51 protein-coding genes, 1 tRNA gene and 1 riboswitch (2 of these 53 only partly in view) are annotated in these 57671 nt (G+C 72.6%); of the genes, 21 read left to right on the forward strand and 31 right to left on the reverse strand.

What is annotated here, in order from left to right:
- Positions 1 to 364 carry the beginning of an MDR family MFS transporter gene (locus tag IEY98_RS23885; protein WP_189212843.1) on the reverse strand. It extends 1184 nt beyond the left edge of the window, so 364 of the gene's 1548 nt are visible here — the first part of the coding sequence; the start codon lies at positions 362 to 364; its stop codon lies beyond the left edge, outside the window.
- Positions 365 to 395: 31 nt separating this feature from the next.
- Positions 396 to 983 carry a TetR/AcrR family transcriptional regulator gene (locus IEY98_RS23890; RefSeq protein WP_229787307.1) on the reverse strand — a complete coding sequence of 196 codons (588 nt, stop codon included), beginning with the start codon at positions 981 to 983 and terminating at the stop codon, positions 396 to 398.
- A gap of 137 nt (positions 984 to 1120) precedes the next feature.
- On the opposite strand from IEY98_RS23890, the gene IEY98_RS23895 reads away from it, so the two are divergent.
- From IEY98_RS23895 to IEY98_RS23910, 4 genes are all read left to right on the forward strand, one after another.
- Positions 1121 to 2383, forward strand: a complete 1263-nt coding sequence (locus tag IEY98_RS23895) for a glycoside hydrolase family 18 protein (RefSeq protein ID WP_189212845.1) — start codon at positions 1121 to 1123, stop codon at positions 2381 to 2383.
- A gap of 85 nt (positions 2384 to 2468) precedes the next feature.
- Positions 2469 to 2984: an RNA polymerase sigma factor gene (locus tag IEY98_RS23900; protein ID WP_229787309.1), complete on the forward strand. Its 516-nt coding sequence runs from the start codon at positions 2469 to 2471 to the stop codon at positions 2982 to 2984.
- A gap of 392 nt (positions 2985 to 3376) precedes the next feature.
- The gene (locus IEY98_RS23905) at positions 3377 to 4078 is read left to right on the forward strand and encodes a hypothetical protein (protein WP_189212846.1); all 702 of its coding nucleotides are present in this window, start codon (positions 3377 to 3379) and stop codon (positions 4076 to 4078) included.
- Between the two features lie 56 nt (positions 4079 to 4134).
- Positions 4135 to 4707, forward strand: coding sequence for a hypothetical protein (locus IEY98_RS23910; protein ID WP_189212847.1), 573 nt, complete (start codon positions 4135 to 4137; stop codon positions 4705 to 4707).
- Here IEY98_RS23910 and IEY98_RS23915 read toward each other — a convergent pair.
- Together IEY98_RS23915 and IEY98_RS23920 are read right to left on the reverse strand one after the other, a co-directional pair.
- Positions 4691 to 6472, reverse strand: coding sequence for a chitinase (locus tag IEY98_RS23915; RefSeq protein WP_189212848.1), 1782 nt, complete (start codon positions 6470 to 6472; stop codon positions 4691 to 4693). The two genes, IEY98_RS23910 and IEY98_RS23915, sit on opposite strands and share 17 nt — an antisense overlap.
- A gap of 59 nt (positions 6473 to 6531) precedes the next feature.
- A complete protein-coding gene (locus tag IEY98_RS23920) occupies positions 6532 to 7137 on the reverse strand; it encodes an HD domain-containing protein (protein WP_189212849.1) in 606 nt (201 codons plus the stop codon).
- Between the two features lie 70 nt (positions 7138 to 7207).
- On the opposite strand from IEY98_RS23920, the gene IEY98_RS33175 reads away from it, so the two are divergent.
- The gene (locus IEY98_RS33175) at positions 7208 to 8701 is read left to right on the forward strand and encodes a GlxA family transcriptional regulator (RefSeq protein ID WP_268244604.1); all 1494 of its coding nucleotides are present in this window, start codon (positions 7208 to 7210) and stop codon (positions 8699 to 8701) included.
- A 132-nt stretch (positions 8702 to 8833) separates the two neighbouring features.
- Here the strand turns inward: IEY98_RS33175 and IEY98_RS23930 are convergent, their stop codons facing one another.
- Positions 8834 to 9781: a DNA polymerase domain-containing protein gene (locus IEY98_RS23930; RefSeq protein ID WP_189212850.1), complete on the reverse strand. Its 948-nt coding sequence runs from the start codon at positions 9779 to 9781 to the stop codon at positions 8834 to 8836.
- Positions 9782 to 9812: 31 nt separating this feature from the next.
- Positions 9813 to 10067: a hypothetical protein gene (locus IEY98_RS23935; RefSeq protein WP_229787311.1), complete on the reverse strand. Its 255-nt coding sequence runs from the start codon at positions 10065 to 10067 to the stop codon at positions 9813 to 9815.
- A 90-nt stretch (positions 10068 to 10157) separates the two neighbouring features.
- Between IEY98_RS23935 and IEY98_RS23940 the strand changes: the two genes are divergently transcribed.
- Together IEY98_RS23940 and IEY98_RS23945 are read left to right on the forward strand one after the other, a co-directional pair.
- Positions 10158 to 11783 carry an ABC-F family ATP-binding cassette domain-containing protein gene (locus tag IEY98_RS23940; protein WP_189212851.1) on the forward strand — a complete coding sequence of 542 codons (1626 nt, stop codon included), beginning with the start codon at positions 10158 to 10160 and terminating at the stop codon, positions 11781 to 11783.
- A 418-nt stretch (positions 11784 to 12201) separates the two neighbouring features.
- Positions 12202 to 13098: a class I SAM-dependent methyltransferase gene (locus tag IEY98_RS23945; RefSeq protein WP_229787313.1), complete on the forward strand. Its 897-nt coding sequence runs from the start codon at positions 12202 to 12204 to the stop codon at positions 13096 to 13098.
- Positions 13099 to 13138: 40 nt separating this feature from the next.
- Here the strand turns inward: IEY98_RS23945 and IEY98_RS23950 are convergent.
- The 8 genes from IEY98_RS23950 to paaI form a co-directional block, all read right to left on the reverse strand.
- Positions 13139 to 13222, reverse strand: a tRNA-OTHER gene (locus tag IEY98_RS23950).
- Positions 13223 to 13263: 41 nt separating this feature from the next.
- Positions 13264 to 13821 (reverse strand): TetR/AcrR family transcriptional regulator, encoded by a 558-nt coding sequence (locus tag IEY98_RS23955; RefSeq protein ID WP_229787315.1) that lies wholly within the window; start codon positions 13819 to 13821, stop codon positions 13264 to 13266.
- A 1102-nt stretch (positions 13822 to 14923) separates the two neighbouring features.
- Entirely contained in the window at positions 14924 to 15997 is a 1074-nt protein-coding gene (locus IEY98_RS33180) for a serine hydrolase (RefSeq protein WP_189212853.1), read from the reverse strand.
- Positions 15998 to 16263: 266 nt separating this feature from the next.
- Positions 16264 to 17007 carry an amino acid ABC transporter ATP-binding protein gene (locus IEY98_RS23965; RefSeq protein WP_308425921.1) on the reverse strand — a complete coding sequence of 248 codons (744 nt, stop codon included), beginning with the start codon at positions 17005 to 17007 and terminating at the stop codon, positions 16264 to 16266.
- Complete coding sequence (locus IEY98_RS23970; protein WP_189212854.1) at positions 17004 to 17870, reverse strand: amino acid ABC transporter permease; 867 nt, start codon at positions 17868 to 17870, stop codon at positions 17004 to 17006. Before IEY98_RS23970 ends, IEY98_RS23965 begins: the two co-directional genes overlap by 4 nt.
- A complete protein-coding gene (locus IEY98_RS23975) occupies positions 17831 to 18661 on the reverse strand; it encodes an ABC transporter substrate-binding protein (protein WP_189212855.1) in 831 nt (276 codons plus the stop codon). Before IEY98_RS23975 ends, IEY98_RS23970 begins: the two co-directional genes overlap by 40 nt.
- Positions 18662 to 18669: 8 nt before the next feature.
- Entirely contained in the window at positions 18670 to 19407 is a 738-nt protein-coding gene (gene cobF / locus IEY98_RS23980) for a precorrin-6A synthase (deacetylating) (RefSeq protein WP_189212856.1), read from the reverse strand.
- 11 nt (positions 19408 to 19418) lie between these two features.
- On the reverse strand, positions 19419 to 19787 hold the full coding sequence (gene paaI / locus IEY98_RS23985) for a hydroxyphenylacetyl-CoA thioesterase PaaI (RefSeq protein ID WP_189212979.1): 369 nt from the start codon (positions 19785 to 19787) through the stop codon (positions 19419 to 19421).
- A gap of 123 nt (positions 19788 to 19910) precedes the next feature.
- Here paaI and icmF point away from each other — a divergent pair, with 123 nt between their 5' ends.
- Both icmF and IEY98_RS23995 read left to right on the forward strand, forming a co-directional pair.
- Complete coding sequence (gene icmF, locus IEY98_RS23990; protein ID WP_189212857.1) at positions 19911 to 23138, forward strand: fused isobutyryl-CoA mutase/GTPase IcmF; 3228 nt, start codon at positions 19911 to 19913, stop codon at positions 23136 to 23138.
- A 52-nt stretch (positions 23139 to 23190) separates the two neighbouring features.
- Positions 23191 to 24042: a 3-hydroxybutyryl-CoA dehydrogenase gene (locus IEY98_RS23995; RefSeq protein ID WP_258907362.1), complete on the forward strand. Its 852-nt coding sequence runs from the start codon at positions 23191 to 23193 to the stop codon at positions 24040 to 24042.
- Between the two features lie 47 nt (positions 24043 to 24089).
- Here IEY98_RS23995 and IEY98_RS24000 read toward each other — a convergent pair whose 3' ends face one another.
- The 4 genes from IEY98_RS24000 to IEY98_RS24015 form a co-directional block, all read right to left on the reverse strand.
- A complete protein-coding gene (locus IEY98_RS24000; protein ID WP_189212859.1) occupies positions 24090 to 25325 on the reverse strand; it encodes a S8 family peptidase in 1236 nt (411 codons plus the stop codon).
- Between the two features lie 145 nt (positions 25326 to 25470).
- A complete protein-coding gene (locus IEY98_RS24005; protein WP_189212860.1) occupies positions 25471 to 26346 on the reverse strand; it encodes a carbohydrate ABC transporter permease in 876 nt (291 codons plus the stop codon).
- Positions 26343 to 27212 carry a carbohydrate ABC transporter permease gene (locus IEY98_RS24010; protein ID WP_189212861.1) on the reverse strand — a complete coding sequence of 290 codons (870 nt, stop codon included), beginning with the start codon at positions 27210 to 27212 and terminating at the stop codon, positions 26343 to 26345. Before IEY98_RS24010 ends, IEY98_RS24005 begins: the two co-directional genes overlap by 4 nt.
- Before the next feature lie 34 nt (positions 27213 to 27246).
- Entirely contained in the window at positions 27247 to 28500 is a 1254-nt protein-coding gene (locus IEY98_RS24015; protein WP_229787317.1) for an extracellular solute-binding protein, read from the reverse strand.
- A 308-nt stretch (positions 28501 to 28808) separates the two neighbouring features.
- Here IEY98_RS24015 and IEY98_RS24020 point away from each other — a divergent pair, with 308 nt between their 5' ends.
- The 3 genes from IEY98_RS24020 (at position 28809) to IEY98_RS24030 (ending at position 35337) form a co-directional block, all read left to right on the forward strand.
- Positions 28809 to 29840 (forward strand): LacI family DNA-binding transcriptional regulator, encoded by a 1032-nt coding sequence (locus IEY98_RS24020; protein ID WP_189212863.1) that lies wholly within the window; start codon positions 28809 to 28811, stop codon positions 29838 to 29840.
- Between the two features lie 64 nt (positions 29841 to 29904).
- Positions 29905 to 32223: a beta-xylosidase/alpha-l-arabinosidase gene (locus tag IEY98_RS24025; RefSeq protein ID WP_189212864.1), complete on the forward strand. Its 2319-nt coding sequence runs from the start codon at positions 29905 to 29907 to the stop codon at positions 32221 to 32223.
- 9 nt (positions 32224 to 32232) lie between these two features.
- Complete coding sequence (locus tag IEY98_RS24030; protein ID WP_189212865.1) at positions 32233 to 35337, forward strand: glycosyl hydrolase 115 family protein; 3105 nt, start codon at positions 32233 to 32235, stop codon at positions 35335 to 35337.
- 49 nt (positions 35338 to 35386) lie between these two features.
- On the opposite strand, the gene IEY98_RS24035 is transcribed toward IEY98_RS24030, so the two are convergent.
- Positions 35387 to 36034, reverse strand: coding sequence for a class I SAM-dependent methyltransferase (locus IEY98_RS24035; protein WP_189212866.1), 648 nt, complete (start codon positions 36032 to 36034; stop codon positions 35387 to 35389).
- A 117-nt stretch (positions 36035 to 36151) separates the two neighbouring features.
- On the opposite strand from IEY98_RS24035, the gene IEY98_RS24040 reads away from it, so the two are divergent.
- The gene (locus IEY98_RS24040) at positions 36152 to 37141 is read left to right on the forward strand and encodes a beta-ketoacyl-ACP synthase 3 (protein ID WP_229787319.1); all 990 of its coding nucleotides are present in this window, start codon (positions 36152 to 36154) and stop codon (positions 37139 to 37141) included.
- 300 nt (positions 37142 to 37441) lie between these two features.
- Here the strand turns inward: IEY98_RS24040 and IEY98_RS24045 are convergent, their stop codons facing one another.
- The 6 genes from IEY98_RS24045 to IEY98_RS24070 form a co-directional block, all read right to left on the reverse strand.
- A complete protein-coding gene (locus IEY98_RS24045) occupies positions 37442 to 38785 on the reverse strand; it encodes a GH1 family beta-glucosidase (protein ID WP_229787321.1) in 1344 nt (447 codons plus the stop codon).
- Positions 38786 to 38796: 11 nt separating this feature from the next.
- Positions 38797 to 40002 carry an MFS transporter gene (locus IEY98_RS24050; protein ID WP_189212868.1) on the reverse strand — a complete coding sequence of 402 codons (1206 nt, stop codon included), beginning with the start codon at positions 40000 to 40002 and terminating at the stop codon, positions 38797 to 38799.
- Positions 40003 to 40078: 76 nt separating this feature from the next.
- The gene (locus tag IEY98_RS24055; RefSeq protein WP_189212869.1) at positions 40079 to 41173 is read right to left on the reverse strand and encodes a UDP-N-acetylglucosamine 2-epimerase; all 1095 of its coding nucleotides are present in this window, start codon (positions 41171 to 41173) and stop codon (positions 40079 to 40081) included.
- Positions 41174 to 41300: 127 nt separating this feature from the next.
- Positions 41301 to 41951, reverse strand: a complete 651-nt coding sequence (locus IEY98_RS24060; RefSeq protein WP_189212870.1) for a response regulator — start codon at positions 41949 to 41951, stop codon at positions 41301 to 41303.
- On the reverse strand, positions 41951 to 43492 hold the full coding sequence (locus tag IEY98_RS24065; RefSeq protein ID WP_189212871.1) for a GAF domain-containing sensor histidine kinase: 1542 nt from the start codon (positions 43490 to 43492) through the stop codon (positions 41951 to 41953). Before IEY98_RS24065 ends, IEY98_RS24060 begins: the two co-directional genes overlap by 1 nt.
- 331 nt (positions 43493 to 43823) lie before the next feature.
- Positions 43824 to 44366: a histidine phosphatase family protein gene (locus IEY98_RS24070; RefSeq protein ID WP_189212872.1), complete on the reverse strand. Its 543-nt coding sequence runs from the start codon at positions 44364 to 44366 to the stop codon at positions 43824 to 43826.
- Positions 44367 to 44532: 166 nt separating this feature from the next.
- Between IEY98_RS24070 and IEY98_RS24075 the strand changes: the two genes are divergently transcribed.
- Together IEY98_RS24075 and IEY98_RS24080 are read left to right on the forward strand one after the other, a co-directional pair.
- Positions 44533 to 44736, forward strand: a complete 204-nt coding sequence (locus IEY98_RS24075) for a CbtB domain-containing protein (RefSeq protein WP_189212873.1) — start codon at positions 44533 to 44535, stop codon at positions 44734 to 44736.
- Positions 44727 to 45500 carry a CbtA family protein gene (locus IEY98_RS24080; RefSeq protein ID WP_229787323.1) on the forward strand — a complete coding sequence of 258 codons (774 nt, stop codon included), beginning with the start codon at positions 44727 to 44729 and terminating at the stop codon, positions 45498 to 45500. Before IEY98_RS24075 ends, IEY98_RS24080 begins: the two co-directional genes overlap by 10 nt.
- A 43-nt stretch (positions 45501 to 45543) precedes the next feature.
- On the opposite strand, the gene lepB is transcribed toward IEY98_RS24080, so the two are convergent.
- Genes lepB through IEY98_RS24100 form a run of 4 tightly spaced genes read right to left on the reverse strand, consistent with a single transcriptional unit; the run spans position 45544 to position 50036 of the window.
- Positions 45544 to 46089, reverse strand: coding sequence for a signal peptidase I (gene lepB, locus IEY98_RS24085; protein WP_189212874.1), 546 nt, complete (start codon positions 46087 to 46089; stop codon positions 45544 to 45546).
- Positions 46090 to 46124: 35 nt separating this feature from the next.
- Positions 46125 to 47468: a cobyrinic acid a,c-diamide synthase CobB gene (locus tag IEY98_RS24090; RefSeq protein ID WP_189212875.1), complete on the reverse strand. Its 1344-nt coding sequence runs from the start codon at positions 47466 to 47468 to the stop codon at positions 46125 to 46127.
- On the reverse strand, positions 47462 to 48076 hold the full coding sequence (cobO, locus tag IEY98_RS24095) for a cob(I)yrinic acid a,c-diamide adenosyltransferase (RefSeq protein WP_189212876.1): 615 nt from the start codon (positions 48074 to 48076) through the stop codon (positions 47462 to 47464). The genes IEY98_RS24090 and cobO overlap by 7 nt, the downstream gene beginning before the upstream one ends.
- A 10-nt stretch (positions 48077 to 48086) precedes the next feature.
- A complete protein-coding gene (locus tag IEY98_RS24100) occupies positions 48087 to 50036 on the reverse strand; it encodes a putative cobaltochelatase (RefSeq protein WP_189212877.1) in 1950 nt (649 codons plus the stop codon).
- 32 nt (positions 50037 to 50068) lie between these two features.
- Positions 50069 to 50257, reverse strand: a riboswitch (cobalamin riboswitch).
- A gap of 53 nt (positions 50258 to 50310) precedes the next feature.
- On the opposite strand from IEY98_RS24100, the gene cbiE reads away from it, so the two are divergent.
- The 4 genes from cbiE (at position 50311) to IEY98_RS24120 (ending at position 54636) form a co-directional block, all read left to right on the forward strand.
- Positions 50311 to 51507, forward strand: a complete 1197-nt coding sequence (gene cbiE / locus IEY98_RS24105; RefSeq protein WP_189212878.1) for a precorrin-6y C5,15-methyltransferase (decarboxylating) subunit CbiE — start codon at positions 50311 to 50313, stop codon at positions 51505 to 51507.
- Positions 51504 to 52247, forward strand: coding sequence for a precorrin-4 C(11)-methyltransferase (cobM, locus tag IEY98_RS24110; RefSeq protein WP_189212879.1), 744 nt, complete (start codon positions 51504 to 51506; stop codon positions 52245 to 52247). Before cbiE ends, cobM begins: the two co-directional genes overlap by 4 nt.
- A complete protein-coding gene (locus IEY98_RS24115; RefSeq protein ID WP_189212880.1) occupies positions 52244 to 52981 on the forward strand; it encodes a cobalt-precorrin-6A reductase in 738 nt (245 codons plus the stop codon). The genes cobM and IEY98_RS24115 overlap by 4 nt, the downstream gene beginning before the upstream one ends.
- A gap of 209 nt (positions 52982 to 53190) precedes the next feature.
- Positions 53191 to 54636, forward strand: a complete 1446-nt coding sequence (locus IEY98_RS24120) for a SulP family inorganic anion transporter (protein ID WP_229787325.1) — start codon at positions 53191 to 53193, stop codon at positions 54634 to 54636.
- 63 nt (positions 54637 to 54699) lie between these two features.
- On the opposite strand, the gene IEY98_RS24125 is transcribed toward IEY98_RS24120, so the two are convergent.
- Together IEY98_RS24125 and IEY98_RS24130 are read right to left on the reverse strand one after the other, a co-directional pair.
- Entirely contained in the window at positions 54700 to 56052 is a 1353-nt protein-coding gene (locus IEY98_RS24125; protein ID WP_229787327.1) for a glycoside hydrolase family 6 protein, read from the reverse strand.
- Between the two features lie 91 nt (positions 56053 to 56143).
- Positions 56144 to 56875: a TetR/AcrR family transcriptional regulator gene (locus IEY98_RS24130; protein WP_189212882.1), complete on the reverse strand. Its 732-nt coding sequence runs from the start codon at positions 56873 to 56875 to the stop codon at positions 56144 to 56146.
- A 74-nt stretch (positions 56876 to 56949) separates the two neighbouring features.
- Between IEY98_RS24130 and IEY98_RS24135 the strand changes: the two genes are divergently transcribed.
- Positions 56950 to 57306 carry a VOC family protein gene (locus IEY98_RS24135; protein ID WP_189212883.1) on the forward strand — a complete coding sequence of 119 codons (357 nt, stop codon included), beginning with the start codon at positions 56950 to 56952 and terminating at the stop codon, positions 57304 to 57306.
- Positions 57307 to 57332: 26 nt separating this feature from the next.
- A protein-coding gene (locus tag IEY98_RS24140) for an SCO1167/SCO6262 family helicase (protein WP_189212884.1) crosses the window boundary here: on the forward strand, positions 57333 to 57671 show its 5' portion. 2493 nt of this gene lie beyond the right edge of the window; 339 of the gene's 2832 nt are visible here — the first part of the coding sequence; its start codon is at positions 57333 to 57335; its stop codon lies off the right edge, out of view.

The following is a 57671-nucleotide window of genomic DNA, read 5'->3' on the forward strand; positions in this document are numbered from 1 at the left end:
CGCCCAGGCCCTGCGCGATGCGGCTGGCGATGAGCACCTCGACGTTGGGCGCGAGCCCGGCGATGAGCGAGCCGACCACGAACAGGCCCAGCGACAGCTGGATGAGCAGCTTGCGGCTGTAGAGGTCGGCGAGCTTGCCCCACAGCGGGACGGTCGCCGTCATGGCCAGCAGCTCGGTGGTGACGATCCAGGTGTAGACCGACTGCGAGCCGTTGAGGTCGGCGACGATGCGCGGCAGCGCGTTGGCCACGATCGTCGAGGCGAGGATCGCCATGAACATGCCGAGCATCAGCCCGGACATGGCCTGGAGGATGTCCCGCCGCGAGGTGGGCGCGCTCGATGGCGGGTCTTGCGTGATGGACATGGGCGTCCTCGGGTGTGGTGTCGACTGGGGATCAGCGCGGATCGGGCAGGCCCGTCGCGAGCAGGTGGAAGGACTCGTCGAGCAGCTCGCCCAGCGCGGGCGGCTCCGGCAGCGTCGACCAGCGGGTCAGTGCCACCCGGAAGGCAGCGCCCGCGGCGGCGGCGAGCAGCAGGGGATAGGTGTCGGTCACGGCCCGGCCGGTGCGCTCGGCGATGCCTGCCACGATCTGCCGCTCCGCCTCCGCCCCGCCCGCGAACGCCTTGGCCATCAGCTCCGGGTGCCGTTCGAGCACCGCGATGTGCAGCGTCCACAGCTTGTGGTCGCTGGCCAGCTCGGTGATCTCGGCCTGCAGCGCCAGCCGCAGGGCCTCGACCGCGCCGAGGTGCGCGGGCGCGTCGGCGATGCCCGCCCTGATCCGCGCCCCCGACTCCGGGTCGGGGCCGACCAGGGCGTCCTCCTTGGTGGCGAAGTAGTTGAAGAACGTGCGCGGGGCGACGTCGGCCCGCCGCGCGATGTCCTCCACCGTCACGTGGTCGACGCCCCGCTCGTGGACCAGCTCCAACGCCGCGCGGACCAGCGCGGAACGCGTCTGGCGCTTCTTGCGGTCGCGGAGGCTCACGGCGTCCAGGGTAGCCGGAAAAAGTGCGCGTTGTGCAAGTTTGCAGTGACTGCGCATGCTGTGAGATAGGCCATTCGGTTGCTATCGGTGGTTTAGACCAACTCCTACTGTGGTCCAGACCATAGGAGAGGAGAGGCATGTCCCGAGGCAGATGGGCAGCGGGCGCGGTGGCCGTCGCGCTGCTCGCGACCGCGTTCGCCGCCGCGCCCGCGCAGGCGCACCGCAAGGACGGCGACCGCGTGGTCGGGTACTACACCCAGTGGAGCGGCTACGGCCGCAACTTCCTGATCAGCGACCTGGTGAAGAACGGCACCGCCCAGCGGCTGACGCACCTCAACTACGCGTTCGGCTTCCTCGACGAGCAGGGCCGCTGCGTCAGCGCCGACCCGTGGGCGGACTACCAGCGGCCGTTCACCGCCGAGCAGAGCGTCAACGGGAAGGAGGACGTCGCCGGGCAGCCGCTGGCGGGCAACCTCAACCAGCTGCGCCAGCTCAAGCAGCGCTACCCGAGGCTGCGGGTGCTCATCTCGCTGGGCGGCTGGACCGGCTCGAAGTACTTCTCCAACGCCGCCCTCACGCCCGAGTCCCGCGCCGAGCACGTGCGCTCCTGCATCGACATGTGGATCAAGGGCAACCTGCCGGGCGCGGCCCCGGGCGCGGCGGCGGGCATCTTCGACGGCATCGACCTGGACTGGGAATGGCCCGGCAGCGAGGCCGCGCCCGGCAACGTCGTGCGGCCCGAGGACAAGGCGAACTTCACCCTGCTGGTCCGGGAGTACCGCGCCCAGCTCGGCAAGCGCGCCGACCTGACCGCCTTCCTGCCTGCCAACCCGGGCATGGTCGAGCGCGGGTTCGAGGTGCGGAAGGTCTTCAAGGAGCTGACCTTCGCCACCATCCAGGGCTACGACTACCACGGCTCGTGGGATTCGGTGACCAACCAGCAGTCGGCGCTGCGCACCCCGCGCGGCGGCCCGACGGACCCGGACTTCAGCGGCCAGGTCGCCATCGGCGCCTACCTCGACCGCGGCGCGCCCCGGCACAAGCTGGTGCTCGGCGTGCCGTTCTTCAGCCGAGGCTGGACGGGCGTCTCCGGCGGCGGCGACGGGCTGTTCCAGCCCGCCACCGGCCCGGCCCCGGCGACCTGGGAGGCGGGCTACGAGGACTACAAGGTGCTGAAGACCAAGCTGGACGAATTCACCGTCCACCGCGACAACCGGGCGGGGCACGCCTGGCTGTTCGACGGCACCACCTTCTGGACCTGGGACGACCCGGTCGAGATGCGGCGCAAGGCCCGCTTCATCTCCGACAACCGCCTCGGCGGGGCGATGATCTGGTCCCTCGACGGCGACACCGCCGACGGCGAGCTGATCCGCGCCCTCCACAGCGGCCTGCGCTGCTGAGTGGAACCAACCCCCGGCCCGCGGTGTAGATAGGGGCGAGACACACACCGGACAGGGAGCGGATCGGATCGACGACTCGGAAGCCGTGGCCAGGGTGCGCGCCGGGGACGTGGGCGCGTACGCCGCACTCGTGCGCGCCCACACCGCCCCCGCCCTCCGCGCCGCCCTCCTCTTCGGCGCGGGAGCGGACGCGGAGGACGTCGTGCAGGAATCCCTGGTCAAGGCCTACCGGGCCCTGCCGACCTTCCGCGCAGACGCCCCCTTCCGCCCCTGGCTGCTGCGCATCGTCGCCAACGAGACCCGCAACGCCGTGCGCTCGCGCCGCAGACGGGGGATGACCGAGGCCGCGGCGGCCGAGCCGGACCTCCCGGCCGACCCCGCGGCCTCGGCCGCCGCCCGCGCCCGCCGCCGAGAACTCCTGACCGCCGTCGCCGCCCTACCCGAGCGGTACCGCCAGGTGGTCACCTGCCGCTACCTCCTCGACCTCGACGAACGCGAGACGGCGACCGTCCTCGGCCTACCCCGGGGCACAGTCAAGTCCCGCCTCTCCCGCGCCCTGCGCACCCTGCGGTCGACCCTGTCGGAGACCGCCCATGTCTAACCCGCTCACGGCGACCCAGCCTCGGAAGCCCACTGGACCAACCCGCGCGGGGAGCGTAGGGGCCGCACGGACTGGTCGGCCCCTGCGTCCGCCCGCGCAGTCTGGCCGCCGGGGACGCGCCTTGCGTGCGCCGGACCGGACGCCGCACCGCCATCCGGCCCCTTCCAGCCTCCGTGTGTCGGAGGCGACTGATCCGCTGGAAGTCGGGCTGTGTGAGCTAGTCCCTGGCTCCGATCCTCTCCCGCCCGCGCCGCTGTCCGCGCAGGTCGGCCTCCGTGCCGGGGAGGTGGTCGTGGCTGATCGGTTGGAAGTCGGGCTGTGTGAGCCGGGTTGGTCCCCGGCCCCGATCCCTCCCGCCCGCGCAGGCCAGCCTCCGCGCCCAGGAGGTGGCCGTGACTGATCCGCTGGAAGTCGAGCTCCGCGAGCTGGGCCGGTCCCTGGACGCCCCGGTGCCCCCCGGCCTCCCCGCCGCCGTGATGGCGCGCGTCTCCGCCGAGCCCACCCGCCCCCGCCTCCACACCTGGTTGAGCAAGCGCTGGCGGGCACTCGTCGGCGGCCTGACCGCCGTCGTCCTCGTCGGTGCCCTCACCCCGCCCGTGCGCGCGGCCGTCGCCGAGTGGCTCGGGTTGGGGGCCGTCCAGGTCCGCACCGGCACCGGCGCCCCACCCTCGTCCGCCCCGCCGCCCCCGACCGCCACCGGGACGTCCCTCGCCGACGCCCGCGAGAAGGCCGCCTTCCCCGTCGCCGTCCCCGCCCGCCTGGGCGAACCGGACTCCGCCGAGGTCTCGCCGGACGGTCAGGTCGTCTCCCTCTCCTGGCACGACGGCGCCATCCGCCTCGACCAGGTCGCAGGCGCCCTCGCCCCGTACTACATCAAGACAGTCCACGCTCAAGTCCACATCACCACGGTGCGCGGCGGTGAGGCGCTGTGGTTGGCGACGCCGCACGAACTCGTCGTCGCGGGCCCCGGCGGTGAGCGCACCGAGCCGCCGCGGCTGGCCGGGGCCACGCTGATCTGGCAGTCCGACGGCGTCACCCTCCGCCTGGAGGCTGACCTCACCCTCGACGAGGCCCGCGCGATCGCCGAGTCCTGACCGGGAACCTCCCCCGCCCGCGCGGTGTATCCCCGGCAGACAACCAGGAGGTCCCCATGCGTTCGCTCGTCCTGATGTTCCTCGTCGCCGTCGGCTTGGCGGTCGGCGCCGGTCCGGCCGCCGCGGGCGGACCGACCAGCGTCCTGCTCGCCTCGCCGTGGGAGAGCCGCGCCACCGCCCTCTACCACGACGACACCGAGTACACCCTGCTCCAGTCCATCCTCGACGACGGAGAGACCACCGAAGCGTCCACCGACGACGGCCCCTACGTCACCGTCACCTGGCTCGTGCACGACGTCCACATCTGGCGGACCGACCGCATCGTGCTCGGCGCCGGGGTCGTCGAGACCACGCTGCTCATGGGCGGGACCGACGAGCCCAAGCCGGTGTGGCGCAAGCTCAACCAGCCCGACCGGCTCACCACGCTGCTGCGCGACCTCGGCTTCACCGGCGCCGAGTCGCCCGCGACGACCACCGAGGTCGCCGTGGCCCCCGCGGCCCAGCGGGCGCCGGTTCCCGTCGTGACGGAACCCGACGCCCGCTGGGAGTGGGGGATCGGCGGCGTCCTGCTGGGCGCGCTGGCCACCGGCCTCGTCGTCCGCGCGCGGACGGTCAGGGCAGGGCGTTGAGGAACGGCTCGTGGCTGTTCTGGAACTCCCAGCCGTAGTAGCGGTCCCAGTTGATCGACCACGTCATCAGCCCGCGGATCGCCGGTGACGCCCCGCCCCGCAGCGTGTAGCCGCCGCAGTTCTGGTTGCGCGCCAGGCAGTTCAGCGCCTGGTGCACGGCGGCGGGCGCGGTGTGCCCGTTGCCCGCGCTGACCGCGGCGGGCACGCCGAAGGCGATCTGGTCCTCGCGCAGGCCGGGGAAGCGGTGGCCGGTGCTGGCCACCGTGAACCCGGCCTTGACCATGTCGGTCATGGCGATGTGGAAGTCCGCGCCGCCCATGGTGTGGTACTGGTTGTCCAGCCCCATGACCGGCCCGGAGTTGTAGTCCTGCACGTGCAGGACGGTCAGCGCGTCGCGCATCGCGTGGATGACCGGCAGGTACGACCCGGTGCGGTTGTCGCCGCCGCCCGCGCCGCCGTAGAACTGGTAGCCGACCTGGACGAAGAACGTCTCCGGCGCCATCGTCAGGATGAACCGGCTGCCGTAGCGGGCCTTCAGGCTCTTCAGCGCGGAGATCAGGTTGACGATGACCGGCGTGGTCGGGTTGCGGAAGTCGGTGTCGCCGCGGTTGAGGTACAACGAGTGGCCCTCGAAGTCGATGTCCAGCCCGTCGAGGCCGTAGCGGTCGATGATGGCCGACACCGAGCTGACGAACCGGTCCCGCGCGGCGGTCGTGGTCAGCTGGACCTGGCCGTTCTGGCCGCCGATCGAGATGAGGACCTTCTTGCCCTTGGCCTGCTTCGCCCGGACCGCGGCGATGAACTCGGCCTCGCTCTCCACGTTCGGGCACTCGGCGACCGGGCACAGGCTAAACCGGATGTCGCCGGAGGTCACGCTGGTCGGCTCGCCGAAGGCGAGGTTGATGATGTCCCACGCGTCCGGCACGTCGGCCATGCGCACGTACCCGGAGCCGTTGGCGAAACTGGTGTGCAGGTAGCCGATGAGCGCGTGCTTGGGCAGTCCGCTGTCGACGCATCCCGTCGTGGTCGCGCTCGCCTCGGGGCTGCGCGCGGACTCGCCGTTGGCGTTGTAGGCGGTGACGGTGAACGTGTGCGTCTCGCAGGACCCGAGGCCGGTGACGGTGGCCGAGGTCCCGCTCGTGGTCGCGCGCAGCGTCGTGCCCTCGTACACCCGGTATCCCGTCGCGTCGGTCACGGCGGGCCAGGACAGCGCGATCGAGTTGTTGGTGACGGCGCCGGTGGTGGGCCTGCCGGGCGCGGCGGGCACGCCGGGCTCGGGGCCGCCGCCGGGGCCGTCGAAGCTGACGTCGTCGGCGTAGTAGGTGCCCGAGCCGTACCAACCGTGCAGGTACAGCTGGGCGGTGGTCTGGTTCGCGCCGGTCGTGAAGCTGACCGACAGCCGGGTGTACGCGGTCGCGCCCGTCCAGGTCGACGGGCCGCCGGTCACGCCGAGGTAGACCGGGTTCCCGCGCACCCAGGCCGACACCTCGTACGTCGTGTTCGGCACGACCGAGACGGTCTGGGTGCAGCGGGCGTTGTCCGACGCGGTGGCGTTGCCCGCCAGCGCGTGGCTCCCGGTCCGCGCCGCGCTGGCCACCGACGCGGACGTGCAACTCCACCCGGTCAGGTTCCCGGCCTCGAACCCAGGATTGACCAGCAGATTGGCGGCGTTCGCCGAACCGGTGGCGGCGGCGAGCCCGCCCGCGGTGAGCGCCAACACCGCGGCGACCGCGATGCCCCGGCGGCGAACGAGGACGTGGTTCATCGACGACCTCCTCCAGCGGCGCGCAGGGAAGCGCCGCCTTCGGATATTGTCTAGACCAATTATCGCGTCTTGTCCATACCGAGCAGGTCCCGCCATCCGGGGATGTCGGCGTCGGTCCACTCGGAGACGACCTGCGCGGGGAAGCTCAGCGGCGGGGCCGTCCTCGGGTCGTCCCTGGCCCGGTCGACGATGGCCTGGCTGATCGCCGTGCCCAGGTCCAGCCACGGCAACAGCTCCTCGACCTCCGCCCGCATGTCGTGCGAGATCTCGTTGAGCCGCAACACATCCGCCCCCGTTCCGGCCTGCACCAACGCGACCTCCGGCCGCATCCGACCGGGGATCCCCGGGCTCGTGTGCAGCGCGATCGCCTGCCACACCACCTCAGCGGTGGTCTCGTCGACCCCCCGCCCCCGCAGGAACTCCCGCGCCGCGTCCGCCCCGTCAACCTCGAACCGCTGCCCTGTGGACACCGTCAACCCGACGTCGTGCAACACGCATCCGATGAACAGCACCTCCAGATCGACGTCCACGTCCCGCCCGATCTCCCGCGCGTACACGAAGGTCCTGACGACGTGGTTGAACAGGTAATCCGGATGGGTGCTCTTCGCCAAATCCCAAGCGGCCCGCGCCAGTTCGGTGTCCGGCAACCGCAACTCCTCGTACATACCCCCATCGTCGCCCCCACCCGCCCGCCGAACGAGAATCCCAAACGCCCCTCACCGCTAAGATTCGGTCATGCACCGAGTAGCCGTCCTCGCCACGGACGGGGTGGTCGGCTTCGAGCTGGGCATCCCCACCCTGGTCTTCGCCACCGCCATCCACCTCATCGGCGCCCCCCGCTATTCGGTCCGCATCTGCACCCCAAACCCCACCACCCCGGCTGTCGCCACACCCGCTCCCGCCGTTCCTCCTGGCACACTTCCTCCCGCCACACTTCCTCCCGCCACACATGCCCTCACGGCGCATGCCCCCACCGCCCCCACCCCGCCTGCTCCCGTGACGCCCGCTGCCGCCGCCCACGCCCCCACTGCGCCTACCGCCGCTCGCCCGCGCGCGACCACGGCCCCCACCCTCACGACCCCCACCCTCACCGCCGCCGCTGCCCCCCACGCACCCCCGCCCGACCCGAACGCGCCCCACGCAGCCTTCGCCCGCGCGATCTCACCCGGCCCGGCGGCACCCCCCGAGGCTCCACCCCACGCGATCTCGCCCGACCTGAAGCCATCCCACGGCGTCCCACCGCACGCGATCTCGCCCGACTCGAACGCACCCCACGGCGCCCCACCCCACGCGAACCCGTCCCACCCGAACGCACTTCAGGGCACCCCCGCGACCTCGCCCCACCCCGGCTACCCCCACCCGGCCCCAGCGCACGCGACCCCACCCCACACGGCCGGGCCCCACCCGAACCCACCCCGCACCGCCACGGCCGAGGCGGGCCGCTACGCCATCCACGCCACCTGCGACCTCGACGACCTCGCCGCCGCCGACACCCTGATCCTCCCCGCCCGCGCGGGTTTCGCCGACGAGCCGCCCCCGGGCGTCCTCGACGCCATCCGCGCCGCCGCCGCCCGCGGCGCGCGCATCGCCTCCATCTGCACCGGCGCGTTCGACCTGGCCCGCACCGGCCTCCTCGACGGCAAGCGCGCCACCACCCACTGGCGCTTCGCCGACGAGCTCGCCCGCCGCCACCCTGCGATCACCGTCGACCCCGCCGTCCTCTACGTCGATGAGGGCGACATCCTCAGCTCCGCGGGCGCCGCGGCGGGCATCGACCTGTGCCTGCACCTGGTCCGCCGCGATCACGGCGCGGCGTTCGCCGCCGAGGTGGCGCGGGCGATCGTCGCCCCGCCCCAGCGCGACGGCGGGCAGGCGCAGTACCTGCGCCACCCCGACCCGGCCGACCCCGACCGGTCGCTGCGCCCGACGCTGGACTGGTTGCGCGCCAACCTCTCCGCGCCCGTCACCGTCCCCGCGATCGCGCGGCACGCGGGGCTGAGCCCGCGCGCGCTGACGCGGCGGTTCCAAGCCGAGGTCGGCGCGCCGCCGTTGCGGTGGCTGCTGCGCGAGCGGGTGCGGCGGGCGCAGCACCTGCTGGAGACCACCGACCTCGCCGTCGACCGGGTCGCCGCGGAGTCCGGGTTCGCCACGGCGGTCACCCTTCGGCACCACTTCACCCGCGTCGTCGGGACGTCTCCCCAGTCGTACCGGCGCACGTTCCGGGCGTAGGCGGCGCGTCGGCCCGCGGCAGGCTGTTTTTCCGGCCTAACGTAAAGGATCTTGAAATCGTTCCGCCGAACAGACCAAATCGGACAGCGGGTTTGTTCACCCGAAGAGAACAACGAAACTGGTCTGTTCGGCCTACTCTAGCGCTTCGCGGCGGGCCTTCGCGCGCCGCTTTCCCTCATGCATCGCCTGCACTCGCGCGACGGGGATCGTGTGGCCTTCCTCGATGAGGTCGGCGGGCAGCGTTTGGCGTGCGGGCATGGCTTCCGCCCACGGGTCGCCGCTGATCAGCTTCGGGACGGTGTGGATGGTGAAGTCCGCGGGCGACACGGAGTCCAGATCGGACCACGCCACCGGGAACGACACCGGCGTCCCCGGCCGCAGCCGCGGGCTGTACGCCGACACGACCGTCACCCCACCCGACCGGGTCGCGTCGAGGAACACTTTGCCTTCGCGGTCCTCGCGGATGAACGCGGTCGTCGCCAACGCCGGGTCCACGCGCTCGGCCCGCGCGGCGATCGCGCGCGTGGCGGCGGCGACGTCATCGATCTCGTGCTTCTCGATGGGCACGAACACGTGCACGCCCTTGGCGCCACTGGTCTTGACCGTGCCCTCCAGACCTGAGTCCGCCAACGCCTGGCGGACCAGCCGGGCGGCAGCGACGACGGTCGAGAACCCCGCGCCCTCCGGCGGGTCGAGGTCGATGCAGATGTGCGTCTGGTCCCAGGTTCCCGCGTAGGTCAACGTCGTGTGGTACTCGATCGCGCGCTGGTTGGCGAACCACAGCAACGTCTTGCGGTCGTCGCAGACGGCGTAGGAGATCTCCCGTTTGGACGCCTCCGCCCACACCTTGACTGTCTTGACGTAGTCCGGCGTGTACTTCGGGACGTTCTTCTGCATGAACGGCCCCTGTCCACGCAGCACGCGCACGACCGACAGCGGTCGGTCGCTCAGCACGGGGATGATCCGCTCGCGCATGGCGTCCACGTAGTCGACGAGGTCCCGCTTCGTCGCGCCCGCGCCGTCGAACAGGGCCTGGTCGAGATTGGTCAGCGGGACACCGTCCCGCTCCTCGCCGCTCATGCGCCCACCCTGCCCACGATGCCCGACGCGGTCAACTCCGTCGCAGCCGTACCGCGAGCACCGCGGCCGCGAGGATCCCGAACGCGATTCGGGTGACGTCGACGGCGGGCACCCACCGCGCGTCACCGTCGCGCACGACGAACGCGCCCACCGGTCTGCTGGTCAGGCCCAGTCCGTGCCCGGTCAGCGGCCCCTCCTGACCGCCGCCGCCACCGCCGGTCACCGCGGCGGCGCGCAGCACGGTCACCCCGTCGCGCTCGTACGGCTCCGCCCAGACCAGCTCCACGCCTCCATGCTGGCCGATCGCCCGGGTCGGTGGACACCGCCGCCGTGCCCTGCCGGAAAACCGGTAGCCACCGTAAGTAATCATGGAGGCATGAGTGCGACAGTGGTGGCCAAGGGACTGGCCGCCGGACACGGCGACCGCCTCCTGTTCACCGACCTCGACCTCGTGGTCGCGCCCGGCGACGTCGTCGGTCTGGTCGGCGTCAACGGGGCGGGCAAGTCGACCCTGTTGCGCACGCTCGCCGGGCTGCAGCCCGCCGAGGAGGGCGTCGTCACCCTCAGCCCGACGAGCGCGACCGTCGGCTACCTGCCGCAGGAGCCGGACCGCCGCCCGGGTGAGACGGTCCGCGCCTTCCTGGCGCGCCGCACCGGCGTCGCCGACGCGCAGGCCGCCATGGACGCCGCCGCCGAACGCCTCGCCACCAGCGCCCCCGGCTCCGATGACGAGTACGCGCTCGCCCTGGACCGCTGGCTGGCCCTCGGCGGCGCGGACTTCGACGAACGTGCCGAGGAGATCGCCGCCGATCTGCGGCTCGACCAGGAGATGGTGTCGCTGTCCGGCGGTCAGGCCGCGCGCGCCGGTCTGGCGTCCCTGCTGCTCAGCCGCTACGACGTCATGCTGCTCGACGAGCCCACCAACGACCTCGACCTCGCGGGCCTGGAGCGGCTGGAGCGGTTCATCGAGGGGCTGCGGTCGGCGACCGTGCTGGTCAGCCACGACCGCGAGTTCCTCGCCCGCACCGTGACCCGCGTGGTGGAGCTGGACCTGCACCAGAACCAGGTCGCCGAGTACGGCGGCGGCTACTCCGCCTACCTGGAGGAACGCGAGCGGGCCCGGCGCCACGCGCGCGAGGAGTACGAGGAGTACGCCGAGACGCGGGCCGGTCTGGAGGCCCGCGCGCGGCTGCAGCGCAACTGGATGGAGAAGGGCGTCCGCAACGCCCGGCGCAAGGCGACCGACAACGACAAGTTCGTCCGCAAGTTCCGCGCTGAGACCTCGGAGAAGCAGGCCGCCAAGGCCCGCCAGACCGAGCGCGCCATCGAGCGGCTGGAGGTCGTCGAGGAGCCGCGCAAGGAGTGGGAGCTGCGGATGACCATCGCGTCCGCGCCGCGGCCGGGCGCGGTGGTCGCGGCGGTGCGCGAGGCCGTGGTGCGCCGGGGCGGGTTCACCCTCGGGCCGGTCTCGCTGGAGATCGGCTGGGCCGACCGGGTGGCGATCACCGGGGCCAACGGGTCGGGCAAGTCGACGCTGCTGGGAGCCCTGCTCGGACGCGTCGAACTGGACGCGGGGGAGTCCTACGTGGGTCCCGGGGTGCGCGTCGGCGAGGTCGACCAGGCGCGCGCCCGGTTCTTCGGCGAGGAACTGCTGGTCGACGCGTTCGGCCGCGAGGTGCCGGACTGGCCGACGGCCGAGGTGCGGACCCTGCTCGCCAAGTTCGGGCTGACGGCGGACCACGTGCTGCGGCCAGCGACCACGCTGTCGCCGGGGGAGCGGACCCGCGCGGGCCTGGCCCTGCTGCAGGCGCGCGGCATCAACCTGCTCGTGCTCGACGAGCCGACCAACCACCTCGACCTGCCCGCGATCGAGCAGTTGGAGTCGGCGCTGGCGGAGTTCCCGGGCACCCTGCTGCTGGTCACCCACGACCGGCGCATGCTCGACGCGGTCCACGTGACCCGCAGGGTCGAGGTCAGCGACGGCCGCGTCACCGAACTGTGAATACCAGTCGGACGGCGGTTGTGATCACTCTTTCGGCCTAGCGTCGAAACTTTCCCTGTCGCTTTCCGTCAATGACGTTTAGTGGCTTGACGGCATTCTCTGAAACCGGCGTGCCCGTGTCTTGACAGTCCCGCTCGGCTGCCGCTAGCGTCCGCTTCCGGATCATGACGGACAGTCCGATTCGTCCGGACGCCGGACCCTTTTCGCCGTTGCTGGAGGCCTGTGGTTTCGCAGGTAGGAGCGCATCCGACGGCCTTGTCCCGCAGTCCGTTGAAACAGTGACGAATAACACTGGGCGGAAAGGTAGACAATGGAAACGATCGACATGGACTCGCGCCGTGCTGTGGCCGGGGTATTCAACTCCGCGGTGGCCGCCTCGGCGATCGGAGCCGCCTGGGAAATCGGTGCTTTAGACCATTTGAACGAACACGGAAAACTGGATGTCGCCCAGTTCGCCGAGGACAACGACCTCGACGTCGACGCCACCCACGCCCTCTTCCAGGCCCTGGCCTCGGTCGGTGTCGTCGAGCGCACCGGAGCGCACGTGCTGACCGGCAGACACTTCGCCGAGACGCTGCGCGCGCGATCGCTGTTCCACTGGCTGATGCAGGGCAGTGGAGCCCTGTTCGCGGCGATGCCGTCGGTGCTGCGCAAGGCCAACCGCACGGGCCGCTTCTACAGCCGCGACGCCGCGGCCATCGGCTACGCCTGCCGGGAGATCAACGCGAGGTTCTTCGACCCGGTGTTCTGGTCGGCGATGGCCGGTCTGGACTTCCCCGTCCGGCGGGTGGCGGACCTCGGCAGCGGCAGCGGGCAGCGGCTGCTGGAGATCGTGCGGGCGAATCCGGGCGCGACCGGGATCGGCGTCGACATCGCCGCGCCGGTGTTGGAGTTCTCGGCGGGCGAACTGGCCGCCGCGGGCCTGGCCGACCGCGTGACGTTCATCGAGGCCGACGTGCGGTCGCTGGACCCGCGCCCGGAGTTCGCCGACGTGGAGCTGCTGACCTGCTTCATGATGGGCCACGACTTCTGGCCGCGCGCGAACTGCGTCGCCACGCTGCGCAGGCTGCGCACCGTCTTCCCCAACGCCCGCCGCTTCCTGCTCGGCGACACCGCCCGCAGCACGGCGCACGCCGACACCGACGTCCCGGTGTTCACGCTGGGCTTCGAGGTCGGCCACGCGCTGATGGGCGTGCGTCTGCCCACCCTCAACGACTGGCTCGGCGTCTTCGAGGAGGGCGGCTGGCGGTGCGCGAAGACGCACCTCATCGAGACGCCCGCCGCGTCGGCGATCTTCGAGCTCGAACCCGCCTGACCGGCGCGCCTCGGGGCCGGGCGGCGACAGGGCCGCCCGGCGGAGAGGGCAGGATTCGAACCTGCGCGGGCCAGAGGCCCTTCCTGCGAGCAGGAACCCGTTAAGCCGCTCCGGGCACCTCTCCTTGTCCTTGCTGGAACCAGTCTGCCTCCCCGGGCTGACGGCCTAGTGATCCCGTGCTGACGTCGCCGCGAGCCCCGACCGCACCACGTCGAGCACGCGCTCGGTCGTCTCCGGGTCCTTGCTGTAGCGCTGCATCGCCTGACAGCCCACGAGCAACGTCTTCACGTCGCGCACGGTGACGTCCGCCCGGATCTGCCCGGCCTGCTTGGCCCGCTCGACCAGTTCGCCCAGCATCGCGATGAACCGCTCCTCGACGCCCGTTGGCCCGGTGTCGGCCATGGCCTCCACGAGCCCCTGGTCGCTCGACCCCTCCTCGACCACGCGCCCGATGAACCGGAACAACGCCTCACCGGGCGCGGCCGTCTGGCTCAACTCCCGCCCCTGCTCCGCCATCTGATCGAGCCGGTGCGCGACGATCGCCTGGAACAGCGCCTCCTTGGTCGGGAAGTGCCGGTACAACGTCCCCGGCCCCACCCCCGCCCGCCGCGCGATCTCGTCCACCGGCACCGAGATCCCCTCGGCGGCGAACGTCTCGTAGGCGACCTCCAACAACCGCGCCCGATTGCGCGCGGCGTCGGCCCGCATCGGCTTCTCGGCCACGAACACCTCTCTTCCTGAGAACTTCCTGAAACTCCTCGACAAGCGGAGCAATCACTCCGTAAGGTTGAAACCGGAACGCACGACCCGATTCTAACCCCAAGGAGCCCCAGATGTCTCAGAACACCCCGCTGGCTTTCACCACCACGCCAGCTTCCTCGCTGTCAGCCCGCCCCACACCGCCTTTCAACACCGCGATGTCTATCGGCACCCCCTTGTGTCGCCACGCCGCATCGGCGCAGGAGACGCCCTCACCCCGGGGAACCCTGCCGCCTCGGGACATGCCGCCGTTCGGCGAAAATCTGCCGCGTCGGGGCATGTCGTCGTCCCGCGAAAGCCTGCTGTCTCGGGACATGTCGCCGCCCCGGCAAACCCAGCTGACTCGCGGCTCGCTATCGGCCCGCCTCCCGTTCGCACCTGGGCACACCTGTGTCCAGCGCAGCCATGAGAGAGCCCCGCTCGCCTTGGCCTCGCCCACCCTTCCTCTCCGCCACCTGGCCACTTCGGCAGATCGCGCACCCGACCGGCCACCGGAGAACGTGCGGGCCAGTCGCCCCACCGCGCCCCTCAACACCTTCGTCAGCCGCCCCGACGCCCCCACCTCTCGACACGGCGCGGCCACCCCTCGACGCGGCACCCCTACTACGCGATTCGGCACCTCGGCCCCGTCGGCCCTACCTTCGGCGCGCCCACTCACCGCGAACGGATGCACGCACTGCGGCACTCACAACGCCGACCTCAACCCAGAGCGCCAGCGCGGCTACCTGCGCACTGTCGTGAAGTCCACATTCGACAGATCCCGGCCACTCTGGGCCCACAGGGGAACGGGCACCACACCCACCCTGCTGCTGGATAGCCCAGCCAACTGTCGGTCCGCCGATACCGCTGTAGCCCGCCGCCAGGTCCATCCCGCCACCTCGCCGACGGCGCGATTACCCAGCTAGCGGGTGGACTGCGGTATGCCTGTCAGCCGTGGTCGCAGCACTGTGACCCGAACGCCGTCATGCCGCGTTCGGGTCGGCGCCCGGTGGTCGCCTCAGTAGCGGCGGGATGCACGTGGGCAGTTGGCGTGGCGAGCGAGGTGCTGCGGGCTGTGCAGTGCGGGCTAGTTGCCGTTGCGGGGGGAGTACTTGGCGCGGTGCGGGTGGGCGGTGGTGGTGCCGTTGTGGATGGTGGCGTCCATGAGGGTGCGGCCCAGGCCTGCTCGGGCGCGGAGGGCGGGGTGGGTCGCGCCGAAGTCGGCGTTGTTGGTGGCGGCATCGCCGGTGAAGGGGCCGGAGGCGAACAGGGCGTAGCTGACGACGGGTGCGCCCTCGGGCGTGAAGATGAGGCCTGCCTCGTTGCGCCCGTCGTTGAACCAGCCTGCCTTGGTGGCCACGCGCAGCCGCTCGGGGGAGGTGAGGCGCAGGCGGATGCCGTCGGTGAAGGAGGTGAGGGAGCGCAGCGCGTTCAGCAGGTACCGGGTCGAGGACTCGGTGAGGAGTTCGCCCGCCGCCAGGCGGTGCAGGAGAGTAGTCGTCTCACGAGGGGTGGTGGTGCCCAGGAAGAAGCGGTTCGGGTTGGTGACCGGCACGACCTGCGTGTGGGTGAAGCCCTTGGCGCGCAGGATGTCGTTCAGCTCTCGGGCCGGGCAGACCAGGCCGCACAGGCGGACGGCGGTGTTGTCGGACACCGTCAGCAGGGCGGCCATGGCGTGGCCGAGGGTGACCGAGCTGGGATAGGCGCCGTCCAGCCCGAAGATCCCGTCCGTGTCCTGGATGACGATGTCCGCGGTGACGTCGACCCGCTGGTCGAGTCGCAGCAGACCGCGGTCCACCTTGTCCAGGACGGCCACCGCCACGGCGATCTTGTTGACGCTGTACGCCTCGACCACGCGGTCGGCGTCGTCGGCGACGACATCGGCGAACCGACCGTCGGCGTCGGCCATCGACACCACCGACGACCACACACCGCCCGCACGGTGCGTCTCCCAGGCGTACCGGTAGGCGATGGCGTGGTGCGCCTCCGCCCGAGTGGTCGGAGGGGCGTCGCTGGGCCCGTCGTCGGTCGAGGCAGCGGGGGAGGGGGTGGGGGCGGGGGCGGAGGGGGCGGCTTGTGCTCGTGCGGTGACGGTGCCGAGGAGGGCGGTCGTCGCGGTCGTCGTCCCGAGTCCAAGCGCCGTGCGGCGGGTGAGTCGCATGTGGGCATCCAACCGTATCGGTGGACGGTCTGGTGGTGGATTGCCGAATCTGCTTCCGGGCTGCGGGACCGGCGCGGGGCGCAGTGGGAAGGCGGTGACAGTGGGCGGGGATGGTGGGTGCGTGAGGCGGGAAGGAGATGGGCGTGCGGGGCAGGGCAGGGTTCGGGGGTGGGCATAGCTCCGTGGGTGCCGACGGCCACAAGTGCAAAGGCCACCAGCACGCCAGGACGGGCATGGGTTCGTTGTGCGGTGGGGCGGCGTCGGGGTTAGAGGCGGCCCGCTTCTATGACTCGGTGGAGGAACTGCCGGGTTCGGGGATGGGTGGGGGAGGTGAGGATCTGGGACGGTGGGCCCTGTTCCACCAGCCTGCCCTCGTCTAGGAAACACACTCGGTCGGCTACCTGTTTGGCGAAGCCCATCTCGTGGGTGGCCATCAGGATTGTTCGACCGGTGGTGGCCAGGTCGCGGACCAGGGAGAGGACTTCGCCTACCAGTTCTGGGTCTAGGGCGCTGGTGATCTCGTCCAGGAGGAGCAGGCGGGGGTGGTAGGCGAGGGCGCGGGCGATCGCCACTCGTTGTTGTTGGCCGCCGGAGAGGTGGTCGGGGTAGGCGTTCGCCTTCTCTGGGAGGCCTACGCGGGCTAGGAGGGCCTGGGCGTCGGCTTCGGCTTGGGGGCGGGGGACGCCGTGGACTACCCGGGGGGCGAGGGTGATGTTGTCCAGCACCGTCATGTGGGGGAACAGGTTGAACGACTGGAACACCACGCCCATGGAGCGGCGGGCTATGTCGGGGTTCAGACGGGGGTCGGAGATGTCGACGCCGTCGAGGACGATCTGGCCGTCGTCTAGGTCCTCCAGAAGGTTCACGCAGCGCAGGAGGGTGGACTTGCCGGAGCCGGAGGCGCCGATGAGGACGACCACCTCGTGTTCGGCGACGTCGAGGTCGATCCCGTCCAGGACGCGGCGGCCGCCGTAGGACTTCGCCAGGCCGCGTACCGACAGCAGGGTCACAGCGCCCCCTGCCTGCGGGCCGCGCGGCGGGCCGCCAGGTCGGCCAGGCGGGCGGAGGGGATGGCCAGCAGGACGAACAGCAGGCCCGCGACCACGTACGGGGTGAAGTCGTACGCCGTGGCCGCCGAGATCTGCGCCGCCCGCACGGCGTCCACCGCGCCCAGGACCGAGATGAGGCCGCAGTCCTTCTGCAGGGCAACGAAGTCGTTCAGCAGGGCCGGGGTCACCCGCCGGACCGCTTGGGGGAGGATGACCAGGCGCATGGTGCGGCGGTGGTCGAGGCCGAGGGAGCGCGCCGCCGCCAGCTGGGACGGGTGGACGGACTCGATCCCGGCGCGGAACACCTCCGCGACGTACGCCGAGTACACCAGCACCAGCGCGATGCCGCCGAGCAGCACCGGATCGTTCGGGACGCCGGTGAGCCGCAGGCCGGGGAGGCCGAACCCGATCAGGTACAGGCAGATCAGCAGCGGCAGCCCGCGGAACAGGTCCACGTACGCCGTGGCGAGCGCCCGCAGCGGGAACCACACCGGCCCGCGCAGCGAGCGCAGGAACGCGATCAGCAGGCCCAGCGCCACGATCACCACCGCGCACACCACGAGCACCCGCAGGTTGAGCCACAGCCCCGCCGCCACCGACGGCAGCGACGCGACCGCGACGTCCCAGTCCAGGAACGACTCGCGCACCCGGGGCCAGCCCGGCGCGCCCGTCACCGCGAAGTACGCCGCCGCCGCGAACACCAGGGTCGAGACCAGCGCCACCAGGGTGGAGCGGCGGGCGCGGGAGCGCCGGTAGGCCAGGCGCTCCCGCTGCAGCTCGCTGATCACCGCAGCTCGGGCGCGGTGGTCGAGCTCGCCAGCCACTCCTGTTCCAGTCGGGCGAGGATGCCGTTGGCGCGCAGGGCCTCTACCGCGCTGGACACGCACTGGGTCAGCGGGCTGCCCTTGTCCAGCACGATGCCGAACTGCTCGGGCTTGCCGTTGCCGCGCGGGAGCTGGCCGACGATCTTGCCGTCGGTCAGCTCGGCCGAGGTCATGTAGAACGCTGTGGGCAGGTCCAGGACCAGCGCGTCGATCTGGCCGCTGGTGAGGGCGGCCTTGGCGTCGTCGTTGGTGTTGTAGACCGCGACGTCCTGTTCGGCGCCCAGGGCGGCCGCGGCGGCGTAGCTGGTGGTGCCGACCTGGGCGCCCAGCTTCACCGCGCGCAGGCCCTCCAGGGTGGTCACCTCGGCGGCGGGGGAGGAGCTCAGGGTGATCACCGCCTGCGCAACGTCGTAGTACGGGGCCGAGAAGTCCACGGCCTGGCGGCGTTCCTCGGTGATCGAGAATTCGGTCAGGTTGGCGTCGAAGGTCTTCCTGCCCGGCTGGATGGCTGCGTTGAACGGCACCCGGGTCCAGACGACGTCGCCGCGGTCGTAGCCCAGGTACTCGGCCACCGCGTAGGCGACGGCGGACTCGAAGCCGCGGCCGTTGGACGGGTCGTTGTCCTGGTACCACGGCTGGTAGACCGGCTCGTCCGTGGCGAAGGTGAACGTGCCCGGGGTGAGCGTGGGCAGCGTCGCCTTCACGCAGGACGGGCCGGTCGGGGTCGGCTGCTCGGCCACCGGCGCGCACGCGGTGAGCACGAGTGCGCCGAGAAGGGCGGTCATGCGCATGCCCGACATCATCGCGGGCGGCGCAGGAGATAGGTATCCATGATCCAGCCCTTGGACGCCCGCGCCGCCTCCCGCTCGCGCCGGATCCGCTCGCCGACCTCGGACACCCGCCCGCTGATGAGGATCTCGTCCGGGGTGCTGACGTAGGCGCCCCAGCGGATCTCGGCGTCCGGATAGGCCAGGAACGCGCACTGCGCGTCCAGCATCACCACCAGGTCGTCGACCCCGTCCGGCCAGCCCGAGGCCAGCCGCCGCCCGGTCGTGATCTGGACCGCGCCGCCGACCTGGTTGAGCGTGGTGGCGTGCTTGGCGGCGAGCGCGGACACGCTGCTGATGCCCGGGACGACGCCCAGCTCGAAGTCCGTCCCGCGCGACCGCACGTCCTCCAGCACCGCGATGACGCTGTCGTAGAGCGACGGGTCGCCCCACACCAGGAACGCGCCGACCTCGTCCGGCCCCAGCTCGCCGACCATCTCCGCGCACACGTCCGCGCGCCGGGTCCGCCAGTCGTCCACCGCCGCCGTGTACCCCGGCGACACCCGGTCGCGGTCGGGGTCGGCGCCGCGCACGATCCGCGCCTGGGGGGCGTAACGGCTGATCAGCGCCTCGCGCAGGGCCATCAGCTCGCCCGCGGCGTCCGCCTTGTCCAGCAGGAACACCACGTCGACCCGGCCCAGCACGGCGACGGCCTGGACGGTGATCTGGTCGGGGTCGCCCGCGCCGATCCCGACTACCTCGATGCGCATAGCGCCAGAACTTAGCCGTTGAGCGTGCGGCTCCGACCGCGGAACTCGGCGACCACCTCGTCACCGCGGGTGACCGTCACGTCGTAGATGCCGCTGCGCCCGTAGCGGGTGCGCTCGGTGGCGCGGGCTGTCAAGCGGTCGCCCTGGTACACCGGAGCGACAAATGTCACGTCCGCGCCCGCGGCGACGGTGACCGGCCCGTGGCTGTTGCACGCGCAGGCGAAGGCGGTGTCGGCGAAGAGGAAAACGTAGCCGCCGTGGCCAATGCCGTGGCCGTTGACCATCGCGCCGGTGACAGTCATCGTCAGTTCGGCCCAGCCGGGGCCCGCGCCCGCCACCTCGATGCCCAGTGCGGTGGACGCGGTGTCGTCGGCCATCATGCGGACCACGGGTTCGGGGATCACCGGGGTGATGCTACGGCGATGAGGTCGCCCACACCTTGGTTGCCCTTCCGACAGTAGGACGTCAAACTAAATGGGTCACCCGACCGCAGGAGGCTGACGATGACCGCACCGCTGCACCGCCCCGCGAACCCCGTCCGGTTCGTCACCGCGGCGAGCCTGTTCGACGGCCACGACGCCGCCATCAACATCATGCGGCGCATCCTGCAGAGCCAGGGCGCCGAGGTGGTGCACCTCGGCCACAACCGCTCGGTCCGCGAGGTGGTGACCGCCGCCCTGCAGGAGGACGTCCAGGGCGTGGCCATCAGCGCCTACCAGGGCGGACACGTCGAGTACTTCACCTACCTCGTCGACCTGCTCAACGAGGAGGGCGCGGGCCACATCAAGGTCTACGGCGGCGGTGGCGGCGTCATCGTGCCCGCCGAGATCGCCCTGCTGCACGAGCGCGGCGTCGCCCGGATCTTCTCCCCGGAGGACGGCCAGCGCCTCGGCCTGGCCCGCATGATCAACACCATGGTCGAGGCCTGCGACCACGCCCTGCCCGCCGACGTCGACGCCGAGGCCCTGCTCGCGGGCGACCAGCGCGCTCTCGCCCGCGCCATCACCCTCATCGAGGACGGCCGCATCCCCGACGACCTGCGCGAAGTCGTCACCGAGGCGGCCGGGTCCCGGGAGGTGCCCGTGCTGGGCATCACCGGCACCGGCGGTTCGGGCAAGTCGTCGCTGACCGACGAGCTGGTCCGCAGGCTGCGCGTGGACCAGCAGGACAAGCTGCGGGTGGCGGTCATCGCCGTCGACCCGACCCGCCGCAAGGGCGGCGGCGCGCTGCTGGGCGACCGCATCCGCATGAACAGCATCGAGGGCGGCCCGGTCTTCTTCCGCTCGCTGGCCACCCGGGGCGCCGAGACCGAGGTGCCCGGCGGCCTGGCCGACGCCATCGCCGCCTGCAAGGCCGCCGGGCACGACCTGGTCATCGTCGAGACCCCCGGCATCGGCCAGGGCGACGCGGCCATCGTGCCGTTCGTCGACGTCTCCCTCTACGTGATGACGCCCGAGTTCGGCGCTGCCTCGCAGCTGGAGAAGATCGACATGCTCGACTTCGCCGACGTCGTGGCCATCAACAAGTTCGAGCGCCGCGGCGCCGAGGACGCCCGCCGCGACGTGGCTCGCCAGCTCGTGCGCAACCGCGAGGCGTTCGGCGCGCAGTGGTCGGACATGCCGGTCTACGGCACCAGCGCCGCCACCTTCAACGACGACGGCGTCACCGCCCTCTACCAGGAGCTGCGCGGCCTCCTCGCGGCCAAGGGCGTCGCCTTCGGCGACGGCGTGCTCCCGCGCGTGGAGACCAAGACCTCCCGGCACGCGGCCAGCGTGGTGCCGCTGTCCCGCCAGCGCTACCTCTCCGACATCGCCGACGCCGTGCGCGCCTACCACCGCCGCACCGACGAGCAGGTGGCCGCCGTCCGCGAGTACCGGGCGCTGGAGACGGCCCGCCGGGCCATCAAGGACAACCCGTCCGCCGACCTCGACCGCGTCGCCGAGGCCGCCGCCGAGAAGGTCGACCGCGATGTCCGGGTCGCGCTGGAGGAGTGGCCGAAGACCGTCGAGCAGTACCGGGCCGAGGAACTCGTGGTCAAGGTCCGCGACAAGGAGCTGCACACGCCGCTCTGGCGGGAGACGCTCTCGGGCAACAAGGTCCCGCGCGTGGCGCTGCCGCGCTTCGACGACGACGCCAGCCTGGTGCGCTTCCTGCGCAAGGAGAACCTGCCGGGCCGCTTCCCGTTCACCGCGGGCGTGTTCCCGTTCAAGCGCGAGGGCGAGGACCCCGCGCGCATGTTCGCAGGCGAGGGCGACGCCTTCCGCACCAACCGCCGCTTCAAGCTGCTCTCGGAGGGCAACCCGGCGACCCGGCTGTCCACCGCGTTCGACTCGGTGACCCTCTACGGCCGCGACCCCGACACCCCGCCGGACATCTACGGCAAGATCGGCACCTCGGGCGTCTCAATCGCCAGCCTCGACGACATGAAGGCCCTCTACGCGGGCTTCGACCTCACCGCGCCGACGACCTCGGTGTCGATGACGATCAACGGGCCCGCCCCGACGATCCTGGCCTACTTCCTTAATACGGCGATCGACCAGCGCGTGGACGCCTTCGTCGAGGAGCACGGCAGGCAGCCGGACGAGCAGGAGCGCAAGGAGCTGGCCGCCTGGGCGCTGGCCAACGTGCGCGGCACGGTGCAGGCCGACATCCTCAAGGAGGACCAGGGCCAGAACACCTGCATCTTCTCCACCGAGTTCAGCCTGCGGATGATGGCCGACATCCAGGAGTGGTTCATCCGCAACAGGGTCCGCAACTTCTACTCGGTGTCGATCTCGGGCTACCACATCGCCGAGGCGGGCGCGAACCCCATCAGCCAGCTGGCGTTCACCCTGGCCAACGGCTTCACCTACGTGGAGTCCTACCTGGCCAGGGGCATGGACATCGACGACTTCGCGCCCAACCTGTCGTTCTTCTTCTCCAACGGCATGGACGCGGAGTACTCCGTCATCGGACGGGTCGCCCGCCGCATCTGGGCGGTGGCGATGAAGGAGCGCTACGGGGCCAACGAGCGCTCGCAGAAGCTGAAGTACCACGTGCAGACCTCCGGGCGCTCGCTGCACGCCCAGGAGATGAACTTCAACGACATCCGCACGACGCTGCAGGCGCTGTGCGCGCTGTACGACAACGCGAACTCGCTGCACACCAACGCCTACGACGAGGCGATCACCACCCCGACCGAGTCCAGCGTCCGCCGCGCGATGGCCATCCAGCTGATCATCAACCGCGAGTGGGGCCTGTCGATGAACGAGAACCCGCTGCAGGGCTCGTTCGTCATCGACGAGCTGACCGACCTGGTGGAGGAGGCCGTGCTCGCCGAGTTCGACCGGCTCTCCGACCGCGGCGGCGTCCTCGGCGCGATGGAGACCGGCTACCAGCGCGGCCGCATCCAGGACGAGTCGATGCTCTACGAGCACCGCAAGCACGACGGCTCGCTGCCGCTGATCGGCGTCAACACGTTCCTGCCGCCGGAGGGCGACGAGGACCAGGTCGTCGAGATCGAGCTGGCCCGCGCGACCGAGGCGGAGAAGGAGTCGCAGGTCGCCAGGACCCGCGCCTACCAGCAGGCGCACCGCGCCGAGGCCGCCGACGCGCTGGCCCGGCTGCGCGCGGCCGCCCGCACCGACGAGAACGTCTTCGAGGTCCTGATGGACGCCGCCCGCGTCTGCACGCTCGGTCAGATCACCGAGGCGTTCTTCGAGGTGGGCGGGCAGTACCGGCGCAATATCTGAGCGATACTGTGCCGTGGCCCGCCAGAAGCGGGCCCGAACGAAAGGGGAGCCGGTGATCAGCCGCGTCGGAGTGGTCGGATCGGGCCTGATGGGCTCGGGCATCGCGGAGGTCTGCGCCCGGGCCGGGGTCGACGTCGTCGTCGCCGAGGTCAACAGCGCCGCCGCGGACGCCGGGCGCGCCCGGGTCGAGAAGTCGCTGGAGCGCGGGGTCCGCAGCGAGAAGCTGACCGCGGACGAGCGCGACGCCGCGTTGGCCAGGCTGCGCTTCACCACCTCGCTGGACGAGTTCGCCGACCGCCAGCTGGTGGTCGAGGCGGTCGCGGAGATCGAGTCGGTCAAGACCGAGGTGTTCACCACCCTGGACAAGGTCGTCGAGGACCCCGAGGCGATCTTCGCCTCCAACACCTCGTCGATCCCGATCATGAAGCTGGGCATGGCCACGGCCCGCCCGCAGCAGGTCATCGGCGTGCACTTCTTCAACCCGGTGCCGGTGCTGAAGCTGGTCGAGCTGGTCCCGTCGCTGCTGACCGCCGAGGAGACCAAGGACCGGGCGAAGGCGTTCGTCGAGGGGGTGCTGGGCAAGGAGGTCATCGCCTCCCAGGACCGCGCGGGCTTCGTCGTCAACGCGCTGCTCGTGCCCTACCTGCTCTCCGCGATCCGCATGCTGGAGTCCGGCTTCGCCTCCGCCGAGGACATCGACAAGGGCATGATCCTGGGCTGCGCGCACCCGATGGGCCCGCTGCGCCTGACCGACCTCATCGGCCTGGACACCACCAAGGCGATCGCGGACTCGCTGTACGAGGAGTTCAAGGAGCCCCTGTACTCCGCGCCGCCGCTGCTGCTGCGCATGGTCGACGCCGGGCTCATGGGCAAGAAGTCCGGCCGGGGCTTCTACCAGTACTGAGCACAACGGGGGCCGGGCCGACCCGGCCCGGCCCCCGTCCCCCTGCCCTACGCCGGGACCATGCCCATGAAGAGGAGCCGGTTCGGCGACCCGGCGCCCGGGTTGACCACGACGCCGGGCGTCGCGTTGTCGGCCAGGGCCGCCGCGGTCTGCCACGCCGTGTCGCCGGGGAACCGGTGCCGCCAGAGCGCGGCGGTGCCGGTCACGTGCGGCGCGGCCATCGAGGTGCCGCTGAGCGTGGCGTAGGCGGTGTCGGAGCTGCCCCACGCCGAGTAGATCGACCCGCCCGGCGCGAACAGGTCCAGGCACGGGCCGTAGCTGGAGAACGCGGAGCGGTAGTCGTTGCTGTTGGTCGAGCCGACCGTCGTCGCGGCAGGCGTGCTCGCGGGCGACTGCAGGCAGGCGTTGTTGTTGGAGTTGCCCGCCGAGACCGAGTAGTGCACGTTCGCGGCGATGGAGTTGGCGACGGCGGTGTTCAGCGGCGCGTAGGTCCCGCCGCCGAGGCTCATGTTGGCCACCGCCCGGGTGCCCGGGTTCATGATCGCGTTGTTGGTCACCCAGTCGACGCCCGCGATGACCCCGGCGTAGGAGCCCGAGCCCGCGCAGTTGAGCACGCGGACCGACACCAGCTGCACGTCCTTGGCGACGCCGACGGTCTGGCCGCCCACGGTGCCCGCCACGTGCGTGCCGTGGCCGTGGCAGTCGTTGCCGGGCGGGAACACGCCGCCGACGGTGTCGATGCCGTAGATGGCCTGGCCGTTGAACTCCTGGTGGGTGTAGCGGATGCCGGTGTCGATGATGTACGCCTTCACCGAGGGCGCGGTGTTGGGGTGGTGGTACTTGGTGTCGAAGGGCAGCGACCGCTGGTCGATGCGGTTGAGGCCCCAGGACGGCGGGCTGGTCTGCACCTGCAGCGCCGTGGTGCGCACCTCGGCGTCCTGCCAGATGCCGCGGAAGCGCCTGTCCTCGGTCAGCTTGCGGGCCTGCTCGGCGTCGGCCTTGACGGCGAAGCCCTTCAGCGCGCTGGTGTAGAGGTGGACGATGCCGATGCCGTACTGGCGGGCCACCTCGTCGGCGGTCCGCTTGACCACGTCGGCGGACGCCTGCTCGTCGGCGAGCAGGGCGAGGTAGCTGTCGGGGATCGGCTCGGCTGCGGTGGTGACGCGCCCGGGCGCGGTGTCGGCGAGCGCGAGCCCGGTGGGGCTGGCGGCCACCGGGCTGACGACGCCGCCGAGCGCGGTGGCCACGGCCGCGGCGAGGACGAGCCTGCGGGTGAGCTTCATCGGTCTCCTCCATGCGGGAATCGGGACATCCGCAAGGAGAACCGCGCGCGGTTGCGACCGGGTTGTGGACCGGTTGCAAGGGCCGGTGGAGCGGGGGGCGACCCGGTCCACCGGCCCGCTCCCGGGCGGGACCGGTCCGGGAGCGCTACTTGCCGAAGCCCGCGGTGAGGCCGGTCAGCAGGAACCGCCGCCCGATCAGGTACACCACGAAGATCGGCAGCACGGACAGCGTCACCGCGGCCAGCAGGCCGGGCACGTTGGCGCCGAACTGGCCCTGGAACTCCCACAATCCCAGGGTCAGCACCCGCGTGTCGGTCGACTGGGTCAGCACCAGCGGGAACAGGAAGCCGTTCCACGCCGTCAGCGCCGTGTAGATCAGCACGGTCATCACCGCGGGCTTGGCCAGCGGGAGGACCAGGTGGCGCAGCGTCTGCAGCGGGGACGCGCCGTCGAGTTCCTGGGCCTCGTACAGCTCGCGCGGCACGTCCCGCAGGCTGTTCACCAGCACCAGCGTCGCCACGGGCAGGGCGAAGGCGGCGGTGGGCAGGATGATCGCGGTCAGGCTGTCGTAGAGGTGCAGCCGGGTGATGAGCAGGTACACCGGGATGATCGTCGCCTGCGCCGGGATCGCCAGGCCCATCAGCAGCAGCGTGAAGCCGTAGCGCACGACGGCGCTCGTGCTGCGGGCCACCGCGTAGGCGCAGGGGACGGCCAGCGCGATCACCAGGGCGACCGTCCCGACCGTCACGATGACGTTGTTGAGCAGGTAGGTGCCGAACCCGCCCTCCAGCACCGTCGCGTAGTTGTCCAGCGTCGGGTTCTCCGGCAGGGAGAGCGAGTCGCCGGTCAGGTACTCGCCCCGGTTGCGCAGGCTCCCGCTGAGCAGGTAGTACAGCGGGACGATCACCACGACGAGCCACAGCGCGGCGCCGACACCCGCCACCAGGTTCGGCCGCGCGCGTCGACGCGGGTGGACCGGGGGCGCCTGCCTCACCGTGGGTCGGATCTGCACGGCGGTCACTGGCCCTCCTGCTGGCTTTGCATTGAGCGGAAGCGGGTCACCTTCATCGTGATGAGCGACAGGGCGGTGCCCAGCACGAGCAGCAGCACCGCGATGGTGCTCGCATAGCCCATCTGGAACCCGGCGAACCCGGTGTCGTACATGTAAAGCGGGGCGATCCGGGTGGCGGTGCCCGGGCCGCCGTTGGTCAGGATCAGCACGGTGTCGAACGTGGTCAGCGAGCCGACCATCATCAGGATCGACGAGGTCACCACGGTGTAGCGCAGCTGCGGCAGCGTCACGAACCAGAACCGGCCCCAGCGGGACGCGCCGTCGATCAGCGCCGCGTCGTAGAGCACGACCGGGATGTTGCGGGCCGCGCCCTGGTACAGCAGCGCGTGGAACGGGATGTACTGCCAGCTCACCACGAACACGACCGTGTAGAGCGCGATCTCCGGGTCGCCGAGGAAGCCGATCGACTGCAGCGCGGTCACCGACTGCGGCAGGCCGAAGTTCGGGTCGAGCAGGACCTGCCAGAGCAGGGCGATCGCGGCCGTCGACAGCAGCAGCGGGATGAAGAACAGCGCGCTCAGGATCGCCCGGTTGCGCTGCCTGCCCGCCGACCAGGCCCCCATCAGCAGTGCGACGGGGGTCTGGACGGCCCAGGTGAGCACGATGAACACCGCCGTCCGCCCCAGCGACTCGCGCGCGGCGGCGTCGGTGAGCAGCCGCGACCAGTTCTCCAGGCCCAGGAACGCGGGCGTGCCCAGGCCGTCCCACGCCGTCAGGCTCAGGTACACGACCAGGACCATCGGGAGGGCGGCGAAGATCCCGAAGAACGCGAACGCGGGGAGCGCGTACGCCGGGGACGGGCGGACGGTGGTCATCAGTTGGTCTCCGCTGAGTGGGTCAGGCAGTCGGTCAGGCGCGGTTGGCGAGCGAGTCGGCGAACGCCTGCGGGGTCAGGTTGCCCAGGAAGAACTCCTGCAACTGGGTGAGCATGAACTCGGCCTGGTCGGCGGGCAAGTCCTGGTCCCAGGAGAGCTGGAACACCGGCGCGTTCTTGGCCAGCTCGTAGACCCAGGTGGTGTACTCCGCGTTCGGGGCGGACTTGAGCTGCTCCTCGATGCCCGCGACCGCGGGGACGTCACCGGCGTCGATGAGCGCCTTGACGTACTCGGGCGTGGTCAGCTGGGTGGAGACGAACTCCTTGGCGGCCTCCAGCTGCGGGGAGCCCTCGGTCAGCGAGTAGTAGTTCGTCGCGTTGCCGACCACGGTGCCCGCCTGGCCCTTGCCGCCCGCGATGGACGGGAACGCGACCCAGCCGAGGTCGCCTGCCTTGACGAAGTCCGGGCTCTGGCTCAGCTGGTTGGTGTACTCCCACGAGCCCATCAGGTGCATGGCCGCGCGGCCCTGGGCGAGCAGGGTGGACGCGCCGCCGATGTCGTAGCCGACGGAGGCGAAGTTGTCGCCGAAGGCGCCCTTGTCGATCAGGCCCTTGAGCACGGTCATCGCCTCGACGACCTTGGGGTCCTTCCAGCCCTGCGGCCCGTTGTCGCGGATGTTCTGGAACACCTCGGACCCGGCGATGCGGTCGAGCACGTACTCCGCCCACATCAGCTCGGTCCACGCCTGCGACCCGGCCAGCGCGATCGGCGTGACGCCCTTGGCCTTGAACGTGTCGACCAGGCCGAGCAGGTCGTCCCAGGTCTTCGGCGGCTGCGCGCCCGCCTCGGCGAACACCTTCTTGTTGTAGAACAGGACCACCGGCTGCATGCCGCGCATCGGGATGCCGTAGTGCTTGCCGCCGATCTTGGCCCCGTCGAGCACGCTCGGCAGGAACGCCGACTTCAGCTGCGGGTTGGCCTCCAGCAGGCCGGTCAGGTCGGCGACCTTGCCCGCGTCGACGTACTCCTTGAGGTTGCCGCCGCCCCAGTTGAAGAACACGTCCGGGGCCTGCGGCGAGCCCAGGGCCACCCGCAGCTTCTGCTTGTACGGGTCGTTGCCGAAGGTCTCCAGCTTGGCGCGGTCGGCGCCGAAGCGGTTGATCGAGTCCTGCTCGATCTTGTTGAGCGCATCGTCCTGCAGGGCCCAGATGACGACCGGTTCCTGCGCGCCACCGCCCGCGCCCGGACCGGCCGTGCCGCAGGCCGCCAGCGCGGCTGCGGCGAGCACCGCGCCAACGGCCCGAAGCCGTGTTCCGAATCGGCGCCTCATCGCACCGCCCACCTTCCGAAAGTTTTTCGATATATCCCCGACTCGGCGAGGAAATTAGGCCCGTCCGAATCCCGTGTCAAGACTCACACGCTATCGCAATAGTTTCGAGTATCCGCTGCTCAGGCGCATATTCGCTGGTATCGGGGCGTGTCGATCTGCCGAAACTCTTGGCTCTTGTGTTTCGGAGAGGTTTCGAGAAAACTGCTGGCAGATCGGCGAGGAGGAGCGATGACACGCAGGGATGAATCCGGGGAGGCGGACAAGCTATGACCGGACCTCGCACTCGGCGGCCGACCCTGGCCACCATCGCGCAGGCCGCCGGGGTGTCGCTGCCCACGGTGTCGAAGGTGCTCAACGGCAAGGACGACGTGGCCGCCGAGACCCGCGCCCGGGTCCGCAGGCTGCTGGAGGAGCACGCCTACGTGCCGGTCGGCGCGCGCCGCGCCGCCACCGACACGGTCGTGGTCGACCTGGTGTTCACCGCGCTCGACAGCCCGTGGGCCGTGGAGATAATCCGCGGCGTGGTCGAGTCCGGCGTCGAGCCGGTGGTCTCGGCGATGGCGGGCAACCGCGACTGGGCTGCCAAGCTGGTGCGCACCCGGCGCGCGGGCGCGCTGCTGGTGACCTCCGAGCTGACCAAGACCGACCTGCGGCTGCTGGAGCGTGCCCGGGTCCCGCTGGTGGTCATCGACCCCGCGGACCTGCCCAGCCCGGACGTGCCCAGCGTCGGCGCGACGAACTGGGCTGGCGGGCTGGCCGCGACCGAGCACCTGCTGGAGCTGGGCCACCGGCGCGTCGCCGTCATCGGCGGCCCCTACGGCTTCCTGTGCAGCAAGGCGCGCATAGACGGCTACCGCACGGCGCTGGAGCGCGCGGGCATCGCCGTCGACCCGGACCTGGTGCGCCACGGCGACTTCCACCACGAGAGCGGCTACCGGCACGCGCTGGAGCTGCTGGCCCTGCCGGAGCCGCCCACGGCGATCTTCGCCGGGAACGACGAGCAGGCGATGGGCGTCATCGAGGCCGCGCGCGGGCTCGGCCTCGACGTGCCCGGCGCGCTGAGCGTCGTCGGGTTCGACGACCTGCCGGTGGCCCGCTGGTCCGCCCCGCCGCTGACCACCGTGCGCCAACCGCTGGCCGAGATGGGCAGGCTGGCCGGGCGCATGCTCGCCGACCTCATCGCGGGCACGCCGCCGCGCAGCCACCGCCTGGAGCTGGCCACGCCGCTCATCGTGCGCGCCACCACCGCACCACCGGCGGACCGCCCGCCCCTCAACAGCCCCACCACGAACGACTGATCAACGCGGATCCCGAAGGCGCGGTCCACGAGACCGCGCCGATCCGCCCTGCCCGAGGAGTGTTGTGACCATCCCCGCCCGCACCAGCGGAGCCGCATGGGCCGATCCGGCGCGCCCGGTGGACGAGCGCGTCGCGCTGCTCGTCGCCGAGCTGACCCTGGAGGAGAAGCTCGCCCAACTCGTCGGTGTCTGGGTCGGCGTGTCCGACACCGACGAGGAGGTCGCCCCGGCCCAGCACGAGTTCGCCGAGCCGCTGCCGCCGTGGGACGAGCTGACCCGGCCCGGCCTCGGCCAGCTCACCCGGGTGTTCGGCACCCGGCCGGTGGAGCCGTCGGTCGGCGCGAAGGTGCTCGCGGAGACCCAGCGGCGGCTGGTCGCCAACTCCCGGCACGGCATCCCGGCGATGGCGCACGAGGAGTGCCTCGCGGGCTTCACCGCGTGGCAGGCCACGGTCTGCCCGATCCCGCTGGCCTGGGGCGCGACCTTCGACCCCGACGCCGTGGAGCGGATGGCCGCGCTGATCGGCGGCACCATGCGCGAGGTCGGCGTGCACCAGGGCCTGGCCCCGGTGCTGGACGTGGCCCGCGACCCCCGCTGGGGGCGCACGGAGGAGACGATCGGCGAGGACCCGTACCTGGTCGGGCTGGTCGGCGCGGCCTACACCCGCGGCCTGGAGTCCTCCGGGATCGTCGCCACGCTCAAGCACTTCGCCGGGTACTCGGCCTCCCGGGGCGGGCGCAACCACGCCCCGGTGTCGGTGGGCGCCCGGGAGTTCCGCGACGTGCTGCTGCCGCCGTTCGAGATGGCGCTGCGGCTGGGCGGGGCCCGGTCGGTAATGAACTCCTACGCCGCTGTCGACGGTGTTCCCCCGGCGGCGGACCCGACCCTGCTGACCGGGCTGCTGCGCGAGGAGTGGGGCTTCGCGGGCGTCGTCGTGGCGGACTACTTCGCGGTGTCGTTCCTGGAGACGATGCACGGCGTCGCCGACTCGCCCGGCGCCGCCGCCGGTCTGGCGCTGGCGGCGGGCATCGACGTCGAGCTGCCCAGCGTGCGCTGCTACGGCGAGCCGCTGGCCGAGCTGGTGCGCTCGGGCGCGGTCGCCGAGGAGCTGGTCGACCGGGCGCTGACCAGGGTGCTGCGGCAGAAGTGCGAGCTGGGCCTGCTCGACGCCGACTGGGAGCCGACCTCGGCCGACGCGGTCGACCTCGCCCCGCCCGCGCTGCGCGCGGTGGCGCGGGAGCTGGCGGAGAAGTCCGTGGTGCTGCTGGACGACAACGGCACGCTGCCGCTGGCCGCGCCCGAGCGGATCGCGGTCGTCGGGCCGTGCGCGGACGAGGTGCTGTCGCTGTTCGGCTGCTACAGCTTCCCCAACCACGTCGGCACCCTGCACCCGGACGTCCCGCTGGGCGTCGAGGCGCCCACCCTGCTGGCCGCGCTGCGGGACGAGTTCCCCGCGTCGTCGGTGCTCTACGAGCCCGGCTGCCCGGTGGACGTCGATGACCGCACCGGCATCGACGCGGCCGTCTCGCTGGCGACCGCGGCGGACGTGTGCGTCATCGCGCTCGGGGACCGGTCCGGGCTGTTCGGCCGGGGCACCTCCGGCGAGGGCTGCGACGCCGCCGACCTGGCGCTGCCCGGCGCGCAGAACGCGCTGCTGGACGCCATCCTGGCGACGGGGACCCCGGTCGTGCTGGTGGTGCTGTCGGGTCGGCCGTACGCGCTGGACGTGTCCGGACGGGCCGCCGTGGTCCAGGCGTTCTTCCCCGGCGAGGCGGGCGGCGCGGCGGTCGCGGGCGTGCTGTCCGGGCGGGTCAACCCGTCCGGGAGGCTGCCCATCCAGGTGCCCCGCCACCCCGGCGGCCAGCCGCACGGCTACCTGCACGCCCGGCTCGACGCCCCCAGCGGCATCACCGCCGCGGACACCACGCCCGCCTACGCCTTCGGCCACGGCCTGTCCTACACCACGTTCTCCTACGACGACCTCGCCTTCGACACCACCGAGGTGCCGACCGACGGCGCGTTCACCGTCTCGTGCACGGTGACGAACACCGGGGAGCGCGCGGGCGCCGAGGTCGTCCAGCTGTACCTGCACGACCCGGTCGCCTCGGTGGCCCGCCCGGTCCGCCTGCTGACCGGGTTCGCGCGGGTCGAGCTGGCCCCGGGCGAGGCGAAGCGGGTCAGCATGCGCGTGCACGCCGACCGGACCGCGTTCGCCGGGGTCGGCGGCGGGCTGGTGGTCGAGCCGGGCGCGCTCGCCGTCCACATCGGAGCGTCGAGCGCGGACACCCGGCTCTCCGGCGAGGTCCGGCTCACCGGCGCTGTCCGATCCGTCGGGCACGACCGCGTTCTCACGACCGACGTCGAGGTCTCACCTGCTCTGTGAGGAGGTCCCATGCTCGTACGGTTATCCAGGCTCCGGGTTCTGGCCACGGCGGTGCTGGTCGCCGTGGCCGGGCTCGCGGTCCCGGCCGCGGCGGCGCCGCGGCCCGGCGGCGGGCCGATCACCCCCGGCGGCTACGTCGCCGAGAGCCAAGGCCCCGGGCGGTTCCCGCTGGTGGCCGACGGCAGGGCCGCGCCCATCCTGGTCGATGACGCCGATTTCGCAGGCGTCCGCAGGGCGGCGGGCGACCTGCGCGCCGACATCGAGCGGGTCACCGGGATCGCGCCCGCGATCGGCGGGCGCGGGCGCGAGGTCGTCATCGTCGGCACGCTCGGGCGCAGCCCGCTGGTCGACGACCTCGTCCGGCGCGGCAAGGTCGACGCGCGCGGCGTCGCGGGCAAGTGGGAGACCGCCGTGCAGCAGGTGGTCGAGCACCCGATGCCCGGCGTGCGCCGGGCGCTGGTGATCGCGGGCAGCGACCAGCGGGGCACGATCTTCGGCGTCTACGACGTGTCCAAGTCAATCGGCGTCTCGCCCTGGTACTGGTGGGACGACGTCACCCCGCAGCACCGCGACGAGCTGCACGTCCTGCCCGGACGGCACACCCAGGGCACACCCGCGGTCAAGTACCGGGGGTTCTTCATCAACGACGAGAACCCCGCGCTCGGCCGCTGGGCGCCGCGCCACTTCGGCCCCGGGCACGCCCCCGGCCACCCGAACGGCTTCAACTCCGCGTTCTACGGCAAGGTCTTCGAGACCATGCTGCGGCTGAAGGCCAACTACCTGTGGCCCGCGGTGTGGGGCCGGGCCTTCGCCGAGGACGACCCGGAGAACCACCGGACCGCTACCGAGTACGGCGTCGTCATGGGCACCTCGCACGAGGCCCCGATGATGCGCGGCATCGAGGAGTGGAACCGCCACGCCACCCCGGCCGTCCGCGACGCCGACGGGACCATCGTCACCCCGGGCAGCGACCCGTACGGCGGCACGGGCGAGTGGAGCTTCCGGCGCAATCGCGCGGCCATCGAGGCGTACTGGGCCGACGGCGTGCGGCGCATGGTGCGCGAGGGCTTCGAGGGCGTGGTCACGCTCGGCATGCGCGGCAACGGCGACGTGAGCCTGCCCGACGGCGACGGCATCGAGCTGATGAACGAGATCATCCGCACCCAGCGGGCGATCCTGGAGCGCGAGGCGGGCGGCGACATCACCGGCATCCCGCAGGTGCAGACCCTCTACAAGGAAGTCCAGCGGTACTGGGACAAGGGCCTGCGCCCGCCGGACGACGTCACGGTGGTGTTCTGCGACGACAACTGGAGCAACATGCGCAAGCTGCCCGCGGACGAACCGCGCGCGGGCGGGTACGGCATATACTACCACTTCGACTACGTCGGCGGCGGCCGCAACTACAAGTGGGTCGACACGATGCTGCTGCCCAACGTGTGGGAGCAGCTCGACCACACCTACAACGCGGGTGTGGACCGGCTGTGGGTGGTCAACGTCGGCGACATGAAGAACCAGGAGCTGCCGTTGCAGTTCTTCCTGGACTACGCCTGGAAGCCGATCCCGCAGCACGGGCTGGACGACTGGGAGCGCGGCTACGCCGCCCAGAACTTCGGCCAGGAGCTCGCCGGGCCGATCGCCGACGTGCTGCGCGAGTACGGGAAGCTGCAGTCCGACCGCAAGCCCGAGCTGCTCAACCGGCGCATCACCGTGGACTCGAGCAAGGACATCGCTACCGATTCGTCGGCAGTGGTGTACGACGACCGGCAGACACCGTTCAGCATCACGAACTACCGGGAGATCGAGCGGGTCACCGACCAGTGGCGGGAACTGGCCCGGCGCGCCGAGCACATCGGACGGTCCGTGCCACCGCACCTCCAGGACGCCTACTACCAACTGGTGTACTACCAGGTGAAGGCGAGCGCGAACCTGTACGAGCTGCGGGAAGCCAACTTCACCAACCGGCTCTACGCCGCGCAGGGCCGGGCCGCGACGAACGACCTGGCCGACGTCGCCGAGGCCCGCTTCGCCGACGACCAGGCCATGTCCGACTACTACAACCACACGCTCGCGGGCGGGAAGTGGGAAGGCTTCCAGACCCAGCCCAAGATCGGCTACGGCGACGTCGAGCGCTACGGGCCCAACGCGCCGTGGCAGCAGCCCGAGCGCAACCACGAGGCCCTGCCGGACGAGATCTACCCGGCGGTCAAGCGCATCGAGCTGCCCGACCGGGCCGAGCTCGGGGTCGCGGTCGACGGGTCGGACCAGTGGTGGCCGCACGCGGACACCCCGGCCGTGCTGCCGACGTTCAGCCGGTACCAGGCGCAGGCGCCGCAGTACGTCGAGGTGTTCAACCGGGGCGCGGTCGCGTTCGACTACCGCATCGAGCCCGGCGCGCCGTGGCTGCGGGTCGACAAGCAGCACGGTGTCGTGGACACGCAGGTCCGGGCGACGTTCAGCGTCGACTGGAAGCGGGTTCCGCGCGGCAAGCACACCGTGCCGGTGACGGTGACCGGAGCCGGGCGGACCGTGACGGTCCAGGCCATTGTGGACAACACGAGGATCAGGCCGCGCGGTTTCGTGGAGGCCAACGGGTACGTGTCGATGGAGGCCGACCACTACTCGCGGGTGGTGAACGGCGACGGCGTCCGGTGGGTGCGGATCGACGACATCGGCCGCACGGGCAACGGCATGGAGCCCTACCCGCTGCGCGCGCCGCGACAGACTCCCGGCGGCGACAGCCCGCGCCTGGAGTACGAGATGACGCTCACCACGACCGGCCCGGTGCGCGTGCACGCGTACCTGTCCCCGCGCAACAACGTGTTCGACACCGACGGGCTCAAGTACGCGGTGAGCTTCGACGGTCAGGAGCCGCAGACGGTCAACATCACCACGGCGACCGGCGCCAACGACACGACGATGAACAAGCAGTGGGAGCGCAACACGTCGGACAACGTCAACCTGACGACCACCACGCACGTGATCGACCGGCCCGGGACGCACACGCTGAAGTTCTGGATGGTCGACCCGACGGTCGTCGTGCAGAAGATCGTTGTCGACACCGGTGGGCTGCTGCCCAGCTACCTCGGGCCCCCGGAGAGCATGCGGGTGCGTTAGTCGCGGATGGCGCCCTCGGCCGTGTGACGCGGCCGAGGGCGCCGTCGTCTTACGCGGGCCGTCGGTATTCGGCGATCCAGTGCCAGCGCGGCGGCGGGGCGTCGTCCCTCGGCGGCTCCTCGGCGAGCGAGACCAGGTCGAGGCCGTGCGTGGTGAACGACCGCAGCTCCTCGGCGGTCAGCGGCAGCGCGATGCGGTCGGGCTCGTCGTCGGGCCGGGCGCGGAAGCCGACGACCAGCAGCCTGCCGCCGGGGGCGACGAACCCCGCGATCGCGGCGATGGCGGCGGCCCGGTCGTCGCCGCGCAGCACCTGGACGGTGTAGGCCTCGAAGACGACGTCGAACGCGCCCGCCCACTCCGCCATCGGCTCCAGCACGTCCGCGGCGTGGAAGTCGATGTCGGGGTAGGTCTCCCGGGCCGCGGCGACGGCGGTGGGGGACAGGTCGAACGCGGTCACCCGGTAGCCGCGGGCGGCCAGGTGCGCGGCGTCGTGGCCGTAGCCGCAGCCCACGACGATGGCCCGGCCGCCGGACCACTCCCGCAGCCGGGGGTTGGGCTCGGTGCGGTGCCAGGGCACGGCGGGGCCGCCGCTCTCGGCCTCGTCGTAGAGCTGCTCGAACCAGTGCCGGTCGCCCGCGGCGTTGGCGGCGACGGCCATGCGCGTGGCGCGCTCGTGGTCGGGATCGCGATAGGTCACACGCGACAGGATGCCTGAATGAACAAGCGCGAAACCTACTCACCAGTGCATGGATATTCGATGAGAACCTAGTCACATGGTGAGCGCTACCGATTGGTAGTTGTCCAACCTTGCACGGTGGCAGTCAACGCATTGCGCCGGACCACGGGCGCGGCAGGAGCACAGCTGGTCGGGGTCGGCGCCTATCGGCCCGACCTCGCCGTCGACAGCGCGGGCATCGCCGACCGCTTCGGCCGCACGGGGGAGTGGGTGCGCGAGCGCACGGGCATCGTGTCCCGCCGCTTCGCGGACGAGTCGGAGTCGATCGAGGTGATGGGCGCGGCCGCCGCGAGCCGGGCGTTGGACCACAGTGGACTCCCCGCCGCCGACGTCGACCTGGTGATCGTGGCGACCTGCAGCGCGCGGTCCCCGATCCCGGGGCTGGCGGCGGGCATCGCCGACGCGGTGGGCGCTGGCCGGGCCGCCGGGTTCGACCTCAACGCCGCCTGCGCCGGGTTCTGCTACGCCCTCGGCGTGGCCGCCGACACGGTGCGCGCGGGATCGGCCCGCACGGTCCTGGTCGTGGGCGCCGAGCGGATGAGCGCCTGGGTGGACCCGACCGACCTCGGGACCAGCATCATCTTCGGCGACGGCGCGGGCGCGGCCGTGGTGACCGCCGCCGACGAGCCGGGCATCGGCCCGGTGGTGTGGGGCAGCGACGGCTCGGCCGCCGACCTCATCCACATCCCCGACGGCGGCCTCATGCACATGGCGGGCCAGTCGGTGTTCCGCTGGGCGACCACCGAGATCCACCCGATCGCCCTCCAGGCCTGCGAGCGCGCCGGAATCCGCCCGGCCGACCTGTCCGCGATCGTGCCGCACCAGGCCAACCTGCGGATCATCAACGCCCTGGCCGCCAAGATCGGCGCCCCGGACGCCGCGGTGGCCCGGGACGTGGTGGACGCGGGCAACACCTCGGCGGCGAGCATCCCGATGGCCATCGACCGCATGCTGGCCGAGGGCCAGGCCGACCCCGGCGGCTTGGCCCTCCTGGTCGGCTTCGGCGCGGGCCTCACCTACGCCGCCCAGGTCGTCCGCCTCCCCCTACGCGTCCCCGCCCCGGTCTAGCCCACCCGCCTCAGATGACCCGATCATCCAGATGATGACGGCATATGACGACATCATTCGGATGATGCCATCATCGCAATGGTGAGACCGTCCGGATGATCTCACCATCCAGATGATCAGGGCATCTGAATGATCGGTCCATCCGGATGGTGAGATCATCCGGATGACGGGATCATCTGGATCTCGCGCGCACAAGTGGCCAGATCATTTGGATGGTCACGTCATCTGGATGGTGACGTCATCTGGATGGTGACGTCATCTGGATGGTCACGTCATCTAGTGGGGGGCCAGATGATCTGATCATCCGGAACGGTGGTTGCGGATCCAGTCTCGGTACCAGTGGTAGGAGTCCTTCGGGGTGCGCTTCTGGGTGGCGTAGTCGATGTGCACCAGGCCGAATCGCTCGCGGTAGCCTGCGGCCCACTCGAAGTTGTCGGTGAGGGACCAGGCGAAGTAGCCGCGCACGTCCACCCCGTCGGCGATCACGTCGGCCAGCGCCTGCAGGTGGGCGGCGTGGTAGTCGATCCGGGCCTGGTCGGGCACGCGTCCGTCGACTGGGTCCGGGTCGTGGAACGAGCAGCCGCTCTCGGTGATGTAGACCGGCGGCAGGTCCGCGCCATAGCGCGCGGCGAACATCGCCACCGTCTCCCGCAGGCCGGACGGCACGATCGGCCAGCCGAAGTCGGTCTTCGGGGCGTCGATGGGGCGGGGCTCGAACGGCAGGCCCGGCGGCAGCAGCGCGCCCTCCACCGCCACCGGCTCGCCGGACGGCGCGCCGACGATGCTCGGCTGGTAGTAGTTCACGCCGTAGAAGTCCAGCGGCTCGGCGATCGTCTTCAGGTCGTCGGCGACCGGGCCCGGCATCGCCGCCGCCAGTTCGGGCGCGGGGTACTCCCCGCGCAGGACCGGGTCGGAGAACAGCCAGTTGACCAGCGTCCGGTAGGTGTCGGCAGCGTCGACGTCCGCCGGGTCGTCCGACGCTGGCGACACGGCGCCGTGGTTGTTGGCGATGCCGATGCCCGTGCAGCCCGCCGCGCGCAGGGCCTGGACGGCGAGGCCGTGGCCCAACAGCTGGTGGTGCACGGTCGGCAGCGCGTCGAAGCCCAAGGCGTGCCCGGGCGCGTGGCTGCCCAGAGCGTGGCCGAACATCGTGACCACGACCGGCTCGTTCAGCGGCATCCAGAGCCGGACCCGGTCGCCGATGCGGTCGGCGACGACGGCGGCGTACTCGGCGAGCCGGAACGCCGTGTCGCGGTCGCGCCAGCCGCCCACGTCCTCCAGGTGCTGCGGGAGGTCCCAGTGGAACAGCGTCACCGCGGGCGCGATGCCCGCCGTCACCAGCTCGTCCACCAGCCGGTCGTAGAAGTCGAGCCCGGCCGGGTTCACCCTGCCGTACGGCAGCACGCGCGGCCAGGCGATCGAGAACCGGTAGGCGTCGACGCCCAGATCGCGCAGCAGGGCGACGTCCTCGCGGTAGCGGTGGTAGTGGTCGCACGCCACCGCGCCGGTGTCGCCGCCGTGGATCACGCCGGGGCGGGCGGTGAAGGTGTCCCACACCGACGGGGCGCGGCCGTCCTCGGCCACCGCGCCCTCGACCTGGTAGGCCGCGGACGCCGCGCCCCACAGGAAGCCGTCGGGAAACATGCCATCACTCCTCATCGGACCGAACGGATGCGGAACACGAGCACGGCGCCGAGCAGCCCGACCGCGGCGGCCACGGCGTAGAGCGCCGGGTACCCGCCGTACGAGCGGACCACCGGAGCCGCGATGACCGGGGCCAGCACCTGCGGCAGCGTGTTGGCGATGTTGACCAGGCCGAGGTCCTTGCCCCGGTCGGCAGCCGCGGGCAGCACCTGGGTGACCAGCGCGAAGTCGACCGCGGTGTAGGCGCCGAACCCGACGCCCAGCACCAGCGCCGCGGTCACCGCGCCCGGCCAGGTCGGCCACACCGCCAGCAGCACGGCCGCGGCGGCCATGACGACGCCCGACCCGGCCACGAACGCGCGCCGCGAGCCCGCCCTGTCCGACCACGAGCCCGCGACGACCACCGTGGCCAGCAGCGCCAGGGCGTAGAGCACGGTCAGCACGAGCACGCCGCCCTCGGGATCGGCGACCCCGACGGCGTCGTCCAGGAAGTAGAGCAGGTACAGCAGGGCGATCGCGTTGCCCAGGTTCATCAGGAACCGGGTGAGCCAGGCCCACCCGAAGTCGGGGTACCGGCGCGGGTTGATCACGAACCCGCGCAGCAGCGGACCGCGCGGGCGCTCGACCGCCGGTTCCGGGCGCACCAGGGCGAACGGGATCGCGCCGAGCACGACGACGGCGGCGCAGACCAGGTACCCGCCCGCGATGGTCCCGCCCGCCACGGCGAGCCCGGTCCCGGCCATCACCCCGACGGTCTGCGCGAGGCCGAACCAGCCGCCGACCACGCCCCGCCGCGCCTCCGGCACCCGGTCCGGGATCGCCGCGCTCAGCGCGGCCAGCGGGGCGTTCAGCGCCACCTGGACCAGGCACCAGCCCACGACCATGCCGAGTGCCGACGTCGCCCACGACAGCACGACGAGCCCGGCCGCCCCCGCGACGGACCCGCCGACGACCCACGGCACCCGCCGCCCCCATCGGCCGGTCGTGCGGTCCGACAGCGCTCCCCAGACCGGGTTGGCCACCATCGAGCACACCGCGCCCACGGCGGCGACGGTGGCCAGCAGGGTCTCCTTGCCCGCCGGGTCGACCAGGTCGGCCTGCTTGGCCAACAGGATCTGCAGTGGCCCGTACCAGCCGACGAAGGTCGCCACCGTGGTGAGCACGAGCGCGGCCGTCCAGCCCGAGGAGACGCCCCGCTCGACCGTCCGCTCCGCCACCGCGCCCCCAGGACATGAAGGAAGTTCGCGTCAGCATACGAACTCGGCGGGCGCGCCGATAGCCCCAAGCGCGGTCTCAGCCCGCGAACTCCTCCGGACGGCCGGACAGGCCCAACAGCCACTCGACGGCCTGCTCGCAGCGGGCGGCCGCGTGCCCGTCGCCGAGCGGGGTCGGCGTGCGCGGGCCGGTGAGCACCAGCTTCTCGGCGATGCGCGCGATGACCGCCCGGTCGAGGCCCGCTGTCCACGGCTCGCCCGGGTGCTCCGGCTCGGTCCAGGCGCCGCGTTCGCCGCTGAGCAGCAGCGTCGGGACGCCGAGGGCGCCCGCCTGCTCCACCAGCGGGCCGGGATCGCAGACCGCGGCGGCCGCCACCGACAGCAGGCCGATCAGGTCCGGCTGCGGCAGCGCGTCGGCGATGACCACCCGGACCAGCCTGCCGAGGCTGTCCTCGGCCAGCTCCCGCAGCCTGCTGCCGCGCGGCGCGGGCAGCACGACCTCCAGGTCCGGCGTGGCCAGGGCCAGGTCCGACACCGCGGGCAGCACGCGGGACAGCGCGCGCCTGCCGTGCCTGTCCGGGTCGAGGGAGACCAGCGCGACCCGGCGCTCGCCGCTGCGCGCGGCGTCCTCGAGGTCGGCGAAGGTCGAGAGCTTCCGGCGGGCCAGGGCCAATCGCGCGGCGTCCACCGCCGTGCTGCCGACCGTCAGCACCGTGCGGCAGGCGTGCGCCTCGGCGGCCAGGTTCGCGCTCGCCGCGGGGGTCGAGGTCAGGTGCAGGGAGGCGACCTGGGCGATCAGCCTGCGGTGGCCCTCCTCGGGGAACGGCGCGGTCAGGTCGTGCGAGCGCACCCCGGCGTCGAGGTGGACCACCGGGATCCGCCGCCAGAACGCGGCCATCGCCGCGCCGAACGCGATCGCCGAGTCGCCCGCGACCACGACGGCGTCCGCGTCGCTGTCGGCGAGCACACGGTCCACTGCGGACATCAGCGCGGGCGCCGACATGAGGCTGGCCGCCTCAAGCGGCACCACCGCGTCAGGCGCGGCGCCGAGCGCGGTGACGGTGTCGGCCGCGGCCGGACCGCACGCCGTCAACAGCACGCGGACACGTCCGTGTCCGCGCAACAACAACGCCAGGGGGGACAGGCGGACCGCAGCGGCCGCGTCAGTGGCCACCAGGCACACCACGGGTTCCGGCCCGGTCCGCGCGGGGAGGGGGACCAAAGTGCACGGTGCCAAGTCGCCCCCTTTCCACTGTGACCGACGTTACCTGCGGCGCGCGCCCCGCGCAGCCGACACGCCGTCAGTTCACGCGCCTGCCCGTGCGCAGGCGCGTCGCGTACACCGCGGCCTCGGTGCGGCGGTCGAAGCCGAGCTTGTGCAGCAATGTGGACACGTAGTTCTTGACCGTCTTCTCCGCCAGGTAGAGCTGCATGGCGATCTGCCGGTTGGTCATCCCCTCGGCGATCAGGTCGAGGATCTTGCGCTCCTGCGGGCTCAGCGTCGCGTACCTCGGGTCCTCCACCCGGCCCGCGCGCAGCCGGTCGAGCACGGTCGCGGTGACGCCCGCGTCCAGCAGCGAGCCCCCGCCCGCCAGCGTCCGCACCGCCGAGACCAGGTCGTTGCCGCTGACCTGCTTGAGCATGTAGCCCGCCGCGCCCGCCATGATCGCCCCGAAGAGGGCCTCGTCGTCGGAGAACGAGGTCAGCATCAGGCACGCGGGCGGGGGCGTGACCACCGAGCGCAGGTCGCGGCAGACCGAGACGCCCTCGCCGTCGGGCAGCCGCACGTCCAGGATCGCCACCTTCGGGCGCAGCGCGGGCACCCTGGCCAGCGCCTGGGCCGCGGTGGCCGCCTCGCCGACGACGTCGATGTCCGGCTCGGCCTCCAGCAGCTGCCGCAGGCCGCGCCGGACCACCTCGTGGTCGTCCAGCACGAACACCGAGATCGCCATCAGTTCTCCCGTCCACGCAGGGGGACCTGCCAGTCGATGCGGGTGCCGCGCCCGTCGGGGCTGTCGACGTGGCACCGCCCGCCCCAGCGCTCGGCCCGCCGGGCGATGTTGGTCAGCCCGCCCCGGTGGCCGACCTCGGCGGGCAGGCCCGCGCCGTCGTCGCGCACGGACAGCACCAGCATGGTCGCCGTGCGGTCGACCACGACGCTGACCATCACCTGGCTGGCCAGCGCGTGGCGCACCACATTGGACAGCGTCTCGCGCAGGGTCGCGATGAGGTCGAGCTGGATCTCCGGCGGCACCACCGAGTCCAGCGGCCCGTCCAGGCTGACGCTGGGCTCGAAGCCGAGGGTCACGGTGGCCTCGGAGATCGCCCGCAGGATCTCCCCGCGCGCGCTGTACGGGCCGTTCGCTGGCTGCTGGAGCGAGAAGATGCTGCGCCGGATGTCGCGGATGGTCGTGTCGATCTCGCCGACGAACCCGGCCAGCCGGGGCGCGACCGGCGCGCCCTCCTCGGCGCGGCCGAGGCCCTGCAGGCCGAGGCCGATCGCGAACAGCCGCTGGATCACCAGGTCGTGCAGGTCGCGGGCGATGCGGTCGCGCTCCTCGTACAGCGCCAGCCGCTGGCGGTCCTGCTGGGCCTCGGCGAACTCCACGGCCAGCGCGGCGTGCCCGGCGTAGCTGGCGATCATCGCGATGTCGTCGTCGTCGAACGGCGCGGCGCCGTGCGCCTTGGCCACGACCAGCACGCCGATGGGCTGCTGCCCGAGCGGCACGAACGCGGCGGGGCCGAGCACGCCGATGCCCGCGCCGAGGGTCTGGAAGGTGCGGGCCGACCGGCGGATGGTCGCCTCGGCGATCGCCTCGAACGCGCGCGGGCGGCCGGTGCTGTAGACGTCGCCGGTGATGCTGTCGGTCATGCCCAGACGCGCGCCCGTCAGCCGGTCGGCGAGCACGCCGTCGACCGTGTGGGCGACCAGCGTGTCCGGGCTCTCCGGGACCATGACCATCGCCAGCACCGCGCCCGGGATCTCGCGCGCGCGCCGGGCCAGCAGCCCGAACCCCTCGGCGGCGGGCGGGCCGGTGCGCAGCACGGCGGTGACCTCGTTGGTGGCGCGCAGCCACTCCTCGCGGCGGTGGCCGCGCTCGTAGCGGTGGGCGTTGCCCAGCGCGGCCCCGGCGGCCTCGGCCAGGGTGGCCAGCGCGTCGGCGTCGGCGGGGGTGAAGTCGGGCTCGTCCTCGGTCCGCACGACGCGCAGCGTGCCGACCGCAGCGCCCGCCACGGTGATCGTCTCGATGAGGCCCGGGCGCTGCGGCACCTCGGGGCCCACGGCGGCCCGGTCGGCGACCTCGCCGTCGCGGCCGAGCACGGTCAGCTCGGCGCGGGTGGCGTGGGTCAGGTCGACGGCCGCCTCGGCGGTGCGGTCGAGCACGGTGCGCGCGGACAGCTCGCGCCCGATGGCCAGCACCGCGGACAGCAGGGGATCGCTCGGTCGCGGGGTCCGGACGGCGACCGCCCCTGGCCCGCTCGCGTCACGCACGTCGGTGTCCAGCTCCGCCTCCGCTCGACCATCGCGCCCGCTCGCGGGGTGCACCTGTTGATGGGATCGCTCGCAATCCCGTAACTGATACACCCCCGAGCCATTTCCGTCCCCAATCGGACGAATTCATCACACCGGTTGGTTGCTCTTTTCCCGGTTGTATGCGCGCATGGTGGCCCGTCGACCGTGGCCACGGTCCGTCGACCGGGCGGTGACCGGCGGTGGGGATCGGGCTTCGCGCGGGGAATCCGCCGTCGGGGTCCGGGACTTCCGGCCCTACCCGCCGTAAGTCGCGCGCGTTTGTGCGGACACTTTCCCATTCCGCTCGAAATCAACGGAAAAGAGCAGTCCACCGCCCGGGACCGCCGCGAAGAACGATCCGCGCGCCCGGCGCGACGTCGATTCGCCAGAATGACCGATCGGGTGCGGAGAGCGCGTGCACCAGCGCCGCGCGGATCACCGCCGGATGGGTCACGGCGGCGATCCTGCGCGCGGCAGGCGGTTCGGCCAACCAGGTGGTGACGCGGGCGATCACCTCGGCCACGGACTCGCCACCCGGGGCCGCCTCGGCCGGGTCGGCGAGCCAGCGCGCGAGCGCGTCCGGCGCGATCTGATCCATGCCCAGCCCGCGCCACGCGCCCGCGTCCAGATCGCGCAGCGCGGGCACCGGTTCGGCGTCCAGCCCCAGGCAGCGGGCGGTGTCGGCGCAGCGCGTCTCCGGACCGCGCAGCGCGACGTCGACGCGCGGCGGGTCGGCGGGCGCGGGCCGCTCGACGGGTTCGTCGGCGGGGAACGCCGCCGCCCGGGTCGCCGCGGTGGGCTGGTGGGCGATCATGACCAGCGTCGACGGTGATCGCGAGCGCGTTGACACCATGACCGCCGCTCCCATACGTTCCTGGATCGACCCTGATGGTACGAGGAAGCCGGTGTGACTCCGGCACGGCCGCGCCACTGTGTGGTCCGCTCGCGGACCGCAGTCAGACCCTCTGCCGTCTTCCCCCACTGACACCGGGCCGCGGGTTGCCCGGATGGAGGTCCCCATGACGCACGCCGTCGCCACCCCCCTGCCGGTACGCATCCCGATCCGGGAGATCCTGCCCTACGCCGTGTTCGTCGGCGTCCTGTCGCTGCTGGTGATGTACTTCGTCAGCACCGAGCAGGGCGCGGTCGCGCTCTTCGACGGGACCACCGTCCACGAGCTCGTCCACGACGCGCGGCACCTGCTGGGCTTCCCGTGCCACTGACCGAGACACCGACGCTCACCGTTCGCTCCCTGCTCGTCTGGGGCCTGCTCGCGGGCCTCGTCGGCGGCCTGCTCGCCTTCGGCTTCGCCAGCGTGTTCGGCGAGCCCGCGGTCGAGCGGGCCATCGCGCTCGAGGAGTCGGCGGGCGGGCACTCCCACGGCGGGGACGGGCACTCCCACGCCGAGGAGCCCACTGAGGAACCCGCCGACGAGCCGGTGTCCCGGGCCTTCCAGGCCACCGGCGGCCTCGGCATCGGCGCGGTCGCCTACGGCCTCGGCCTCGGCGGGCTGTTCGGCATCGCCTTCGCCTTCGCCTACGGCCGCGTCGGCAGGCTGACGCCCAGGGCGACCGCCCTGGCGCTGGCCGGGTTCGGCTATGTCGCCGTCGTCCTCGTCCCGTTCCTGACCTACCCGGCGAACCCGCCCGCCGTCGGCCAGGCAGGCACGATCGAGGAGCGGACGGCGCTGTACTTCGCCATGATCGCCGTGTCCGTCGTGGCCGCGGTCCTGGCCGGGGCCGCGACCACCCGGCTCACGCCGCGCCTGGGCGGCTGGCCCGCCGGGGTGCTGGCCGCGGTCGGCTACGTCGTCGTGGTGACGGCGGTGGCCAAGCTGCTGCCGTCCTACCGCGAGGTGCCCGACGGCTTCCCCGGCGATCTGCTGTGGGAGTTCCGCATCGCCTCCCTCGGCACCTCGGCGGTGCTGTGGGCGGGCATCGGCGTGGTGTTCGCCGTGCTGCTGCACCGGGGTACCGCCCGGCGCTGAACCCCCGCTGCCCGTGTCCTCTTCGGACACGGGCAGCGGTGTCCTACCGGCTCAGCGCCGCCATCGCGACCAGGTGGTCGGCCGAGTCGAGCGGCCAGGTGCGCAGCCACACCGGTCCCTCGATCGCGCTCACGGGCACGAAACCGTACGCGCGGGAGTCGTCGGACACGGCCAGGTTGTCGCCCAGCAGCCAGACCCGGCCCGCCGGGACCTCGACCGACCCGGCCACCCCGCCACTGCCGTCCGGCGCGCAGCACAGCCGGGGCGTGTCCCACGGGTCGTCCGTCCCGGGCAGGACCAAGGACAACCAGGGGCCGACGCCCTCGGGCCGCACCTGCGCGCGCCCGTCGACCATCCGCACCCGGTCGCCGGGGACCCCGACCACGCGCTTGACCACGGCCGTCCCGTCCCGGTCCGCCACGACGACGGCGAGCCGGACGGGGGCGTAGTCGCCCGCGAACGGGTCGACGAGGATGCGCTGCCCCGGTTCCAGCGTGGGGGACATGCTCCGGCCCGCGACGACGGCGGAGGCGGCGTACCCCGTCACCGCGACGCCGAGCGCCGCGACGAGCACGGCGCTGGCGAGCACAGCGACCACCGTGTGCCGTCGCCGGGCGGCCGCCCTCATCCCCGCGCCGCGGCCAGGAACCGGGCGACCGCCTCGGGATGGCCCGCCGGATGGGTGTGCAGGTACGAGGCGTGCACGCTCGCGCTGGCGAAGCCCTCCCGGACGGCCGCGCCCGTCGCGTCGCGCCACGCCCACGCGGGCGGGTCGCCGTGCTGCGGCCGCGTGCGGGTGCGGTGGAACTCGTGGCCGGTGACGCGCGCTCCCGCCGGGTGCAGGCAGGAGTCGACGGTCGCCACGGCGTCGCGGTAGCCGAGGGTGAGCCGCGGGGTCATCTCCGCGTCGACCTGCAGGACGCCGCACATCGGCTTTTCGTCCAATGTGGACGCCAGGTAGAGCAGGCCGCCGCACTCGGCGTGCACCGGCAGACCCGCGCGCACGGCGTCGGCGACGGCCGCGCGCAGCGGGGCGTTGGCCGAGAGGGCGTCGGCGTGCTGCTCGGGGAAGCCGCCGGGCAGCACGAGACCGGCGGTGTCGGGCGGGAGTTTCTCGTCGCGCACCGGGTCGACCACCGCGACCTCCGCGCCAGCGGCGGCCAGCAGCTCGACGTGCTCGGCGTAGCCGAAGGTGAACGCGGGCCCGCCCGCCACGGCGATGACCGCGGCCGGTCCGCGCGCCACCTCGGCCGCGGCGTCCCAGGCGTCCCCGGGCAGCGCGGGCGCGGTGGCGGCCATCTCCACGACCGCGTCGAGGTCGACCGAGGACGCCACCAGGTCGGCCATCGCCGCGACCGCGCCGACGGCGTCCGCGCCGTGCTCGGCGGCGGGCACCAGCCCGAGGTGCCGCGACGGCACGGCGACCGCGCCCGCCCTGCGGACCGCGCCCAGCACCGGGAGGCCGACCTCCGCGCACGCCGCGCGCAGCACCTCCTCGTGCCGGTCCGAGCCCACCTGGTTCAGCACGACGCCCGCGAGCCGCACGTCCGGCCGGAACGAGCGGAACCCGTGCAGCAGGGCGGCGATGCTGCTGCTCTGGCCGCGCGCGTCGACCACGAGCAGCACCGGCGCGTCGAGCAGGCCCGCGACGTGCGCGGTGGAGCCGAACCCGGTCTCGATGCGGCCGTCGAACAGGCCCATCACGCCCTCGATCACCGCGATGTCCGCGCCTGCCGCGCCGTGCCGGAACAGCGGCGCGACCCGGTGTTCGCCGACGAGGTTCGGGTCGAGGTTGCGGCCGGGGCGGCCAGCGGCCAGCGAGTGGTACCCGGGGTCGATGTAGTCCGGGCCGACCTTGAACGGGGCGACCCGGCGGCCGCGGGCGCGCAGGGCGGCCATCAGCCCGGTCGCCACGGTCGTCTTGCCGCTGCCCGACGCCGGGGCGGCGATGACCAGCCGGGCTACCACTCAATGCCCTTCTGCCCCTTCTGCCCGGCGTCCATCGGGTGCTTGACCTTGGTCATGTGGGTGACCAGGTCGGCGGCGTCGACGAGGGCCCGCGGCGCGTCCCGGCCGGTGATCACCACGTGCTGGTGCCCCGGCCGCTCCGCGAGCGTGCGCACGACCTCGTCGACGTCGAGCCAGCCCCACTTGAGCGGGTAGGTGAACTCGTCGAGCACGTAGAGGTCGTGCTCCTGGGCCGCGAGCCTGCGGGCGATCTCGCGCCAGCCCTCCCTGGCGGCCTCGGCGTGGTCGGTCTCGGTGCCCGCCTTGCGCGACCACGACCAGCCCGAGCCCATCTTGTGCCACTGCACCGGGCCGCCCTCGCCGGTCTGCTCGTGCAGCCTGCCCAGCGCCAGGAACGCCGACTCCTCGCCGACGCGCCACTTGGCCGACTTGACGAACTGGAACACGCCGATGTTCCAGCCCTGGTTCCAGCCGCGCAGCGCGAGGCCGAACGCGGCGGTAGACTTGCCCTTCATCTCGCCGGTGTGCACCAACAGCAGCGGCCGGTTGCGGCGCTGCCGGGTCGTCATGCCGTCCTGCGGGACGACCTCGGGCTTCCCCTGGGGCATCGCGTCCTCCTTACGCCGCGCGGGCCGCGCGGACGACGCCCGCGACCGCGTCCGCCGAGAGGTCCGCCAGCCGGACCCCGGTGCCGCCGATGGCGGTCGTCAGCCGGTCGGCGAGGCCGAGGCGGACCGGGCCGCCCTCGCAGTCGACCACGACCGCGGCCACGCCGTCGCGGGCGAGCAGCCCCGCCGCCCGCTCCGCGTCGGCGAGCGGGTCGCCGCCGGGGCGGGCCGGGACGGTCGCGCGGCCGTCGGTGACCAGCACGAGCAGCGCGCGGCGGCGCGGGTCGCGCAGCCGCTCGGCGGCCAGCGTGCGGCGGGCGGTGAGCAGTCCGTCGGCCAGCGGCGTCCGGCCGCCGGTGCGCAGGTCGCGCAGGCGGGCGACGGCGGCCTCGACCGACGAGGTCGGCGGCAGGGCGAGGGTGGCCCCCGAGCCCCGGAGGGTGACCAGGCCGACCTTGTCCCGCCGCTGGTAGGCGTCGCGGAGCAGGGAGACGACGGCGCCGGTCACCGCGGTCATCCGCTTGCGCGCCGCCATGGAGCCGGACGCGTCGACGACGAACAGCACCAGGTTGGACTCGCGGCCCTCGCGGACCGTGCGGCGCACGTCGTCGGGGCGCAGCTCCAGCGCCGTGCCGCGGCGGCCGCGCGCCCGCTGGTGCGGGGCGGCGGCGGTCACGGTGCCGACCAGGTGGACGCCCGTGCCCCGGCTCGCGGCGCGCAGCGTGCGCCCGCCGCCGGACCGGGCGCGGGAGCGGCGGCCGGGCGCGCCCTCGCCGACGCCCGCGATCTCCAGCCGCCGCGCCTTGAACGCCGCGTCCGGGGCGCCCGCCCGCTTGCCGTCGCCGTCGCCCTGCGGGGCTGGCGGCGCTTTCGTCTCTTGTGGACTGTCATCCGGCGTGGGCGCGGACGCGGGCGGGTCGGGGTCCGGCTCGGGCTCGCCGTCGCCCTCGGCCTCCGCCGCGTCGCGCAGCGCCTGGTCGAGCTGCTTGTCGTCGAGACCGGGCTCGTCGAACGGGTCGCGCCTGCGGCGGTGCGGCAGGGCCAGCCGGGCGGCCACCTCGACGTCGGCCTCGGTGACCCGGTCGCCGCCGCGCCAGGCGGCGTGCGCGGCCGCGGTGCGGGCGACGACGAGGTCCGCGCGCATGCCGTCGACGTCGAAGGCGGCGCACACGGCCGCGATGCGGCGCAGCTCCGCGTCGGGGAGCGCGACGCCGGGCAGCGCGGCGCGGGCGGCGACGATGCGCGCGGCCAGCTCGGCGTCGGCGTCGGCCCACGCGCCCGCGAAGCCGACCGGGTCGGCCTCGTAGGCGAGCCTGCGGCGGATGACCTCGGCGCGGGTGTCGACGTCGCGGGCGGCGCGGACCTCGACGGTCAGGCCGAAGCGGTCCAGCAGCTGCGGGCGCAGCTCGCCTTCCTCCGGGTTCATGGTGCCGACCAGCAGGAACGCCGAGGCGTGCGAGACCGAGACACCCTCGCGCTCGATGTGCGCGCGGCCCATCGCGGCGGCGTCGAGCAGCAGGTCCACGAGGTGGTCGTGCAGGAGGTTGACCTCATCGACGTAGAGCACGCCCCGGTGCGCCGCGGCCAGCAGGCCGGGCTGGAAGGCGCGCACGCCCTCGCGCAGCGCGCGCTCGAGGTCCAGCGAGCCGACCAGCCGGTCCTCGCCCGCGCCCACCGGCAGCTCGACCAGCCGCGCGGGCCGCTCGGTCCGCCCGGCGTGCGGGGCGTCCGGGCAGCGCGGGTCCGGCGCGTCCGGGTCGCAGGAGAACCGGCAGTCGGCCGCCACGGCGATGGCGGGCAGCAGGGCGGCCAGCGCCCGCACGACCGTCGACTTGGCTGTGCCCTTCTCCCCGCGCACGAGCACCCCGCCGATCCCGGGGTGGACGGCGTTGAGCAGCAACGCGGTGCGTAGATCGTCGTGGCCGACGACGGCGGAGAACGGGTACCCGGCCTCGGGCATGCTGCAGTCCTCACTCCTCCGGGTCCGCGCCCGGTTCGTGATCAGGCAGGGCCGAGTGTCCTGGCTCCCGGATCGCCGCGCCCGCTCCGGCCTTCCCGGTCGCCCGGTGGCACGCGGGGGAGGGGCGCTCCCCGGTCACAGTGGCGGGACCGCACCGGATTCGCACCGGTTTCCTCGCACACCCTGCTTCGTCGCAAGGCATCGTGTCAGACCGGGCGCGGGTGGGCCAAGCCACGTGGCGTGGATCTCCGGCCGCCGGTTAGCGTGTGCGCCCGTGGTGACGGTGGTGGGGATCGGCGCGGACGGGTGGGCGGGTCTGCCGTCGGCGAGCCGGGACGCCCTGGGCGCGGCCGACGTGGTGCTCGGCTCGGCGCGGCAGCTGGGCCTGCTCCCGACGGAGGTCGCCGCCGAACGGGTGCCGTGGCCGTCGCCGCTGCTGCCCGCCCTGCCGGGGCTGGTCGAGGCCAACGCCGGACGCCGGTTGTGCGTGCTGGCCAGCGGGGACCCGATGTGGTTCGGCATCGGCGTCGAGCTGAGCGCGCTGACCCGGGTCGACGTGCTGCCCCATCCGTCGTCGGCGTCGCTGGCGTGCGCGCGGCTGGGCTGGGCGCTGCAGGACGTCGAGGTGGTCAGCGCGGTGGGCCGTCCGGTGGAGCGGCTGCACGCTGCCGTGCACCCGGGCAGGCGGGTGCTGGTGCTGAGCGCGTCCGGCGAGACGCCCGCCGCGGTGGCGGCGCTGCTGCGCGACCGCGGTTTCGGCCCCAGCGCGCTCACCGTCCTGTCGGACCTCGGCGGGCCGACGGAGTCGGCGGTGACCGCGACCGCGGAGTCCTACACCGGCCCCGCGCCCGCGCTGAACGTCGTCGCCGTGGAGTGCGTGGCGGGCCAGGGCGCCCGGCGGCTGCCGAGGGTGCCGGGCCTGCCCGACGACGTCTTCGAGCACGACGGGCAGATCACCAAGCGTGAGGTCCGGGCGGTGACGCTGGCCGCGCTGGCCCCCGAGCCGGGGGAACTGCTGTGGGACATCGGCGCGGGCTCGGGCAGCGTGGGCATCGAATGGCTGCGCGCGCACCCGGCCTGCCGGGCGGTCGGGGTGGAGCCGCGCCCCGACCGGGCGGCGCGCGCGGCGCGCAACGCCGCCGCGCTGGGCGTGCCGCACCTGGACCTGGTGATCGGCTCCGCCCCGGACGTCCTCTCCGGACTCCCGCGCCCCGACGCGGTCTTCGTCGGCGGCGGGGCGACCGCCCCCGGCCTGCTGCCGGCGTGTTGGACGGCCCTGGCGCCGGGCGGCAGGCTCGTGGTCAACGCCGTGACCCTGGAGTCGGAGTCGCTGGTGACCCGCTGGCACGGCGAGGTCGGGGGGACGCTGACCCGGATCGCCGTGGACCGGGCGGGCGCGCTGGGCGGGTTCACGGCGTGGCAGCCGCAGCGGGCGATCACGCAGTGGCGCGTGGCCAAGGAGGAGATGTGACCGTTCACTTCGTCGGCGCCGGACCCGGCGCGGCCGACCTCATCACGGTGCGCGGGCGCGACATCATCGCCGCGTCGCCGGTGTGCCTGTACGCCGGGGCGCTGGTGCCGGTGGAACTGCTGGACGTGTGCCCGCCCGGGGCCCGCAAGGTCGACACGGCGAACCTGACGCTGGACGAGATCGTCGCCGAGATGCTGGCGGCCCACGCCGCCGGGCAGGACGTGGCGCGCCTGCACTCCGGCGACCCCTCGGTGTTCAGCGCGATGGCCGAGCAGATGCGCAGGCTGGACGCGGCGGGCGTGCCGTACGACGTGTGCCCCGGCGTGCCCGCCTTCGCCGCGGCCGCGGCGGCGCTCGGCCGGGAGCTGACGGTCCCCGGGGTCGGGCAGACCGTGGTCCTCACCCGCACGTCCGCCCGCGCCACGCCCATGCCGCCGGGGGAGGACCTGGCGTCGTTGGGCCGCAGCAGGGCCACGATGGTGCTGCACCTGGCGGTGCAGCGCATCGACGAGGTCGTCGCCGAACTCGTGCCGAACTACGGCGCCGACTGCCCGGTCGCGGTGGTGGCGCGGGCGTCCCGGCCGGACGAGGTCGTCCTGCGCGGGACGCTCGGCACGATCGCCGAGGCCGTGCACGCCGCCGGTGTCCGCAGGACGGCCGTCATCATGGTCGGGCGCGCCCTCGGGTCCCCGGACTTCTGCGACAGCCACCTGTACTCCGCCGCGCGGGACCGCGGGTGAGGCTGCTCGTCCTGGGCGGCACGGGCGAGGCCCGCGCCCTGGCCGCCGCGCTGCACCCCGGCCACGACGTGATCACCTCGCTGGCCGGTCGGGTGCGCGATCCCCGGCTCCCGGTCGGGCAGGTGCGCATCGGCGGCTTCGGCGGCCCCGCCGCGCTCGCCGAGTGGCTGCGGCGGGAGTCCATCGACGCCGTCGTCGACGCCACCCACCCGTTCGCCGAGCGCATCAGCGCCTCCGCGGCGACGGCGGCCGCTCAGGCGGGAGTGCCGCTCGTCCTCCTGCGCAGGCCGGGCTGGGCCGCGGGTCCCGGCGACGTGTGGCACCGCGTGGGAAGCCTGGACGCCGCCGCGCTGGCCGTCGCGAGCCTGGGCGAGCGGGTGTTCCTGACCACCGGCCGCCAGGGCCTCGCCGCGTTCGCCGACTGTCCGCAGTGGTTCCTCATCCGCTGCGTCGACCCGCCCGACCCGCCGCTGCCCGCCCGGTCCGAGGTGGTGCTCGCGCGCGGTCCGTACACTGTGGATGGTGAGACCGGCCTGATGCGCGAGCACCGCATCGATGTCCTGGTGACCAAGGACAGCGGCGGCCCGCTCACCGCGGCCAAGCTCGCCGCCGCCCGCGACCTCGGCGTCCCGGTGGTCGTCGTCGACCGCCCGGCCGCGCCGGACGTGCCCGTGGTCGGCACCGTGGCGGCGGCGCTCGCCTGGCTCGGGGTGAGCAATCTCTCGGCGGGCTGAATCCTCGCCGCCGCCCGTGGCGGATAAGGTGGTTCAGCGCACTTTCGCTGGGGTCGTCGTCAAACCAGGGGTGGTTGTCATCCGCCAGGTCGGGGTCTTCCTGCCGCCGTGACCGCTCGGTCGAGAGTGGTCCCATTCCCGGTTCCTGTCATCGCGGGGCAGCGCCGCCTCGCGCCGTTCGCCGTGCGCCTGAACACGTCTGGTTGGTTGTGCTGAGTATCAAGGCTGTCCGCACCGAGGTGCTCGCGGGGTTGGTCGTCGCGCTCGCGCTGATCCCCGAGGCCATCTCCTTCTCCATCATCGCCGGTGTCGACCCGAGCGTCGGCCTGTTCGCGTCGTTCACCATGGCCGTGGTGATCTCGTTCGTCGGCGGCAGGCCCGCCATGATCTCCGCGGCGACCGGGGCCATCGCCCTGGTCGTCGCCCCGCTCGCCCGCGAGTACGGCCTGGGCCACCTCATCGCCGCGGTCATCCTCGGCGGGCTCATCCAGGTGCTGCTCGGCTCGCTCGGCGTGGCCGGGCTGATGCGGTTCGTGCCGCGCAGCGTCATGGTCGGCTTCGTCAACGCGCTGGCGATCCTGATCTTCCTGGCCCAGGTGCCCGAGCTCATCGACGTGCCGTGGCCGGTCTATCCGCTGTTCGGCGCCGGACTGCTGATCATGGTGCTGTTGCCCCGGCTGACCAGGGCGGTCCCGGCCCCGCTGGTGGCCATCGTCGCGCTCACCGCGCTGACCGTCGGGGCGGGCATCGCGGTGCCGACCGTCGGCGACAAGGGCGCGCTCCCGGACTCGCTGCCCACCCCGGGCATCCCCGACGTGCCGTTCACCGTCGACACCCTGACGCTGCTGCTCCCGTACGCCTTCGCCTTCGCGCTGGTCGGGCTGATGGAGTCGCTGATGACGGCGAAGCTGGTCGACGACATCACCGACACCGGGTCCAACAAGACGCGCGAGGCCATCGGGCAGGGCGTGGCCAACATCGTCACCGGGTTCTTCGGCGGCATGGGCGGCTGCGCCATGATCGGCCAGACGATGATCAACGTGAAGGTCGCTGGCGCGCGCACGCGGCTGTCCACCTTCCTCGCGGGCGCGTTCCTGATGGTCCTGTGCGTCCTGCTCGGCCCGCTGGTGTCCGACATCCCGATGGCCGCGCTCGTGGCCGTGATGGTGCTGGTCGCGGTCGGCACGTTCGACTGGCACAGCGTCGCGCCGAAGACCCTCAAGCGGATGCCCGCGGGCGAGATCACCGTGATGGTGGTGACCGTCGCGGTCGTGGTCGCCACGGACAACCTCGCCATCGGCGTGGTCGTCGGCGCGCTGACCGCCATGGTGATCTTCGCCCGGCGGGTGGCCCGGCTCGTCGGGGTCACCTCGGTCACCGATCCCGACGGCGGCCAGGTCGTCTACGCGGTGACCGGCGAGCTGTTCTTCGCCTCGAGCAACGACCTGGTCCACCGCTTCGACTACGCGGGCGACCCGGACCAGGTGGTCATCGACCTCACCGACGCCCACATCTGGGACGCCTCCACGGTGGCCGTGCTCGACGCCGTGGTCACCAAGTACGGCAAGCGCGGCAAGACCGTCGAGATCGTCGGGCTCAACGAGCACAGCGCCACGATGCACGGCAGGCTCACCGGCGAGTTGACCGGCCACTGAGGACAGTGAAGGGGGCCCGGCTCGGGCGGCGAGCCGGGCCCCATGCGGGCGCGCGTCGATGCGTCAGGTGCAGAGCGCGCCGTTGAGGGTGTGGTTACCGGTGGTCGGGGCGGAGCCCGAGCCGTTGTAACCGACGGTCACGCTGGCGTTGGCGCCCAGGTTGCCGTTCCACGCCGCGTTGGTGACGCGGATGGTGTCGCCCGTCTTGGACCAGGTGCCGTTCCAGCCGTTGGTGACGGACACGCCCGGGGCGGTGAACTCGACCGTCCACGAGCTGACGGCCGTGCCGCCGTTGGTGATGACGACCTCCGCGGTGTAGCCGCCGGACCAGGCGTTGACGGTCCGGTGGACGATGCGGCACGAGCCCGCGGGCGGGGGAGTGGTGGTCGTCGTGGTCGAGGTGGTGGGGCCGGTGGTCGTCGTGGGCGGGGCGGCCTGGGCGAGCTCGTAGGCGCGCTGCGGGACGAACTGGCCCGCGCCCGCGATGCAGCCGTCGGCCTCGCCGGGCAGCTTCACCCACAGGAACGCCGCGATCTGCGCGTCGCCGGTCCGCGTCGTGCTCGGCACGCCGATCGCCCGGCCCGGCGGGTCGCACCACTCGTCGCCGAGGGGGCCGTTGCCGTTGCGGCTCGTGTCGATGACGGCCTTGAGCCTGCTGTCACCGAGGTTGTTCAGCACCGCCTTGGCGAACGGGACGGCCTCGGAGTTGGCGCGGTAGTTCGACACGTTGGTCGAGATGCCGTCCGCGCTGGTGAAGATGTCCGCGCCGCGCAGCCGGTTCGCCGCCTCCGACGGGGTCAGCCACGCCGAGTGGCCGATGTCGAAGAACACCCTGGCCTGCGCCGATCCCGCCTTGAGCTTCTTGCCCGCGTACGCCATGGACGCCCGCGTCTGCGTCTGCTGATCGGCGGTCTGGCAGCTGCTCATCAGCGGCAGCACGTCGGGTTCGAGCACGATGTAGGCGGGTCGTCCGGCCAGGCCCGCGGACACCTGGTCGACCCAGGCGCGGTAGGCGTCGTGGCTGGGCGCGCCGCCGCCGCTCGGCCCGCCGCAGTCGCGGTTGGGGATGTTGTAGACGACCATGATCGGGATCTTGCCCTCGGCGGCCGCGGCCCCCACGAACGCGTCGACCTGCCCGCGCACGGCGCTCGTGTTGGTGGTGGTGAACCACTTGGCCTGCGGCACCGACGCGATCCGGTCGCGGATCACCCCGGCGCGCGGGTCGTTGGGGTTGGCCGCGACCCAGCGGGCCGCCGAGGTGTCCGGGACGACGTAGAACTCCGACTCCGCGGCCGAGGCGGCGGGGCCGAGCATGGCGACCGCGCCCGCCAGCAGCGCGGCGCTCGCGGCCAGCGCGCCCGCGGCGACGCTCGTTCGCCTGCGGACCGGGGGTGGGACAGGGATGGCAGGGGGCACGTTCGACTCCGAGACTCGGCGGTGAAGTTCTTGGGAGCGCTCCCAGCTTACGATCCGCCGACCGCCAAGGGAACCCCCCGGACTGGATCGATCACAGAGAGTCCAGGTGGGCGGCGATCCCGTCGAGCACGCGGGCGAGGCCGAACTCGAACCCGTCCATGGCGAACGCCCCGGACGCGGCCACTGCCGTCATCGCCGGGAACCGGGCGGGGGTGACGTAGGCGTTGACCAAGGCCTCCTTGTCCGCCCACCACTCGACCTCGGACATCCCGCTGCGGGCCGAGGCCTGCTGGGTGTCCACCGAGATCCAGGCCAGGCCGCGCACGTAGGCGTCGACCAGCAGGTACACGCCGAGCATGTCCGGCTCGGACAGCCCGGCGGCCGCGCCGATGGCGAGCACGGCGTCCATGCGGACGGTCTCGTTCGGCCCGGCCAGCTCGTGCGCGATGGGGGTGCCCAGCAGCCAGGGGTGGCGGTGCATGAGCGTCCAGAGGCCGCGGGCGTACCCGGTCAGCTCGTCGCGCCACGGGCCAGCGGGATCGGGCACGGCGACCTCGCCGACGACCTGGTCGCGCATGGCGGCGACGAGGTCGGCCTTGTTCTGCACGTAGGTGTAGAGCGACATCGTGCCAACGCCGAGCCGCTCGGCGACGCGGCGCATGGACAGCTCGGCCAGACCGGCCTCGTCGGCCAGCTCGATGCCCGCGGCGACGACCGCGTCGGCGGTGAGCCCCGGCCTGCGCCCGCGTCCCGGCTCGCCCGGCGTGCGCCAGAGCAGGGTCATGGTGCGAGCGGGATCACGTCGCTCGTTCTTCTCGGCCATGTGCGCACCACCGTTCGTATGGTGTACGGTACGTTGTACGAGTCGTACGGCGTACTGATTCTAAGGGGTAGTGAGTGCAGGTTCGTCGAGTGACCCTGGCCGCGCACGTGGCGCAGGTGCGGGCGGGTGCCGCGTTCTACATCGACCACCTCGGTTTCCGTCCGGTCATGGTCGAGGACCACATCGCCAAGCTGGTGCGCGACGACGCCGACTTCGAGGTGGCGCTGCTGCCCGGGACGCCGCTCGCCGCCGGTTTGATCATCGCACTGGAGGTGGCCGACGTGCGCGCCGAGGCCGCCCGCCTGACGAGGGAGGGCGTCGAGGTCGGCCCGGTCCAGGACGAGGAGTGGGGAGAACGCCTCTGTCAACTCACCGACCCGAACGGATTGACCGTCCAACTGGTCCAGTGGCTCGGCGAGCGGCCCAACTGACCAGCGAAAGGGGAGAATCCCTGCCCGTGGCGAACATCCCGGCCGACACGGCCGCAGCCCTGACCCGCACCCAGGCCGTCTTCCACCCGGCCGACCCACCCCGCACCAGCACGATCGCCTTCATCGGCACCTTCGACGTCGGCGACCCGGCCGAACTGACCCTGTTCACCCCCACCACCCCAGATGGCACGCCCCGCCCCAACCGGGGGTCAGACCGTCCTTCTCTTCCAGGCTACCGGGATTCCGATCTTGTCAATAGGGCTCGCTCGCAGCCTGTGCACAACTCCGGGGGTGTGGAACTGACGACCGTCGCGGTGACCAAGCTATCCGTGGCCGACGCCGTGCCCGTGCTCAGTCGGGCTCGG

Origin of the sequence: Actinokineospora fastidiosa (genome assembly GCF_014648415.1) — a bacterium.
GTDB lineage: Bacteria > Actinomycetota > Actinomycetes > Mycobacteriales > Pseudonocardiaceae > Actinokineospora > Actinokineospora fastidiosa.

Excerpts from the sequence above, each read along its gene's own strand:
- IEY98_RS23895 (WP_189212845.1), top strand. The coding sequence starts at position 1,121 with ATGTCCCGAGGCAGATGGGCAGCGGGCGCGGTGGCCGTCGCGCTGCTC.
- IEY98_RS23910 (WP_189212847.1), top strand. The coding sequence starts at position 4,135 with ATGCGTTCGCTCGTCCTGATGTTCCTCGTCGCCGTCGGCTTGGCGGTC.
- IEY98_RS23915 (WP_189212848.1), bottom strand. The coding sequence starts at position 6,472 with ATGAACCACGTCCTCGTTCGCCGCCGGGGCATCGCGGTCGCCGCGGTG.
- IEY98_RS23920 (WP_189212849.1), bottom strand. The coding sequence starts at position 7,137 with ATGTACGAGGAGTTGCGGTTGCCGGACACCGAACTGGCGCGGGCCGCT.
- IEY98_RS33175 (WP_268244604.1), top strand. The coding sequence starts at position 7,208 with ATGCACCGAGTAGCCGTCCTCGCCACGGACGGGGTGGTCGGCTTCGAG.
- IEY98_RS23930 (WP_189212850.1), bottom strand. The coding sequence starts at position 9,781 with ATGAGCGGCGAGGAGCGGGACGGTGTCCCGCTGACCAATCTCGACCAG.
- IEY98_RS23940 (WP_189212851.1), top strand. The coding sequence starts at position 10,158 with ATGAGTGCGACAGTGGTGGCCAAGGGACTGGCCGCCGGACACGGCGAC.
- IEY98_RS33180 (WP_189212853.1), bottom strand. The coding sequence starts at position 15,997 with ATGCGACTCACCCGCCGCACGGCGCTTGGACTCGGGACGACGACCGCG.
- IEY98_RS23975 (WP_189212855.1), bottom strand. The coding sequence starts at position 18,661 with ATGCGCATGACCGCCCTTCTCGGCGCACTCGTGCTCACCGCGTGCGCG.
- cobF (WP_189212856.1), bottom strand. The coding sequence starts at position 19,407 with ATGCGCATCGAGGTAGTCGGGATCGGCGCGGGCGACCCCGACCAGATC.
- paaI (WP_189212979.1), bottom strand. The coding sequence starts at position 19,787 with ATGATGGCCGACGACACCGCGTCCACCGCACTGGGCATCGAGGTGGCG.
- icmF (WP_189212857.1), top strand. The coding sequence starts at position 19,911 with ATGACCGCACCGCTGCACCGCCCCGCGAACCCCGTCCGGTTCGTCACC.
- IEY98_RS24000 (WP_189212859.1), bottom strand. The coding sequence starts at position 25,325 with ATGAAGCTCACCCGCAGGCTCGTCCTCGCCGCGGCCGTGGCCACCGCG.
- IEY98_RS24010 (WP_189212861.1), bottom strand. The coding sequence starts at position 27,212 with ATGACCACCGTCCGCCCGTCCCCGGCGTACGCGCTCCCCGCGTTCGCG.
- IEY98_RS24020 (WP_189212863.1), top strand. The coding sequence starts at position 28,809 with ATGACCGGACCTCGCACTCGGCGGCCGACCCTGGCCACCATCGCGCAG.
- IEY98_RS24030 (WP_189212865.1), top strand. The coding sequence starts at position 32,233 with ATGCTCGTACGGTTATCCAGGCTCCGGGTTCTGGCCACGGCGGTGCTG.
- IEY98_RS24045 (WP_229787321.1), bottom strand. The coding sequence starts at position 38,785 with ATGTTTCCCGACGGCTTCCTGTGGGGCGCGGCGTCCGCGGCCTACCAG.
- IEY98_RS24060 (WP_189212870.1), bottom strand. The coding sequence starts at position 41,951 with ATGGCGATCTCGGTGTTCGTGCTGGACGACCACGAGGTGGTCCGGCGC.
- IEY98_RS24070 (WP_189212872.1), bottom strand. The coding sequence starts at position 44,366 with ATGGTGTCAACGCGCTCGCGATCACCGTCGACGCTGGTCATGATCGCC.
- IEY98_RS24075 (WP_189212873.1), top strand. The coding sequence starts at position 44,533 with ATGACGCACGCCGTCGCCACCCCCCTGCCGGTACGCATCCCGATCCGG.
- cobO (WP_189212876.1), bottom strand. The coding sequence starts at position 48,076 with ATGCCCCAGGGGAAGCCCGAGGTCGTCCCGCAGGACGGCATGACGACC.
- IEY98_RS24100 (WP_189212877.1), bottom strand. The coding sequence starts at position 50,036 with ATGCCCGAGGCCGGGTACCCGTTCTCCGCCGTCGTCGGCCACGACGAT.
- IEY98_RS24130 (WP_189212882.1), bottom strand. The coding sequence starts at position 56,875 with ATGGCCGAGAAGAACGAGCGACGTGATCCCGCTCGCACCATGACCCTG.